Source organism: Salibaculum halophilum (assembly GCF_002094885.1).
In the GTDB taxonomy this organism is placed as follows: domain Bacteria; phylum Pseudomonadota; class Alphaproteobacteria; order Rhodobacterales; family Rhodobacteraceae; genus Salibaculum; species Salibaculum halophilum.
On sequence record NZ_MSIT01000013.1, the window covers coordinates 1 to 56680 of the forward strand.

The 56680-nt window shown below is 68.6% G+C and carries 50 protein-coding genes (1 of these 50 cut by a window edge); 17 read left to right on the forward strand and 33 right to left on the reverse strand.

Annotation, left to right across the window (positions count from 1 at the left end; all coding sequences use genetic code 11):
* Together ruvA and ruvC are read right to left on the reverse strand one after the other, a co-directional pair.
* Positions 1-532: Holliday junction branch migration protein RuvA (gene ruvA, locus BU124_RS09870; RefSeq protein ID WP_143529949.1), on the reverse strand; the 532-nt coding region annotated here is incomplete at its 3' end.
* Entirely contained in the window at positions 529-1035 is a 507-nt protein-coding gene (ruvC, locus tag BU124_RS09875) for a crossover junction endodeoxyribonuclease RuvC (protein ID WP_084863265.1), read from the reverse strand. The genes ruvC and ruvA, both read right to left, overlap by 4 nt.
* A gap of 327 nt (positions 1036-1362) precedes the next feature.
* Between ruvC and BU124_RS09880 the strand changes: the two genes are divergently transcribed.
* A complete protein-coding gene (locus tag BU124_RS09880; protein ID WP_084863267.1) occupies positions 1363-1557 on the forward strand; it encodes a DUF1127 domain-containing protein in 195 nt (64 codons plus the stop codon).
* A 110-nt stretch (positions 1558-1667) separates the two neighbouring features.
* Here the strand turns inward: BU124_RS09880 and BU124_RS09885 are convergent, their stop codons facing one another.
* The 3 genes from BU124_RS09885 to BU124_RS09895 form a co-directional block, all read right to left on the reverse strand.
* Complete coding sequence (locus BU124_RS09885; protein ID WP_245831663.1) at positions 1668-2015, reverse strand: hypothetical protein; 348 nt, start codon at positions 2013-2015, stop codon at positions 1668-1670.
* Between the two features lie 101 nt (positions 2016-2116).
* Positions 2117-2992, reverse strand: coding sequence for a 50S ribosomal protein L11 methyltransferase (locus tag BU124_RS09890; protein ID WP_084863269.1), 876 nt, complete (start codon positions 2990-2992; stop codon positions 2117-2119).
* A gap of 3 nt (positions 2993-2995) precedes the next feature.
* Positions 2996-4225: an MFS transporter gene (locus BU124_RS09895; protein WP_084863271.1), complete on the reverse strand. Its 1230-nt coding sequence runs from the start codon at positions 4223-4225 to the stop codon at positions 2996-2998.
* 136 nt (positions 4226-4361) lie between these two features.
* Between BU124_RS09895 and BU124_RS09900 the strand changes: the two genes are divergently transcribed.
* On the forward strand, positions 4362-5429 hold the full coding sequence (locus tag BU124_RS09900) for a YeeE/YedE family protein (protein ID WP_084863273.1): 1068 nt from the start codon (positions 4362-4364) through the stop codon (positions 5427-5429).
* A 66-nt stretch (positions 5430-5495) separates the two neighbouring features.
* Here BU124_RS09900 and BU124_RS09905 read toward each other — a convergent pair whose 3' ends face one another.
* Complete coding sequence (locus tag BU124_RS09905) at positions 5496-7697, reverse strand: primosomal protein N' (RefSeq protein WP_084863275.1); 2202 nt, start codon at positions 7695-7697, stop codon at positions 5496-5498.
* 92 nt (positions 7698-7789) lie between these two features.
* Between BU124_RS09905 and fsa the strand changes: the two genes are divergently transcribed.
* From fsa to BU124_RS09925, 4 genes are all read left to right on the forward strand, one after another.
* Positions 7790-8443 carry a fructose-6-phosphate aldolase gene (gene fsa / locus BU124_RS09910; RefSeq protein ID WP_084863277.1) on the forward strand — a complete coding sequence of 218 codons (654 nt, stop codon included), beginning with the start codon at positions 7790-7792 and terminating at the stop codon, positions 8441-8443.
* Between the two features lie 107 nt (positions 8444-8550).
* The gene (locus tag BU124_RS09915; protein WP_084863279.1) at positions 8551-9258 is read left to right on the forward strand and encodes a DUF484 family protein; all 708 of its coding nucleotides are present in this window, start codon (positions 8551-8553) and stop codon (positions 9256-9258) included.
* Between the two features lie 3 nt (positions 9259-9261).
* On the forward strand, positions 9262-10182 hold the full coding sequence (locus BU124_RS09920) for a tyrosine recombinase XerC (protein WP_084863281.1): 921 nt from the start codon (positions 9262-9264) through the stop codon (positions 10180-10182).
* 169 nt (positions 10183-10351) lie between these two features.
* Positions 10352-11059, forward strand: coding sequence for a CDP-alcohol phosphatidyltransferase family protein (locus BU124_RS09925; RefSeq protein ID WP_084863283.1), 708 nt, complete (start codon positions 10352-10354; stop codon positions 11057-11059).
* On the opposite strand, the gene ileS is transcribed toward BU124_RS09925, so the two are convergent.
* Positions 11056-14025 (reverse strand): isoleucine--tRNA ligase, encoded by a 2970-nt coding sequence (gene ileS, locus BU124_RS09930; protein WP_084863286.1) that lies wholly within the window; start codon positions 14023-14025, stop codon positions 11056-11058. The two genes, BU124_RS09925 and ileS, sit on opposite strands and share 4 nt — an antisense overlap.
* A 232-nt stretch (positions 14026-14257) precedes the next feature.
* Here ileS and BU124_RS09935 point away from each other — a divergent pair, with 232 nt between their 5' ends.
* Positions 14258-14677: a group III truncated hemoglobin gene (locus BU124_RS09935; protein WP_245831664.1), complete on the forward strand. Its 420-nt coding sequence runs from the start codon at positions 14258-14260 to the stop codon at positions 14675-14677.
* On the opposite strand, the gene BU124_RS09940 is transcribed toward BU124_RS09935, so the two are convergent.
* Positions 14674-15657, reverse strand: a complete 984-nt coding sequence (locus BU124_RS09940; RefSeq protein ID WP_084863288.1) for a YcjF family protein — start codon at positions 15655-15657, stop codon at positions 14674-14676. The genes BU124_RS09935 and BU124_RS09940 overlap by 4 nt on opposite strands.
* Positions 15654-17069 carry a YcjX family GTP-binding protein gene (locus tag BU124_RS09945; protein WP_084863289.1) on the reverse strand — a complete coding sequence of 472 codons (1416 nt, stop codon included), beginning with the start codon at positions 17067-17069 and terminating at the stop codon, positions 15654-15656. Before BU124_RS09945 ends, BU124_RS09940 begins: the two co-directional genes overlap by 4 nt.
* A gap of 97 nt (positions 17070-17166) precedes the next feature.
* On the opposite strand from BU124_RS09945, the gene truA reads away from it, so the two are divergent.
* The 3 genes from truA (at position 17167) to BU124_RS09960 (ending at position 23595) form a co-directional block, all read left to right on the forward strand.
* The gene (truA, locus tag BU124_RS09950) at positions 17167-17940 is read left to right on the forward strand and encodes a tRNA pseudouridine(38-40) synthase TruA (RefSeq protein ID WP_084863292.1); all 774 of its coding nucleotides are present in this window, start codon (positions 17167-17169) and stop codon (positions 17938-17940) included.
* Positions 17941-18037: 97 nt separating this feature from the next.
* Positions 18038-19825, forward strand: coding sequence for an autotransporter assembly complex protein TamA (locus BU124_RS09955; RefSeq protein WP_084863293.1), 1788 nt, complete (start codon positions 18038-18040; stop codon positions 19823-19825).
* Complete coding sequence (locus tag BU124_RS09960; RefSeq protein ID WP_084863295.1) at positions 19825-23595, forward strand: translocation/assembly module TamB domain-containing protein; 3771 nt, start codon at positions 19825-19827, stop codon at positions 23593-23595. The genes BU124_RS09955 and BU124_RS09960 overlap by 1 nt, the downstream gene beginning before the upstream one ends.
* Before the next feature lie 12 nt (positions 23596-23607).
* Here BU124_RS09960 and BU124_RS09965 read toward each other — a convergent pair whose 3' ends face one another.
* The 10 genes from BU124_RS09965 to BU124_RS10010 all read right to left on the reverse strand — a co-directional run bounded on the left by BU124_RS09965 (position 23608) and on the right by BU124_RS10010 (position 35922).
* Positions 23608-24615: an oligopeptide/dipeptide ABC transporter ATP-binding protein gene (locus BU124_RS09965; RefSeq protein ID WP_084863297.1), complete on the reverse strand. Its 1008-nt coding sequence runs from the start codon at positions 24613-24615 to the stop codon at positions 23608-23610.
* Entirely contained in the window at positions 24608-25594 is a 987-nt protein-coding gene (locus BU124_RS09970) for an oligopeptide/dipeptide ABC transporter ATP-binding protein (protein WP_084863299.1), read from the reverse strand. Before BU124_RS09970 ends, BU124_RS09965 begins: the two co-directional genes overlap by 8 nt.
* 4 nt (positions 25595-25598) lie before the next feature.
* Entirely contained in the window at positions 25599-26525 is a 927-nt protein-coding gene (locus BU124_RS09975) for an ABC transporter permease subunit (protein ID WP_084863301.1), read from the reverse strand.
* 13 nt (positions 26526-26538) lie between these two features.
* Positions 26539-27462 carry an oligopeptide ABC transporter permease OppB gene (oppB, locus tag BU124_RS09980; RefSeq protein ID WP_084863303.1) on the reverse strand — a complete coding sequence of 308 codons (924 nt, stop codon included), beginning with the start codon at positions 27460-27462 and terminating at the stop codon, positions 26539-26541.
* Positions 27463-27534: 72 nt separating this feature from the next.
* On the reverse strand, positions 27535-29175 hold the full coding sequence (locus BU124_RS09985; RefSeq protein ID WP_084863304.1) for a peptide ABC transporter substrate-binding protein: 1641 nt from the start codon (positions 29173-29175) through the stop codon (positions 27535-27537).
* A gap of 205 nt (positions 29176-29380) precedes the next feature.
* Positions 29381-30469, reverse strand: a complete 1089-nt coding sequence (locus tag BU124_RS09990) for an ABC transporter ATP-binding protein (protein WP_084863306.1) — start codon at positions 30467-30469, stop codon at positions 29381-29383.
* 23 nt (positions 30470-30492) lie between these two features.
* A complete protein-coding gene (gene bglA / locus BU124_RS09995) occupies positions 30493-32154 on the reverse strand; it encodes a beta-galactosidase BglA (protein WP_084863309.1) in 1662 nt (553 codons plus the stop codon).
* Positions 32155-32170: 16 nt separating this feature from the next.
* The gene (locus tag BU124_RS10000) at positions 32171-33322 is read right to left on the reverse strand and encodes a carbohydrate ABC transporter permease (protein WP_084863311.1); all 1152 of its coding nucleotides are present in this window, start codon (positions 33320-33322) and stop codon (positions 32171-32173) included.
* The gene (locus BU124_RS10005; RefSeq protein ID WP_084863313.1) at positions 33322-34554 is read right to left on the reverse strand and encodes a carbohydrate ABC transporter permease; all 1233 of its coding nucleotides are present in this window, start codon (positions 34552-34554) and stop codon (positions 33322-33324) included. Before BU124_RS10005 ends, BU124_RS10000 begins: the two co-directional genes overlap by 1 nt.
* 99 nt (positions 34555-34653) lie before the next feature.
* A complete protein-coding gene (locus tag BU124_RS10010) occupies positions 34654-35922 on the reverse strand; it encodes an ABC transporter substrate-binding protein (protein WP_084863315.1) in 1269 nt (422 codons plus the stop codon).
* A gap of 268 nt (positions 35923-36190) precedes the next feature.
* On the opposite strand from BU124_RS10010, the gene BU124_RS10015 reads away from it, so the two are divergent.
* Both BU124_RS10015 and BU124_RS10020 read left to right on the forward strand, forming a co-directional pair.
* Positions 36191-37219: a LacI family DNA-binding transcriptional regulator gene (locus BU124_RS10015; protein ID WP_084863318.1), complete on the forward strand. Its 1029-nt coding sequence runs from the start codon at positions 36191-36193 to the stop codon at positions 37217-37219.
* Positions 37220-37227: 8 nt separating this feature from the next.
* Positions 37228-38553 (forward strand): GH1 family beta-glucosidase, encoded by a 1326-nt coding sequence (locus tag BU124_RS10020; protein ID WP_084863320.1) that lies wholly within the window; start codon positions 37228-37230, stop codon positions 38551-38553.
* Between the two features lie 12 nt (positions 38554-38565).
* Here the strand turns inward: BU124_RS10020 and BU124_RS10025 are convergent, their stop codons facing one another.
* The 8 genes from BU124_RS10025 to ectA form a co-directional block, all read right to left on the reverse strand.
* Positions 38566-39411, reverse strand: coding sequence for a fumarylacetoacetate hydrolase family protein (locus BU124_RS10025; protein WP_084863323.1), 846 nt, complete (start codon positions 39409-39411; stop codon positions 38566-38568).
* A gap of 64 nt (positions 39412-39475) precedes the next feature.
* Complete coding sequence (arsJ, locus tag BU124_RS10030) at positions 39476-40732, reverse strand: organoarsenical effux MFS transporter ArsJ (protein ID WP_084863326.1); 1257 nt, start codon at positions 40730-40732, stop codon at positions 39476-39478.
* Complete coding sequence (locus BU124_RS10035) at positions 40729-41727, reverse strand: ArsJ-associated glyceraldehyde-3-phosphate dehydrogenase (RefSeq protein WP_084863328.1); 999 nt, start codon at positions 41725-41727, stop codon at positions 40729-40731. Before BU124_RS10035 ends, arsJ begins: the two co-directional genes overlap by 4 nt.
* The gene (locus tag BU124_RS10040) at positions 41724-42572 is read right to left on the reverse strand and encodes an arsenate reductase/protein-tyrosine-phosphatase family protein (protein WP_084863330.1); all 849 of its coding nucleotides are present in this window, start codon (positions 42570-42572) and stop codon (positions 41724-41726) included. Before BU124_RS10040 ends, BU124_RS10035 begins: the two co-directional genes overlap by 4 nt.
* Positions 42573-42691: 119 nt before the next feature.
* Positions 42692-44116, reverse strand: a complete 1425-nt coding sequence (locus BU124_RS10045) for an aspartate kinase (RefSeq protein WP_084863332.1) — start codon at positions 44114-44116, stop codon at positions 42692-42694.
* Positions 44117-44139: 23 nt separating this feature from the next.
* Positions 44140-44535: an ectoine synthase gene (locus BU124_RS10050; RefSeq protein ID WP_084863335.1), complete on the reverse strand. Its 396-nt coding sequence runs from the start codon at positions 44533-44535 to the stop codon at positions 44140-44142.
* 4 nt (positions 44536-44539) lie between these two features.
* Positions 44540-45826 (reverse strand): diaminobutyrate--2-oxoglutarate transaminase, encoded by a 1287-nt coding sequence (ectB, locus tag BU124_RS10055; RefSeq protein WP_084863337.1) that lies wholly within the window; start codon positions 45824-45826, stop codon positions 44540-44542.
* A 50-nt stretch (positions 45827-45876) separates the two neighbouring features.
* Positions 45877-46422 carry a diaminobutyrate acetyltransferase gene (ectA, locus tag BU124_RS10060; protein WP_084863339.1) on the reverse strand — a complete coding sequence of 182 codons (546 nt, stop codon included), beginning with the start codon at positions 46420-46422 and terminating at the stop codon, positions 45877-45879.
* 226 nt (positions 46423-46648) lie between these two features.
* Here ectA and BU124_RS10065 point away from each other — a divergent pair, with 226 nt between their 5' ends.
* Positions 46649-47146, forward strand: coding sequence for a MarR family winged helix-turn-helix transcriptional regulator (locus tag BU124_RS10065; RefSeq protein ID WP_084863342.1), 498 nt, complete (start codon positions 46649-46651; stop codon positions 47144-47146).
* Here BU124_RS10065 and BU124_RS10070 read toward each other — a convergent pair.
* The 3 genes from BU124_RS10070 to hemC form a co-directional block, all read right to left on the reverse strand.
* Entirely contained in the window at positions 47143-48198 is a 1056-nt protein-coding gene (locus BU124_RS10070; RefSeq protein ID WP_084863344.1) for an extracellular solute-binding protein, read from the reverse strand. The genes BU124_RS10065 and BU124_RS10070 overlap by 4 nt on opposite strands.
* Positions 48185-49927, reverse strand: a complete 1743-nt coding sequence (locus BU124_RS10075) for a chloride channel protein (protein ID WP_084863346.1) — start codon at positions 49925-49927, stop codon at positions 48185-48187. The genes BU124_RS10070 and BU124_RS10075 overlap by 14 nt, the downstream gene beginning before the upstream one ends.
* Positions 49928-50002: 75 nt before the next feature.
* Positions 50003-50968 (reverse strand): hydroxymethylbilane synthase, encoded by a 966-nt coding sequence (hemC, locus tag BU124_RS10080; RefSeq protein ID WP_084863349.1) that lies wholly within the window; start codon positions 50966-50968, stop codon positions 50003-50005.
* Positions 50969-51058: 90 nt separating this feature from the next.
* Here hemC and hemE point away from each other — a divergent pair, with 90 nt between their 5' ends.
* The 3 genes from hemE to BU124_RS10095 are packed head-to-tail and all read left to right on the forward strand — an operon-like array spanning position 51059 to position 53701.
* A complete protein-coding gene (gene hemE, locus BU124_RS10085) occupies positions 51059-52090 on the forward strand; it encodes a uroporphyrinogen decarboxylase (RefSeq protein ID WP_084863351.1) in 1032 nt (343 codons plus the stop codon).
* Positions 52091-52097: 7 nt separating this feature from the next.
* Entirely contained in the window at positions 52098-53039 is a 942-nt protein-coding gene (locus tag BU124_RS10090; RefSeq protein WP_084863354.1) for an amidoligase family protein, read from the forward strand.
* A complete protein-coding gene (locus BU124_RS10095) occupies positions 53039-53701 on the forward strand; it encodes a gamma-glutamyl-gamma-aminobutyrate hydrolase family protein (protein ID WP_084863356.1) in 663 nt (220 codons plus the stop codon). Before BU124_RS10090 ends, BU124_RS10095 begins: the two co-directional genes overlap by 1 nt.
* A 48-nt stretch (positions 53702-53749) precedes the next feature.
* On the opposite strand, the gene hemF is transcribed toward BU124_RS10095, so the two are convergent.
* The gene (hemF, locus tag BU124_RS10100) at positions 53750-54646 is read right to left on the reverse strand and encodes an oxygen-dependent coproporphyrinogen oxidase (protein ID WP_084863359.1); all 897 of its coding nucleotides are present in this window, start codon (positions 54644-54646) and stop codon (positions 53750-53752) included.
* Between the two features lie 110 nt (positions 54647-54756).
* Here hemF and BU124_RS10105 point away from each other — a divergent pair, with 110 nt between their 5' ends.
* Positions 54757-55143 carry a hypothetical protein gene (locus BU124_RS10105; RefSeq protein WP_084863362.1) on the forward strand — a complete coding sequence of 129 codons (387 nt, stop codon included), beginning with the start codon at positions 54757-54759 and terminating at the stop codon, positions 55141-55143.
* Positions 55144-55163: 20 nt separating this feature from the next.
* Here the strand turns inward: BU124_RS10105 and BU124_RS10110 are convergent, their stop codons facing one another.
* Together BU124_RS10110 and BU124_RS10115 are read right to left on the reverse strand one after the other, a co-directional pair.
* Complete coding sequence (locus BU124_RS10110) at positions 55164-55967, reverse strand: SDR family NAD(P)-dependent oxidoreductase (RefSeq protein ID WP_084863364.1); 804 nt, start codon at positions 55965-55967, stop codon at positions 55164-55166.
* Between the two features lie 52 nt (positions 55968-56019).
* Positions 56020-56680, reverse strand: the 3' portion of a protein-coding gene (locus tag BU124_RS10115) for a class I SAM-dependent methyltransferase (protein ID WP_084863366.1). Its footprint extends 299 nt past the window's final position; the window shows 661 of its 960 coding nt (coding positions 300-960); the start codon falls outside the window, past its right edge — the gene reads right to left on this strand; the stop codon is at positions 56020-56022.

The window sequence follows — 56680 nt, forward strand, 5'->3', positions numbered from 1 at the left end:
ATTGCGCGGCGCCATCGGGCGCGGGGGCCGCCGGGGCGGCCGGCGCGGCCGCCTCGACGACCAGGGCGTCGTCCCCAGCCCCGGTTGCGCCCGCGCCCGCGATCGGGGCCGCCGCCCCCATGGCCATGACCGTGGGCGCCTTGTCCTTCAGTTCCAGGATCGCCTTCTGCGCGGTCTTGGGCCCGACCCCCTTGGCCGCGGCGACCGCCGACCAGTCGCCCAGCGCCATGGCCCGGCTGACCCCGTCGGCCCCCAACGTGCCCAGGATCGCCAGCGAAGCCTTGGCCCCGATGCCCTGCACGCTCATCAGCAGGCGGTGCCATTCCTTTTCCACCAGCGAGGGAAAGCCGAACAGCTGCAACAGGTCGTCGCGCACCAGCAGGTCGGTATAAAGCGAAACCGCCTCGCCCGGGCCGGGCAGCGCGGCCATGGTCCGGTCCGAGACGAAGACGACATAGCCCACCCCGCGCACGTCGATGAGGACGTGATCCTCGGCGCGGTAGTCGAGCCGCCCGGACAGCCGCCCGATCATGCCGTGGCCCCCCGGATCGCCCGCGCCAATTGCCCCGCCGATTGCAGGTGATGCGCATGGCAGATCGCGATGGCCAGCGCATCGGCGGCATCCGGCCCGGCCAGTTCGACCCCAGGCAGCTGCAGCCGCACCATGTGCGCGATCTGGTCCTTGTCGGCATGGCCCACGCCCACCACCGCCTTCTTGACGGCATTGGGCGCGTATTCGCCCACGGCCAGCCCGGCGCGGGCCACCACCAGCATGGCCACCCCGCGCGCCTGGCCCAGCTTGAGCGTGCCGGCCCCGTCCTTGTTGACGAAGGTCTGTTCCACCGCCGCGGCCTCGGGGGCATGCGCCGTGACAACTGCCTGCAACTGGTCATGAAGCGATAGCAGCCGCGCCGCCATCTCCGCGCCGGCTGATTCGCAGACGCCGTTTGCGAGGTGCGACACCCGCGTGCCCGCCACCTCGATCAGGCCCCAGCCTGTCTTGCGCAGCCCCGGATCAATGCCCAATACCCGCATGTCGCCCCGTCGTTATTGCCCTTTTGCAACAGCCCTAGCACAAAGAGCGAACACCGGCCAAGGTGCAATGCACGGCCCGAAAACGACGCGGCCTGTCCGCCCGCGACATCGCGCGATCACGATGGTCCGTTTTCGCCCTTTCCAAGCCTGAAAACGACATGGCCGGAACCCCGAATTTAATGAATTTAATCATCGGCTTGGCCAAAAATCCGGCCATGCTGAAAACGCATGAAAGCCATGCAAAAAACGCGCTGGCGCGGGGCGGCGGCGCTGCCTAATTGCGCACCAGGACACACCCGGCGCCCGCCCATTTCACAGGAGAGACCCATGGCCGCCATCGACATGACCCGCCCGCTCACCGGCTTCGGCTTCTCGTTCGCACGTGTCTTCGGCACTCTGGCCAGCTGGAACGACGCGCGCGCCACCCGCCGCGCCCTGTCCAGCCTCAGCCGCCGCGAACTTGACGATATCGGCCTGTGCCCCGGTGACATCGACCGCATCGCCCGGGGGAAACGCCGCTGAGCGCAGCGCAGGTGAGGCGGCCAAAGGGGCCGCGACACGATACGGCCGCGTCGGAACACACCGGCGCGGCCGTTTGATTTATCCGGTCGGAGCGGTTTTCGCCGGCGCGCTCAACGCCGCAGGTACGGCCGAAGCTCACTGCCGATCCAGACAGTCACGCCGTCGGGCTGCATCAGCCAGGCCCCGGCCCGTTCGACCGGCGTGCCGTCGCGCAGGTCATCGACGCGTTCCGCATAGCCCGCGGCACCGATATGGACCCAGAGCACGGACTTGAAGGCGAACCCGAGCAGCACCACGATCAGGATGCCGCGCAGCGGAACCCGCGGTCGCGCGACCCGCGGCCGGGCGCGGATCAGCCCGTCCTTGCCAACGCGGTGAACAACACCATTGCGGCGCATGCGGTCGTGGTCCCGCACGACGCGGCCCACACGCTTTTCGAACCCGGAATCAATCGACATGACAACCTCACTGTGACCCCCACCACAGTGTGTCGAAGGTGTCACCGAATTGTGGCAAAAATCGGGCAATCGCGGCGCGTTCACCGAGTTTGGGAGCGCGGTCACCCGGATTTGGTCAAAACCAGCGTTGTCCAGTCAACAATCTCGTCACTGGCGACAGGATTGAACCCGCAGCGTGCATAGGCCGCGCCAACCTCCTCGGCCTGGTGGGTCAGCAGCCCCGAGAGAATCACATGCCCGCCGGGGGCAGTATGGTCCGCGACAGCGGGCGCCAGATCGATCAGCGGCCCCTTCAGGATATTGGCGAAGACCAGGTCAAAGGGCGCGCGCCGGGCCAGCGGGTCGGCCTCGAATCCCGCGGCGGTGACACAGGTGACCGCCCCGGCCATGGCGTTGGCCGCGAGGTTGGCCTCGGCCACCTCGATAGCGACCGGGTCTATGTCGCTGGCGATGATCTGCGCGTCGGGAAGACACCTGGCCGCGGCCATGGCCAGCACCGCGGTGCCGCAGCCGATATCGGCGACATTGCGCGGCGCGATGCCCGCGCCAAGCAGCCGATCGAAGGCGCGCAGGCAGCCCAGCGTGGTGCCGTGGTGGCCGGTGCCAAAGGCCATGGCCGCCTCGATCAGCAGGCCCACGCGCCCCTCGGGCAGCTTGTCGGCGTCATGACTGCCGTGCACGAAAAAGCGCCCGGCCTCGACCGGGGCCAGCTCGCGTTTCACATGGGCGACCCAGTCGACCTCGGGCAGTTGCGACACGGCAAAGGGCCGGGCCCCGTGCGCCGCGGCCAGCAGCGCCAGCGCGACCTCATCGGGCGCCGCGTCGAAATAGCCGCCGACCTCCCACAGGCCCGAGCCGTCCTCCATCTCGAACACGCCCACCCCGGTCGGCGCGGGATCAAGCCCCTCCATCGCGGCGCCAAGCGCCTCGGCGGGGGCCTTGCCATCGAGGGTCGTCAGGGCGGTGAAGGTCGTCATGGGCTACTCCGCAGGGGCGGGCAGTGCCCGCGTCAGGATGGTTTCGTTTCCCGGGCCGGGATCGCGCGGGATCATCAGCGCAAGGGCCAGCGATATCCCCGCCATGCCCGCCGCCAGCCCGAAGACCGCCGCCGGCGAGGCCAACCAGAGATACCCCAGAAGCGCGGGCAGGAAAACCGCCGCGATATGGTTGATGGTGAAGGCCACCGCGGCTGTCGGGGCGATGTCGCCGGGATCGGCGATCTTCTGGAAATAGGTCTTCAGGGCCAGCGCCAGCGCGAAGAACATGTGGTCGATGACATAAAGCACCGAGGCCAGCACCACCCCCCAGCCAAACCAGTAGACCCCGCCATAGGCGAGAAAGACGCCGATCAGCCCGAGGTATTCGAAGGCCAGCGCCGCGCGTTCGCCCCAAAGGCCGACAAGCCGCCCCATCAATGGCGCGAAGATCATGTTCGCCACGAGGTTGATAAGGAACAGCGCGGTGACCTGGTGCACCTCGAAGCCGAACCGTTCCACCATCATGAACCCGGCAAAGACCACGAAGATCTGCCGCCGCGCGCCCGACATGAACTGCAGCGCGTAATAGAGCCAGTAGCGCCGGCGCAGCACCATCTGCCTGAGTTGGGGATGCGGGCTGTCGAATTGCGGGTAGGCGAGATAGCAGAACAGCGCCACCACCGCCGTGATACCGCCCGAGACCATGTAGACGAAATCATAGCTCAGACCGAAGCTTTCCCAGGTCAGCACGATCAGCACGTAGGCCGCCAGCGTCGCCGCCGACCCGGCCGCGACGATCCAGCCCAGCATCTGCGGCGCGCGCCGCTTGTCGATCCACTGCAGTTGAAGCGACTGGTTGACCGTCTCGAAGTAGTGGAACCCGATCGAGGACAGCATGGTTATGGTCAGAATGCCGCCCATCGAGGGAAACTGCGCGGTCAGCGCCGTAGAGACGCCGAGCATGGCCAGCGCGACGAGCCCCAGCACCTGTTCGCGAAACAGCATCAGCAGGGCGATCACCCCGATGGCCAAGAACCCCGGGATCTCGCGCACCGTGTGCAGCCAGCCGATGTCGGACCCGTCGAAGCCCGCGACCTCGACGACGAAATTGTTCAGCAGCGCCGACCAGGTGGCGAAGGCCACCGGCATGGCCGCGGCCATCAGGAACAAGAGCGTCACGGGCCTGCGCCAGGGCGGCAGGGACCGAGCCTCGTCAAGGGAAAGGATGCGCATCGCGGGCGAAATACGCCTTTTCCGCGTCCTTGGCGAGAGGCAATGGAGCGACGCGGCCACCCGCGTCTGATCCAGGTCAAGGCACTCGTATTCACGATGCGGCATGTTGGCGGAAACACCCCAGGATGACAGCCCCATGAACCTGACCCTCTTTCTTGCCGAAACCCTGGGCGAGGCGCGGACCGCAGCGCTTTTCGGCCTCCTGACCGGCGTGATCTTCGGCGTGGCCGCCCAGCGGTCGCGCTTCTGCCTGCGCGCGGCGACCAGCGAGTTCGCCCGCGGCATCTGGGGCGACAAGGTCGCGGTCTGGCTGCTGACATTCTCCACCGCGCTGGTCTGGGTGCAGGGCGCGCGGCTGCTGGGCCATGTCGACGTCACCGAGGCGCGGATCATGGCCGTTCCGGGCAGTTGGTCGGGGGCGATCCTCGGCGGCCTGGTGTTCGGGGCCGGCATGATCCTGGCGCGGGGCTGTTCGGGGCGCCTGCTGGTGCTGGCGGCCACCGGCAACCTGCGCTCGGTCGTCTCGGGGCTGGTCTTCGCCGTGGTGGCGCAGATGTCGCTGCAGGGCTGGCTGACCCCGCTGCGCGACCGGCTGGCCGGGCTCTGGATCACGCCGGGCGGACGCAACCTGGACCTGATGACCACCGCGCGCCTGCCCGACTGGGGCGGGCTGGCGCTGGGTATCGCGCTGGCCGGGCTGGCGCTGGCGCTGGCGCGGCGCAACCGGATCGGCGCCGCGCGGCTGATCTTTGCCTCGGGCGTGGGCTTTGCCGTGGCGATGGGCTGGTTCCTGACGACGGGTCTCAGCCGGATCGCCTTCGACCCCGTCACCATCGAGAGCGCGACCTTCACCGGCCCCTCGGCCAACACGCTGATGTTCTTTCTCGAACCCGCGCCGGTGCTGACCTTCTCGATCGGCCTGGTGCCGGGGGTCTTTCTCGGCTCTTTTCTGGCCGCGATCCTGACCCGCGAATTCCGCTTCCAGGGCTTCGAGGGCGCGGCCAACATGCGCCGCGCCCTTACCGGGGCGGCGATGATGGGCTTCGGCGGGATGCTGGCGGGCGGCTGCGCCATCGGGGCCGGGGTGACCGGCGGATCGGTCTTCGCCGGCACAGCCTGGGTGGCGCTGACGGCCATGTGGGTGGGCGGCATGCTGACGGACTATCTGGTGGACCAGCGCGGCCCGCAGGCGCAGCCGGCCTGAGCGGCGCGCCGCTGCGTCGACGCAGCGGGGGCGATCCGTCGAAGGATCGCCCGCCCGGCCCGACCGTCAGTAGAAAGACTGCGGATCGACGTCCACGGCCATGCGCAGGTCCCCCTTGAGCGTGACCTGCCCGGTCCATTCCGCCAGGGCCTGTTGCAGCGGCGCGGCCTTGTCGGCCTTGACCAGCAGGCGCACCCGGTGCCGGCCGCGGATGCGCGCGATGGGGGCCGGCGCCGGGCCGAAGACCTGCGCCCCGATCCGGCGCAGGGGCGCGTCGTTGCGCGCCATCTCCGTGCCCAGGTCGAAGACCGCCTGCGCCTCGGGCGCCGAGAGGATGATCCCGGCCATGCGCCCGTAGGGCGGCACGCCCGCGGCCTGGCGTTCGGCGGCCTCGGCGGCCCAGAAAGCCTCCTCGTCACCGCCCAGGATCGCGCGGATGACCGGATGCTCGGGCTGAAAGGTCTGAAGCAGCGCCGCGCCGGGCGTCGACGCCCGGCCCGCCCGGCCCGCCACCTGGCGCAGCAACTGGAACGTCCGTTCGGCCGCGCGCAGGTCCGACCCCTGCAGGCCGAGGTCGGCGTCGATCACGCCGACCAGCGTCAGCTCGGGAAAGTTGTGGCCCTTGGCGACCAGCTGCGTGCCGATGATGATATCCGCGTCACCCGCGGCGATCCCCTCGATCGCCTCCTTCAGCGCCCGGGCCGAACCGAACAGATCGGACGACAGCACCGCGATGCGCGCCGCGGGCCAGAGCGCGCGGGCCTCTTCCTCCAGCCGCTCGACGCCCGGGCCGACCGGCGCGAGCCGGTCCTCGGCCCCACAGCTGGGGCAGGCGGTCGGCATCGGCCGCGTCTCGCCGCACTGATGACACATCAGCCGTTTCAGGAAGCGATGTTCAACCATCGAGGCGTCGCAGTCGTCGCAGCCGATCTGGTGGCCGCAGGCCCGACAGATCGTCACCGGGGCATAGCCGCGCCGATTGAGAAAAAGCAGCGCCTGTTCCCCGCGCGCGATCCGCGTGTCCACCGCCCGCTTGAGGCTGGGCGAGATCCATTTGCCGCCCGGCAGCTCCTCGAGCCGCATGTCGATGGCCGACATCTCGGGCATAACGGCCGCGCCGAAGCGGTCGGCGAGGTCCAGCCGCGCGTATTTGCCGGCCTGCGCGTTGGCCCAGCTTTCCAGGCTGGGCGTGGCCGAGGCCAGGACCACCTGCCCGCCGCTCAGCGAGGCGCGCAGCACGGCCATGTCGCGCGCGTTGTAAAGGACCCCGTCCTCCTGCTTGTAGGAGGTGTCGTGTTCCTCATCCACCACGATCAGCCCGAGATCGCGAAAGGGCAGGAACAGGGCCGACCGCGCGCCCACGACCACCTGGCACCCCCCCTGCCCGACCATCTTCCAGCAGCGCCGCCGCTCGGTCAGGGTCACGCCGGAATGCCACTCGGCCGGCTTCATGCCGAAGCGCGCCTCGATCCGGGTCAGGAACTGCTCGGTCAGGGCGATCTCGGGCAACAGGACAAGCGCCTGCCGCCCCGCGCGCAGGGTTGCGGCCACCGCCTCGAGATACACCTCGGTCTTGCCCGACCCGGTCACGCCCTTGAGCAGCGTCGTGCCGTAGCGCCCGGCCCTGATCCCCGCGCGCAGCGCCTCCGCCGCCTGCGCCTGCGCCGCGGTCAGGGTCTTGCCGCCGTGATCCGGGTCCAGCCGGGGGTAGGGCGTATCGCGCGGCGCGTCCTCATCGCGGACGGCACCCTGTTTGACCAGCCCCTTGATGACCGAGGCCGACACCCCCGCCGTCTCGGCCAGTTCCGCCTGCGTGAAAGACAGCCCGCCATGGTCGCGCAGAACCCCGAGCACCCTTTCGCGCGCCGCGGTCATCCTGTCGGGCGCCGACTGGCCCAACCGGTAGACCCTGCGCATCGCCGGCGCATCGCCCAGGCCTGGGGCACGGGTGGCCAGCCGCAGCATGGCGGGCATGGGTGTCAGGGTATACGCCGCCGCCCGGTCCAGAAAGTCGCGCATGGCCGGGGTCATGGGCGCAAGGTCGAGCACCCGGATCACCGACCGGACCTTGGCCCGGTCATGGTCGCCGCGACCGGCCCCCCAGACAACGCCCAGCACCTTGCGCGGGCCCAGCGGCACCTCGACAAAGGCGCCCGGCCAGCACCCCCCCTCGGGCGCGGCGTAATCCAGCACCCGGTCCAGTGGCTGGGTGGTCAGCACGCCGACCAGCGCGCCCTCGTCGAAGAAGTCACCGGCGGCCGGGGTCATGTTAGCGCAACCATGAAGGGGTTTCCGAAGTGCCTGATCTGGGGTAAACCCTGCCATGATCCCTGCCAACCCCACGCACCCGGAGTCCTGACATGAAGTTCTTTGTCGATACCGCCGACGTCGATGCCATACGAGACCTGCACGCCTTGGGTATGGTGGACGGCGTCACCACGAACCCCTCGCTGATCATGAAGTCGGGCCGCGACATCCACGAGGTCACCAAGGAAATCTGCGACATGGTCGAAGGGCCGGTCAGCGCCGAGGTCGTCGCCACCGAGGCCGAGGCCATGGTCGCCGAGGGCCGCAAGCTGGCCGCGATTGCCGACAACATCGCCGTCAAGGTGCCGCTGACCTGGGACGGGCTGCGCGCCTGCAAGACGCTCACCGACGAGGGCCGGATGGTCAATGTCACGCTGTGCTTCTCGGCCAACCAGGCGCTGCTGGCGGCCAAGGCGGGCGCGACCTTCATCTCGCCCTTCATCGGGCGGCTGGACGACCTCAACCTCGACGGGCTGGAATTGATCGAGGACATCCGCACCATATACGACACCTACGGCTTCGACACCCAGATCCTCGCCGCCTCGATCCGGTCGGCCAACCACATGAGCGACTGCGCCAAGATGGGCGCCGACGTGGCCACGGCGCCGCCGGCGGTGATCCACAAGATGGCCGAGCACGTGCTGACCGACAAGGGCCTCGCAGCCTTCCTCGAGGACGCGGCCAAGGCCGGCATCAAGATCGTCTGACCGCGCGCGCCCCGCGGCTGGCAACACCCGGCCCGGGGCGGTATTTTGTTCTGGCCCGGCGCAAGCGGCTTCTGATATCCATTGAGCCAAACAAAAGGAATGGCCTCATGAGCAGCAGCCCCGGCCGGGACACCGGCGTCCGCGATCGCATCCTGTCCGACCCCGAGGCCGTGCTCGAGGATCAGGACGTGATGCGCGCGCTGATCGCCGCCAACGAAAAATCCATGGGATCGAACATCGTCGACCTGCGCGGCATCGCGATGGAACGGCTCGAGGCGCGGCTCGACCGCCTCGAAGACACCCATCGCAACGTGATCGCTGCGGCCTATGACAATCTCGCCGGCACCAACCAGATCCACCGCGCGATTCTGCGAATGATGGATGCCACCCGCTTCGAGGGGTTTCTTGCCGACCTTAAGGGCGATGTTGCCGATATCCTGCGCGTCGACACGCTGCGCCTGGTGCTGGAATCCGCCCATCCAGCCGACGACCCGGCGCTCAGACGCCTGCAGGACGTGCTGCGGGTGACTGAGCCGGGCTTCGTGGCCGACTACATCACGCAGGGCCGCAACCACCCGCCGCGCCAGGTGACCCTGCGCCAGCTGCGCACCGAGAACGAGATGCTCTTCGGCGAAAAGGCGGATTTCATCCGCTCCGAGGCCTGCCTGCGGCTCGACCTCGGGGCCGGGCGCCTGCCGGGGCTGCTGGTGCTGGGGGCCGAGGATCCGCACCAGTTCACGCCGCAACAGGGCACCGACCTGCTGGCCTTCTTCACCGGCGTTCTCGAACGCGTCATGCGGCGCTGGCTGGGCTAGGCCATGATCTCGCCGGCCCTGTCCGACGCGCTGGACCGCTGGCTTGACCACCGCCGCGCCCTCGGCGGCGCCGCCGAGAACACGATCGCCGCCTACCGCCGCGACGTGCTGTCGTTCCTGGCCTTCATGAGCAGGCACCACGGGGCGGCCCAGGGCCTGGCCCCGATCGCGCGGATCACCGTCTCGGACATGCGCGCCTGGATGGCCCATGAACGCGGCCGGGGCATCGCGGCGCGCTCGCTGGCGCGGGCGCTCTCGGCGGTGAAGGGCTTCTACCGCTGGCTGGCCGACCGCGAGGGTCTCGATCCCAGCGCCGTGCTCGCCACCCGCGCACCGAAACCCCGCACGCGGCTGCCACGGCCCCTGGCACCCGATGCTGCCAGAGCGATGCTCGACCAGGTGGATCTTCAGGCGCGCGAGCCCTGGATCGCCGCCCGCGACACGGCCGTCGTGACCCTGCTTTACGGCTGCGGGCTGCGCATCTCCGAAGCCTTGTCGCTGACCGGGCGCGACGCGCCGCTGGGCCAGAGCCTGCGCATCCGCGGCAAGGGCGGCAAGGACCGGCTGGTCCCCGTCCTGGCGGCCGCGCGCGACGCGGTCGCGGCCTATACCGAAACCTGCCCCCACCGGCTGGCCCCCGACGCTCCACTGTTTCGCGGGAAACGCGGTGGCGCGTTGTCGCCGCGCGCCATCCAGAAGGTCACCGAACAGGCGCGCCTGCAGCTTGGCCTGCCCGCAACGGCCACGCCCCATGCCCTGCGCCACAGCTTCGCCACGCATCTGCTGTCCGCTGGCGGCGACCTGCGCGCCATTCAGGACCTGCTGGGCCATGCCTCGCTCTCGACCACCCAGACCTACACCGCGGTGGACACCGCCCGCCTGATGGAGGTCTACGACCGTGCCCATCCGCGGTCGGGCAAGTAAACGCGTCTTCGGGTTTCAAGTACCGTGGGGGAGTCGGTCGCAGACCGACGGGGGCAAAGCCCCCCGACCCGAGGCGGCGCCCCGCCGCCGAGATATCCTGCGTGGCGCAGCCACACCGCTTGGCGGCCCCCCGCTTGCGCCGCCGCGGCAAATCCGACATGACAGCCGCATGACAGATCACGGCAAGGCCCTCACCGTTCACCTGCTCACCGGCACCGGGGCCGTCTTTGCCATGCTCGCAATGCTCGAGGCGATCCAGCAGGACTGGGCGCTCATGTTCGTCTGGCTGGTCGTGGCCTTTGCCGTGGACGGCGTCGACGGCCCCCTGGCGCGGCGCTACGACGTCAAGCGCCACGCGCCGCGCTTCGACGGGGTCCTGCTCGACCTCATCATCGACTACCTGACCTACGTCTTCATCCCGGCCTATGCGCTCTATGCCAGCGGGCTGATGGACGGCTGGTCAGGCTGGGCCGCGGTGATCGCCATCACCTACGGCTCGGCGCTGTATTTCGCCGACACCAGCATGAAGACCACCGACAACTCCTTCCAGGGCTTTCCCGGCTGTTGGAACATGGCCGTTCTGGTGCTCTTTGCCACGGAACCGCACTGGGCGATCTGCCTGACACTGGTCGTGGCGCTGACCGTGGCCATGTTCCTGCCGGTCAAGTTCATCCACCCGGTGCGGACACGGCGCTGGCGCGCGGTCTCGCTCCCGGTGGCGGTGATCTGGACCGCGCTGGCCGGCTACGCCGCCTGGACCGGCTTTACCCCCGGCCCGGGCGTGACCGCCGGGCTGGTCGCGACCTCGCTCTACCTAGCTTTGGCCGGGCCGGTGCAGCAGGCGCTGCACGGCCTCGACGACCGCGGCCGCGCCTAACCGAGCGCCGCGTCGCAGCGCCCGCAGACCCCGGGGTGGGCATGGCGGCCCACGTCCGGCAGGAACTTCCAGCAGCGCTGGCACTTGTCGCCTTCGGCGCGCTCGAAGACCACGCCGACGCCATCGACCTCCGGCAAGCGAAGCGCCTCTGCCGGCGCGGGGTCGGTCGTCACGCGGATGGCCGAGGTGATGCAGATATCCTCGAAATTCACGGTATCGAGGATCGCCTTCGCCGCGGCATCGACATGCACCACCGGTGCGGCCTCCAGCGAGGCGCCGATCACCTTGTCCCGGCGCTGGACCTCCAGCGCGGCGGTCACTGCCCGGCGCACCTGCCGCACCGTCGCCCATTTTCCGGCCAGCTCTTCATCGCGCCAGTCGGCCGGCGTCTCGGGGAAATCCACCAGGTGGACGGAACTGTCCGCGCCGGGGAACCGTTCCAGCCAGACCTCCTCCATGGTGAAGACAAGCACCGGCGCCAGCCATGTCGTCAGGCGGTGGAACAGGATGTCCAGCACCGTCAGCGCGGCGCGACGGCGGTCGCTGTCGCCGTCGCAGTAAAGCGCGTCCTTTCGGATGTCGAAATAGAAGGCCGACAGATCCCCGGTCGCGAAGTTGAACAGTGCCTGAACGACCTCCTGGAAATCGAACCTGGCATAGCCCTCGCGCACCACGCCGTCGAGCTCGGCCACCCGGTGCAGCACCCAGCGTTCCAGTTCCGGCATCTCGGCGGGCTCAACCCGGTCGGCCTCCTCGAAATGCGCCAGCGCCCCCAGCAGGAACCGCAGGGTGTTGCGCAACCGGCGATAGCTGTCGGCCACGCCTTTCAGTATTTCCGGCCCGATCCGCTGGTCGGCCTTGTAATCGGTCTGCGCCACCCAGAGCCGCAGGATATCGGCCCCGTACTGCTTGACCACGTCATCGGGCGCCACGACGTTGCCCAACGACTTGGACATCTTGTTGCCCTTCTCGTCCAGCGTGAAGCCGTGGGTGACGACGTTGCGATAGGGCGCGCGCCCCTTGGTCCCGCAGGCCTGCAGCAGCGAGGAATGGAACCAGCCGCGGTGCTGGTCGGTGCCTTCCATGTAGACATCGGCGATGCCGTCCGGCGTGCCATCGGCCCGGTCGCGCAGCACGAAGGCGTGGGTCGAGCCGGAATCGAACCAGACGTCGAGAATGTCGAAGACCTGCTCCCAGTCCTCGGGGTCGTAGTCGTTGCCCAGGAAACGCGCCTTGGCGCCGGGCCGGTACCAGGCATCCGCGCCCTCGGCCGCGAAGGCCTCGGCGATGCGGGCGTTGACGGTTTCGTCGCGCAGCAGGAAGTCCGGGTCGGTGGGCAGCGCGCTCCTCTTGGTGAAACAGGTCAGCGGCACGCCCCAGGCGCGTTGCCGCGACAGCACCCAGTCGGGGCGGGCTTCCATCATCGACCGCAGCCGGTTCTGCCCCGAGGCCGGGGTGAAGCTGACCAGCTCATTGATCGAACCCAGCGCGCGTTCGCGGATGGTCGTGCCGTGGGCGTCCTGCCCGTCGCCCACGGGGCGGTCGATGGCGGCGAACCACTGCGGCGTGTTGCGGTAGATCACCGGCGCCTTGGAGCGCCAGGAATGCGGATAGCTGTGCTTGATCTTGCCGCGCGCCAGCAGGCCGCCGACCTCGGCCAGCTTGGCGATGATGGCGGCGTTGGCGTCACCTTCCCAGTCGCCCTTCTTGGGCTTGTCGCGCAGGATCTTCTTGCCGCCGAAGAACGGCAAATCGGCGCGGAAGCTTCCGTCGTCCATGACGTTGTAGGTGATGACCTGGTCGAGCATGCCAAGTTCGCGGTAAAGCTCGTATTCCTCCATCCCGTGGCTGGGCGCGCAATGGACAAATCCGGTGCCCTCTTCATCGGTGACGAAATCGGCGGCGCGGAAATCGCGCAGGTCGTCCCATTCGCCGTTCGCCCCTTCGGCCCCGGCCAGCGGGTGCTTGAGGGTCAGGCCCGACAGCTCCTCGGAGGTGACGTCGCGCACGCGCCGCCACATGCCGTCGTCGAGCCGCGCGCGGGCCATGACGTCCGCCGCCAGATTGTCGGCCAGCAGATAGCGATCGCCGACCTTGGCCCAGCATTCGGCGGGCGTCTCCGTGACCTCGTAGAGGCCATAGGAAATGTCCGCGCCAAAGACCACGGCCTTGTTCGACGGGATGGTCCAGGGCGTGGTGGTCCAGATGACGACATGGGCACCAATCAGACTTTTCTTATGCTCTCTGTCCGCATCTGCATCCGGCAACGTGTCTCCAACCCCAGTATTGGAAGTATCGTTAATCTCGAACTTCACCCAGACGGTAAAGCTCTCCTTGTCGTGGTACTCCACCTCGGCCTCGGCCAGGGCGGTCTTTTCCACCGGCGACCACATCACCGGCTTGGAGCCCTGGTAGAGCGTGCCGGTCATCAGGAATTTCATGAATTCCTCGGCGATCACGCGTTCGGCGTGGAAATCCATCGTCAGGTAGGGATCGGCCCAGTTGCCGGTTATGCCCAGCCGCTTGAACTCGTCGCGCTGGGTGTCGATCCAGCCCTCGGCGAAGCGACGGCATTCCTGGCGGAAGTCGATGACGTCCACCTGGTCCTTGTCCTGGCCCTTTTCGCGGTAGCTTTCCTCGATCTTCCACTCGATGGGCAGGCCGTGGCAGTCCCAGCCGGGCACGTAGCGCGCATCGTGGCCCAGCATCTGGTGGCTGCGCACCATGATGTCCTTGATCGTCTTGTTCAGGCCGTGGCCGATGTGCAGGTGCCCGTTGGCATAGGGCGGGCCGTCATGCAGCACGAAGGGCGGCCGGCCCTCTTTCTCGCGCAGGCGGTCGTAGATGCCGATGCGTTCCCAATGCGCCAGCCAGTCGGGTTCGCGCTTGGGCAGGCCCGCGCGCATGGGAAAATCGGTTTTCGGCAGTCTCAGCGTGTCTTTGTAGTCGGGCGTGTCGGCGCACATCGTGTCGCGTCCTTCGCAATTCGGGGGTCAGTCACGGCGAATAGGGTCGGTGCGGATCCCTCGGGCACCTTTGCCCGGCGTCCCTGAGCGATGTCAGGGCGCCGGGGTCGTAATTCGTGTGATGGGCCGCGCGTGTCTCATGTCGGGTGGCTTATAGGCCCCGGCGCGGCAGGGGTAAAGTGGGGCATCGCCGCCGCGCCCCTGCTCGTCGCCCCTTGGCGCGGACGGGGCGATGGCCTATCTAGCCGCCATGCCGTTGCCGCCGAAATTCGATGTCTCGGAAGACGAGATCGCGCGCGTCGTCGCCCACTTCTACGAACAGGTCCGCGCCCATCCCAAGCTGGGGCCGGTCTTTGCCGTCCACGTTGATGACTGGCCGGCCCACGAGGAAAAGATCGTCCGGTTCTGGTGCAACGCGATCCGGCACGAACGGGTCTACGACGGCAACCCGGTGCAGGTGCATGTCGCCGCCGGCAACGTCCGCCCCGGCATGTTCGAAACCTGGCTCGCGGTGTTCGACCGGGTACTGGAACAGGAGCTGTCCGCGGCGCAGGCCCGGTCGTGGTCGGCGCTGGCGCACCGCATCGGGGCCAGCATGCGCGCCGCGGTGGTGGATCGCCAGAAGCCCGGCGAGGTGCCAGTCCTGCGTTAGGCGCGCGCAAACAGCCCCGACAGCGCTCGCTTGACCATGCCGCTGACCGAGGGTCGTGCGACGCTGGAAAAGGGCAGCGGCCGGCAGACCTCCATCGCCGCCACGCCGACGCGCGCGGTCAGCGCGCCGTTCACCACTCCCTCGCCGAACCGGCGCGAGACCTTCGACAGCACCCCGCCGCCGGCGACCGATCCGATCAGGTCGTCGCCCACGGCCACCGCCCCGGTGGCAACGAGGTGCGCCAGCACCGACCGGGTCAGCCGCCAGCTGCCCAGCGCGCCCGAACGGCCACCGTAGATCTCCGCGATGCGGCGGATCATGCCGATGTTGGCCGACAGCGCGGTGAAGATATCCGCAAAGGCCAGGGGGACCACCGCCGTGACTGTCGCCACACGGCGCGCGGCGGCCTCGACCTCTTGCCGTGCGCGCTTGTCCAGCGGGTCCAGCATCGTGGTCTCGGCCAGGCCCAGCAGCGCGTCGGCGTCGAGAACCTCGTCGCGCCGCTCGGTGAACGCGGCGCGCCCCCAGGCGGTATCCTCGCGGTCCTTGTATATGGCCAGAAGCCCCTCGCTGACCGCGCGCGCGCCGCTCAGGGCGCCGTCGGCCAGCGCCTCGGCGGCATGCGATTGCAGCCGGTCCACCCGGCGCAGCCGCATCAACGCGGCCAGCTCGCGCAAGGCGATCAGCAGCAGAACGAGGCAGAAAATCCCTGTCAGACCCAGCGCGAGCAGGCCCAGCAGCGGCGAGCGGTCCAGCAACGCGGTGACAAAATCATGCGCCGCGACGGCGGCGGCAAAGCCCACGAGCGCCGCAAGGCTGCCCCAGAACCACCGCATCAGCCGCGAGCCGCGCCGCGCGGCCAGATGCGCCGCCGCCTGCAGCGCGGCCCGGTCAGGCGCGTCCTCGGGCACCGGCGGCGCGGCCTCGGGCGCGATCACGTCGCTGTCGTCCAGATCGATCAGGACCGGGCCGCGGCTCATAGCCTGTCCCCCAGCAGGAATTGCGCGGCCCGGTCCAGGCGGATATGCGGCGGCCCCTCGCCCGGTTTCAGGGTCAGGGGCAGCGGCGCGAAGCGCATCACCTCGTAGTCCGCCCCCAGCCAGGCCGTGGCGCCCTGGCGCGCGGGGGCCAGTAGGTGCGCGGGGTCTTCCGGCAGGGCGCCGGGGTGAAAGGCCGCGCGCCGATCCGTGCCTGCAATCCGGCCCCGCACCACCGCCAGCTCGGCCCCATCATGGATCACGCGATCCTCGTCGGTGGCCCGCAGGGCGGCGATGGACATGGCGCGCGCCTCGGCCCCGGCAAAGGCGGCCCGGTCGCGGGCGTCGCGCAGGAGGCCCTCGGTGATCGCGGTCAGCCGCGGGTGCTGGTCATGGTGCAGGTGATCGGCCTTGGTCGCCGCGAAAAGGATGCGGTCGATGCGCCGCCCCCTGAGCAGGCGGCCGAGCACATCGTTGCGCCCCGGCCGGAACGCCGTCAGGATATCGCCCATCGCCCGGCGCAGGTCCTCGACCGCGCGCGGACCGGCATGGATCGCGCCCAGCACGTCGACCAGTACGACCTGCCGGTCGATCTTCGCGAAATGGTCGCGAAAGAACGGCCCAACCACGTTGCGCTTGTAGCTGTCAAAGCGGCGCTCGAACTCGCGCCAAAGGCTGCGGCGGCCGGGCCTGTCGACCGGTGGCAGCGGCGCGAAGGTCAGCACGGGCGAGCCGTCCAGATCGCCCGGCAGCATGAAGCGCCCCGGCGTGCAATCGGAATAGCCCGCCGCACGGGCGGCGTTCAGATGCGCGGTATAGCTCCGGGCCAGGTCCTGCGCCGCCGGTTCGTCGAGCCCTGCCGAAGGATCGGCGGCGCGCAACCGCGCCAGGTAGTCGGCCCCATTGGGCCGGTCCGCGATCCGGGCCAGGACCTCGGCCGACCAGGTGGCGAAGTCCTTGTCCAGCAGCGACAGGTCCAGCAGCCATTCCCCGGGGTAGTCCACGATGTCGACATGCACCGTCCGCGGCCCCTGGACCGACCCGATCAGCCCGCCCGGCTGCACTCGCAGCGACAGGCGCAGCTGGGAAATGCGGCGCGTGCTTTCCGGCCAGGTCGGATCGCGCGCGGTCAGGTCGGCCAGATGCGCCTCGTAGTCGAAGCGCGGCACGGTATCGTCGGGCTGGGGCTGCAGGTAGGCGGCCCGGATCGCCCCGCGCGCGGCCGGCTGGAACTGCGGCATCCGGCCCCGGTCCAGCAGGTTGGCCACCAGCGCGGTGATGAAGACGGTCTTGCCGGCCCGGCTCAGGCCGGTGACGCCAAGCCGGATCACCGGATCGCTGAACGGCGCGGACAGGGTGCCGGTCACCCCGTCCACGCCCCGCGAAATCCCGTCTGCGAGGGTCGAAAGAACCACCGCCGCCCCTTTCCTGGCCGTTCGGCACGAGGATAGGCGGGCGGCGGCGCGATGTGTAGGGATTGATTTCGCCCCGGCCCGCGCCTAAGGCCGCGCCATGCCCCGCTATGCGCTCAAGGTCGAATACAACGGTCAGCCCTTCCACGGCTGGCAGCGCCAGACCGACCTGGCCACGGTGCAGGGCGCCATCGAGAGCGCGCTGGCCCGGCTGGAGCCGCGCCGCCCCGCCATCGTCGGGGCCGGGCGCACCGATTCGGGAGTTCACGCCCTGGGCCAGGTGGCGCACTGCGACCTCGACAGGGACTGGGACCCGTTCCGCCTGTCCGAGGCGCTCAACTACCACCTGCGGCCCGCGCCCTTGGCCATCCTGGCCTGCGCACGGGTGGCCGCGGACTGGCACGCGCGCTTCTCGGCGACCGAGCGGCGCTATCTCTTTCGGCTGGTGTCGCGCCGTGCGCCGCTGACCTTTGAAAAGGGCCGGGCCTGGCGGGTGCCGCAACGGCTGGAGCCGGAGGCGATGCGCGCCGGCGCGGCGCATTTGGTGGGCAAGCACGATTTCACGACCTTCCGATCCACGATCTGCCAGGCCGACAGCCCGGTCAAGACGCTGGACGCGCTGGAGATCGAAGACCATCAGCGCCGCGATGGCGGCACGGAATTCCTGTTCCATCTGCGCGCGCGGTCTTTCCTACACAACCAGGTGCGCAGTTTCGTGGGAACGCTGGAACGGGTCGGCACCGGGGCCTGGGACCCGGACCGAGTGAAGACGGCGCTCGCCGCGCGCGACCGCGCCGCCTGCGGCCCGGTCTGCCCGCCCGACGGGCTCTATCTTGCCGGGGTCGGCTACCCCGAGGACCCGTTCGTGGGCTGACCGCGGCATGTCCCTGCCGCCCGGCGCGGTTTCACGTTTCCACCGTCGCCTGTGCGCGTTACACCTTGGCCATGGTGCTGCGTTTCAAGGAGGACGCGTGCGACGTCTGACAGGTTTGATCGCCCTGACGATCTGGCTCTGGCCGCTCTGGGCGGCCGCGCAGGACGTGCGCCTGACCCTGAAGGGCGGAGACGAGGCGCTGGAGTCGCAGCTTCGCAACGCCTCGCTCGTGGTCGCGCTGGAGCGGGACGGCGCCGAAGCGCCGCAGGATTACGTCGCCGCCGCGCGGGCCGATTACGAACGGCTTCTGACCGGGCTATACCGGGCCGGCCACTATGGCGGCACCATCTCGATCCGGGTGGACGGGCAAGAGGCGGTGACGCTGGACCCGCTGCTGCCGCGCGACTCGGTCGGGAAGGTCGCACTGCGCATCGACCCCGGGCCGCGCTTCAACTTCGGCCGAACGGGCGTGGCACCGGTGACGCCGGCCACCACCCTGCCCGATGCCTTCGCCACCGGCGAGCCGGCGCGCAGCGCCGTCATCCGCGAGGCCACCCGCGCCGCCGTTGAGGGCTGGCGCGCCGAGGGGCACGCACTGGCGGAACCCGCCGAACAGGACATCACCGCCGACCATCGCGCGCAAACCCTCGACGTCGCGGTGCGGATCGCGCCCGGCCCGGTGCTGAGCTACGGCGAGATCGCCGTGACCGGGGCCGAGCGCAGCCGGCCCGACCGTGTCCGCGCCATCGCCGGCCTGCGCCCCGGGCGACAATTCGACCCGGCCGAGATCGCCCGGGCCGAGGCCAACCTGCGCCGCACCGGGGCCTTTGCCTCGGCCACGGTGATCGAGGGCGAGGAGGCAGGCGCCGATGACACCCTGCCGATGGCCCTGCGCATCGTCGAACAGCCCCTGCGGCGGCTGGGCTTCGGGGCCGAATACTCCAGCGTCTCGGGGCTGACATTGTCGAGCTTCTGGCTGCATCGTAACCTGATGGGCGGGGCCGAACGACTGCGCGTCGATGGCGAGATCACGGGCCTTGCGGGGACGACCGGCGGCATCGACTACGGCCTGTCGGCCAGTTACCTGCGCCCGGCGACCTTCCGGTCGGACACCGACTTCTACGCCGATCTCGGGATCGAGCAGCGCGACGACCCGAAGTTCTTCGAGCGCCAGCTCACGGCCGAGGCGGGATTCATCCGGCGCATCCGGGACGAGGCCGTGGTCGAGGCCGGGCTTGGCTACCGCGCGGGCGAGGTCGAGGATTCGCAGGGAACGCGCCGTTACCAGGTCCTGACCCTGCCCATCGCGGGCACGCGCGATCGCCGCGACGACGAATTCGACGCCACCTCGGGCTATTTCGCCAACCTCGAGATCATGCCCTTCGCCGGCCTGTCGGGCAGCGGCAACGGGGTGCGCGTCTACGGCGACGGGCGCGTGTATCGCAGCGTCGGGGCCGAGGACCGCGTCACTTTCGCCCTGCGCGGGCAGGCCGGCGCGGTCTGGGGCGCGCAGGCCGCCGACGTGCCGGCCAGCTTCCTGTTCTTCTCGGGCGGCGGCGGCACGGTGCGCGGCCAGTCTTACCAGTCGCTCGCCGTGGACCTGGGCGGCGGCAACGAAATCGGCGGCCGCGCCTTCGTCGGGGCCCAGGCCGAGGCCCGCGTCGGGATCACCGACAAAATCGGTGTCGTCGGCTTTTATGACACCGGCTTCATCGGCGCCGACGCCTTCGATTTCGGCAGCGGTGACTGGCAATCCGGCGCCGGGCTGGGCCTGCGCTACGACACCGGCATTGGGCCGATACGGCTGGACCTCGCCACCCCGGCCAGCGGCGCCGAGGCCGGCGAGGGCCTGCAAGTCTACATTGGGATCGGGCAGGCGTTCTGATGCGGTATCTTCTCGTGATCCTCAGTCTTGTCCTCGCCGCCCCGGCCTCGGCCCAACAGGCCGAGGACGACCGCGGCTTCCTGACCGGCCTGATCGAGGACGCGACCTCGGGCCTGGGCCGCGAGGTCCGGCTGGAGGGCTTCGAGGGCGCGCTGGCCTCGCGCGCGACGGTCGAGGCGATCACCATCGCCGACGACACCGGTGTCTGGCTGCGGCTGGAGGACGCCAGCCTGCAATGGACCCGCTCGGCCCTTCTGAAGGGCGAGATCCGGATCAAGGAACTGGCCGCCGCGCGCATCATCCTCAGCCGGGTCCCCGAACCGGCGGGCGGCCCCGACGTACCCAGCGCGCAGGCCAGGCCCTTCACCCTGCCCGACCTGCCGGTCTCGGTCGAGATCGGCGAGATCCGCGCGGACCGGATCGAGATCGCGGAGCCTTTTCTTGGCGAACCCGTCACCGCGCGGCTGGCCGGGGCGCTGTCGCTGGTCGACGGGCTGGCCGATGCGGACCTGACGCTGGAACGGCTGGACGACAAGACCGGGCGTTTTGCCCTGGACACCCGCTATGACGAAGCCTCGGGGCAACTGGCACTGTCGCTGCTGGCCGAAGAGGGGCAGAACGGGATCGCGGCGCGGATTCTGGGCCTGCCGGGCCGTCCGGCCCTGCGCCTTGAGGTTACCGGCGACGCGCCCATCGCCGCCTTCGACGCCGAGCTGTCCCTCGCCACCGACGGGACCGACCGGGTGACCGGCCGGGTCCAGCTGGGCCGCGAGGGCGGCGAACCGGACGTGCCGGGGGAAACCTGGTTCAATCTGGCCCTGACAGGCGACCTGCGGCCACTGCTGCAGGAGGACTATCACGCTTTCTTCGGCGACACGTCCAGCCTGCTGGCCTCGGGCGTGCGCGAGGGTGACGGGGCGCTGGACCTGACGTCGCTGTCCATCGAGACCGAGCAGCTGTCCCTGGGCGGATCGGCCCGGATCGGGGCGCAGGGCTGGCCAGAAGCCTTTGATCTGACCGGCCACATGGCGGCGGCGGATGGCCAACCGGTGCGCCTGCCGCTGTCCGGCCCCCGCACCGAGGTGGCCGCGGCCGATATCACGCTGCGCTACGACGCGGACGAGGGGGACGGCTGGTCGGGCCGCTTCACCGCACAAGGCCTGACGCGCCCCGACCTTTCGGCCGACCGGCTGACCCTGCGCGGGTCGGGCACGATCACCGAGGGCGCGGGCGCGGACCGCGGGCGCTTTTCGGCCGATCTGGACTATGCCGCGACCGGGCTTGCGCTGGACGACCCCGCCCGGGCCGAGGCACTGGGGTCCGACATCCGGGGAACCCTGCGTTTCGCCCGGCTGGAAGGCGAACCCTTCGTGGTGCAGGCGCTGACCGTTCGCGGCGCCGGCCTTTCGGCGCGGGCCAGTGCCTTTGTCAGCGGCGCCGACGCCCGTTTCCGCACCCGCGCCGAGGCGCGGATCGACGCGCGGGACTTCGGCCGGTTTTCGGGGCTTGTCGGCCGCCCCCTGGCCGGGGACGGGCAGATCGCCCTGGCGGGAACGTTCCAGCCCTTCGATGGCATCTTCGAGGTCGACCTGAGCGCCCAGACCCGCGACCTGGGGCTGGGCCTTGCCCGGCTCGACCCGCTGCTCACCGGCCCGACGCGCCTGTCGCTGACCGCTGCCCGCGACGAGACCGGCACCCGGCTCGACAACCTGACCCTGCGCGGCGATCACCTGTCGGCCGAGGCCAGCGCCGAGATCACGGACAAGGCGGCCAGCGGGACCGTTGCCGCGCGAATCCCCGAGACGCGCCGGGTCGACCCGGCCCTTGCCGGCCCCGGCACCTTCGAGGCGGACCTGCGCACCGACGCGGGTGGCGTCGTCACCGCCGACGCGACCCTGACCGCCCCTGACACGCGGCTGACCACCGAAGTTACGGCGACACCCGAAGGCGGCGACGGCTATGCCCTGGCGGGCCGGGCCATGCTGGACGCGCGCGACCTGGCGCGGTTCTCGGGTCTGACGGGCCAGCGACTGGGCGGGGCGCTGAGCATCGAGGCGCGCGGCGACTATGCCACCGAAACCGGCGCGGCAGAGGCCGGTCTGACAGTCACCACGCAAGACCTGCGCGCCGGACCCGCGGGGCTCGATCCGCTGCTGCGCGGGGCGGGCGAGCTGCGCGCGGATTTCGACCAGGGCCCAAGCGGGCGCATCGCCCTCACCGGGCTGCGCGCGCGCTTTCCCAATATCAGCGCCGACGGAAATGTGGACATCGGCGACGACGGCTTCGCCCGCGCCGAGCTGGACATGCGGCTGGCCGATGTGGGCCTGCTGGCGCCTGATTTTTCCGGCCCGGCCACCGCCCGGATAGAGGCCGCGCAGGACCCGCGCGGCTGGCAGGTCTCGGGCCGTGGCAGCGGCCCGGCGGGCACCACCGGGCAGGCCGATGGCCGGGTCGGAAACGACGGTCAACTGGCGCTGGACCTGACCGGCCAAGCCCCGCTGGGGCTGGCCAATGCCTTCATCGCGCCGCGCCAGATCAGCGGGCTGGCGCGCTATGATCTCTCCGTGAACGGGCCGGCGCGCCCGGCCTCGCTTTCGGGCGAGATCACGCTGTCGGACGGGCGGCTGACGGCCCCGAACATGGGCCAGGCGGTTGAGGCGCTCTCGGGTCGGATCGGCCTGGGTGGCGGCGTCGCGCGGCTGGACATCGGGGGCGACCTGGCCGCCGGGGGGCAGGTCGCAGCCGATGGCAGCATCGGACTTTCCGTGCCCAATACCGCCGACCTGCGCCTCGACTTGCAGCGCGCCCGTCTGCGCGACCCCGCCCTCTACGAGACCCGAGCGACCGGAACGATCCGCATAGACGGGCCGCTGACCAGAGGGCCGGGCATCACCGGGCGGATCGACCTTGCCCGGACCGAGATCCGGGTGCCCTCGAGCCCCGTCTCGACGCTGGGCGACCTGCCGCGTGTCACGCACCGGTCCCCGGACGCGGCGGTGCGGCAGACCCTCGACCGCGCCGGTGTCGCCCCCGATACCGGCGGGCGTGGCGACACAGCGCGGCGCGGGCGCCCCTCGCCGCTTGACCTGCGGATCGACGCCCCGGCGCGGATCTTCGTGCGCGGTCGCGGGCTGGACGCGGAACTGGGCGGGTCGCTGCGGCTGACCGGCACCACCGCCGCGGTGCGTCCCATCGGGCGTTTCGACCTGCTGCGCGGGCGTCTGGACATCCTCGGCCAGCGGTTCGACCTGACCGAGGGCTATGCCGAGTTGCAGGGCGATTTCATCCCCTACCTGCGCCTTGTCGCCCGCACCGAGGCGCGCTCGGGCACCGATGTCTCGATCATCGTCGAGGGTCCGGCGGACAACCCCGACGTCCGTTTCGAGAGCAGCCCCGAGTTGCCGCAGGACGAGGTGCTGGCGCAATTGCTCTTCGGCCGCGACCTGTCCTCGATAAGCCCGCTTCAGGCCGTTCAGCTGGCCTCGGCGGTGGCCACCCTGTCGGGGCGCGGCGGGGGCGGCGCGCTTGAGGGGCTGCGCGAGGGGCTGGCGCTCGACGATTTCGACGTCACCACCGACGAGGACGGCAATGCCGCCGTGCGGGCTGGCAAGTATATCTCGGAAAACGTCTATACCGACATCACCGTCGGCGCCGATGGCACCTCCGAGATCAACCTGAACCTCGACGTCACCGACGAGGTGACCGCGCGCGGCCGCTTCGGATCGGAGGGCGAGTCCAGCCTCGGGGTGTTCTACGAGCGGGACTACTAGGCGCTCACCGGATCAGGCCTCGGCCAGCACCTCCTCGACCTCCTGAAAGGGGCAGGCCACCAGCCGGTCGGGGTCGGCGGCCTCCATCGCCGGGCGGGCCTGCGCGCAGCTGGGCTGCGCCTTTGGGCAACGGGTGCGGAACACGCAGCCCGAGGGCGGGCTGAGCGGGCTAGGCAGATCTCCCTCCAGCACCGGGCGGTACCGGGCGGCCTCGCGCACCGGGTCGGGGATCGGGACCGAGGCGATCAGCGCCTGCGTGTAGGGATGGCGCGGCGTCGCTGTTACGGCGCGGGCCGGGCCGACCTCCATCGGGCAGCCCAGATACATGACCATGATCCGGTCCGAGATGTGTTTCACCACGCTCAGATCATGGGCGATGAAGATCATCGACAGGCCCATCTCCGCCTGCAGCTCCCGGAGCAGGTTGACCACCTGCGCCTGCACCGAAACATCCAGCGCCGAGACGGGCTCGTCACAGACCAGCAGCTTCGGCTTGAGGATCAGCGCCCGGGCAATGCCGATGCGCTGGCACTGGCCGCCGGAAAACTCGTGCGGGTAACGGTTGATCAGGTTAGGCAGCAGCCCGACCTTGTCCATGATTTCGGCGACCCGGGATTTGACCTCCTGGCGCGGGGTCCGGGGTTCATGGGTGATCAGCGGTTCGGCGATGATGTCACCCACCGTCATGCGCGGGTTCAGGGCCGCCAGCGGGTCCTGGAACACCATCTGCACGTCGCGGCGGTGGCGCCGGGTTTCCTGTGGCGTCATCTGCGCGAGGTCGCGGCCTTCGTAGAGGATCTGGCCGCCGGACTGGGGGATCGTGCCGATCACGGCGCGGGCCAGCGTGGACTTGCCCGAGCCGCTCTCGCCCACAAGGCCCAGAGTCTCGCCCGGCATCAGGTCCACCGACAGCTTGCTGACCGCGTGCAGTTTCAACGAGGGCGTCCAGGGCCAGGCCCCCTGCGGACGCACGTCGAACGTGACCGAAACATCGCGGATTGACAGGATCGGGTCAGCCATCGCGCATCTCCTCGTGCATCTCGGCGGGGGTGGCGTGGCAGGCGCGGTGGCGGCTGTCCGTCATCGGCGCGAGCCCCGGCTTGACGGTCGGGCAATGATCGCGCGCGATCTCGCAGCGCGGCGAGAAGGGACAGCCCGCGGGCAGGTTGGACATGTCCGGCGGCTCGCCCGAGATCGTGCGCAGGACCTCGGCCTCGCGGTCCAGCCGCGGCACGGCGCGAAGCAGACCGGCCGTGTAGGGGTGCGACGGGTCGGCGAAGATCGGGGCGGTGGGCCCCTCCTCCATGGTCTGCCCGCCATAGAGCACCAGCGTCCGGTCGCAGAAATCCGCGACGATGCCGAGGTCATGGGTGATGAGGATCACGGCGGTGTCGAAGTCTTCGCGTATCTCGCCCAGCAGGGTCATGATCTGCGCCTGCACGGTCACGTCCAGCGCCGTGGTTGGCTCATCCGCGATCAGCAGGCGCGGCCGGCACAGCAGCGCCATGGCGATCATGATCCGCTGGCGCATGCCGCCGGAAAACTCGTGCGGATACATGCTGACCCGGGCCCTCGCATCGGGGATGCGCACGGCGTCCAGCATCTGCACGGCCCGGGTGATGGCGTCGGTCTTCGACAGGCCCTTGTGCAGTTGCAGCACCTCGGCCATCTGGTCGCTGACCCGGATGTAGGGGTTCAGCGAGGTCATCGGGTCCTGGAAGATCATGCCGATCTGGTTGGACCGCACCGTGTTGAGTTGCCGCGGCGAGAGCGACAGCAGGTCTGTCCCGTCAAAGGCGACGCGGCCCGTGGCCGCGCCGTTGCGCGCCAGCAGGCCCATGATCGCAAAGGCGGTCTGGGACTTGCCCGAGCCGCTTTCGCCGACGATGGCGAGGCTTTCCTTCTCGGCCAGGGTGAAATCGAGGCCGTTGACGGCATTCACCGGGCCGTCGTTGGTGCGGAAGGTGACGGTCAGGTCGGAAACATCCAGAAGCGCCATGGGTTCAGCGGTCCTTGGGGTCGAGCGCGTCGCGCAGGCCGTCGCCCACGAAGAAGAAGGCGAACAGCGTGATCAGGAAAAAGAACAGCGGGTAGAACAGCATCCAGAGCGTGCCGTTGTTCATCTGCTTGGTGCCCAGGCTCATCAGCGCCCCGAGCGAGGTGTTGGGTTCCTGCACCCCCAGTCCGAGGTAGGAAATGAAGCTCTCGAAGATGATCATCTGCGGCACCAGCAGCGTGGCATAGACGATGACGATGCCCAGCAGGTTGGGCACGACGTGGCGCAGGATGATCGTGAGGGGTGTCACGCCGGTGGCCACGGCGGCCTCGACGAATTCCTTGTTCTTGAGGGTCAGGGTCTGGCCGCGCGCGATGCGCGCCATGTCCAGCCAGGAGATCAGCCCGATGCCAATGAACAGCATCAGGATCGAGCGGCCGAAGATCACCAGCATCAGGATCAGCACGAACATGAAGGGGATCGACATCAGAACGTCGACAGTGCGCATCATGATGTTGTCGACCCGGCCGCCGATATAGCCGGCGGTGGCCCCGTAGAGCGTGCCCACGACAACAGCCACCAGCGCGCCGACGATCCCCACCAGCAGCGAGATCCGCGTGCCCTGCACCGTGCGCGCGTAAAGGTCGCGCCCGTCGATATCGACGCCGAAGTAGTGCCCCGTCGCGATCGAGGGGCTGCCCTGATAAGCATTGGCGCCCATCAGCGAGAAATCCACGAAATCGCGTTCATACTGCGCGATCAGCCCGCCGAAGGCCGCAAAGAGGCACACCCCGATCAGCACCGCCAGTCCGGCCAGCGCCGCCTTGTTGCGAAAGAACCGCGCCCGGGCATCAGCCCAGAGCGAACGGCCACGGACCTCGGCCAGGTCGCCGACCTCCTGCAGCATCTTGGCGTCGGGTTGTGCGAGTTTCATGGCCCTGCCCCCTTCAGTAGCGGATCTTGGGGTCGATCCAGGCGTAGAGGATATCGACGATCAGGTTGAAAGAGATGGTCAGCACCCCCACCAGCAGCGTGATCCCCATGATCACAGCGTAATCGCGGTTGAAGGCCGAGTTGACGAAGAACTGCCCGATGCCACCGGTCGAGAAAATGATGTCGACCACCACCGAGCCGGTGATCATCCCCACCATGGCCGGCCCGAGGTAAGACAGCACCGGCAAAAGCGCGGGTTTCAGCGCATGGCGCAGGATCACCCGCCGCATGGGCAGGCCCTTGGCCCGCGCGGTGCGGATGAAATTGGAATTGAGCACCTCCAGCATGGACGAGCGCGTGATCCGCGCGATCGAGGCCATGTAGGAGGTCGACAGCGCGATCACCGGCATGATGACGTATTCCCACTGCCCGCCGTTCCAGCCACCGCCCGGCAGCCAGCCCAGCCAGAGCGTGAAGATCAGCACCAGGATCGGCGCCATCACGAAATTCGGCAGCGCCTGCGCGCCGATGGTGATGCCGACGGCCATGTAGTCGAGCACCGAGTTCTGCCGCACCGCCGCGGCGACACCCAGCGAGACGCCCACCACCATGGCAACCACCGCCGACCACATCCCGTAGGTCAGCGTCACCGGGAAGCCCTGGGCGATCACGTCGTTCACGGTCCGGTCAGTGTACTGGAACGACGGGCCGAAATCGAACCGCGTAACCACGTCCCAGACGTAGGTGACCATCTGCCGCCACATCGGCTGATCCAGGCCGTACTTGGCCTCGAGGTTGGCCATGACCTCGGGCGGGACGGGCCGCTCGGAATTGAACGGGCCGCCGGGGGCCGCGTACATCAGCACGAAGCTGATGACGACGAGGATCAGGATCGTGGGAATGGCGACGGCCAGGCGGCGAACGATATAGGCAAGCATGGCAGATGTCCCGAAAAGGGGTGGCCCGCCCCCCGGACGGGGCGCGGGCCGGTTTCATATCAACTTGCGGGATTATTCGTCAGCGACGAAGTACAGGTCCTTGGAGTACCAGTTCTGCTGCACGTTCCCCAGCGGCCAGCTGGGCACCAGGGCCGGGTCCATCATGTAGTTCACCACGTAGTGGTAGATCGGCATGATGGGCTGATCCTCGGCGATGGCCTGTTCCACCTGCATGTAGTTCTCGGTGGGGTCCTCAGCGGTCTTGGCCTCGGCCAGCAGCTGGTCGACCTGCGGATTGACGTATTTGGAGTCGTTGTAGCCCGACTCAGAATCCATCAGGTCGAGGAAGGTCGAGGCCTCGTTGTAGTCGCCGCACCAGCCGCCGCGGGCGATCTCGAAATCGCCGTTCGAGCGCGCCTCCAGGTAGGTGTTCCATTCCTGGTTGGCCAGCTCCGCCTCGACGCCGAGGGTCTGCTTCCACATCTGCGAGATCGCCACCGCGATGGAGCGGTGCGCGTCGGAGCTGTTGTAGAGGATCTCGACCGAGAGCGTATCGTCCTCGCCGTAGCCGGCCTCGGCCATGAGCTCCTGCGCCCGCGCGTTGCGCTCTTGCTGGGCCATCGAGGCCATTTCGATATCCGGCACCTCGAACCCGGCGGTCGCCCCGGGGGTGAAGTTATAGGCCGGGATCTGGCCGCCGGCGGTGACGTTCTCGGTGATGATCTCGCGGTCGACGGCCAGAGACAGGGCCTTGCGCACGCGATCGTCCTTGAGCCAATCGGGCGCGTCCTCGCGCAGGTTGAACATGTAGTAATAGGAACACAGCCGCGGTGCCACGACCGTGGCCTCGGGGTATTCCTCGTTCAGGCGCGGGAACTGGCCGGCCGGGATCTCGGTGCGGTCGAGCTCATCGGCGAGAAAGCGGGTCAGCGCCTGATTCTCGTCGTTGATGACCAGCGCGGTGACCGTCTCGATGATGGTGTTCTCGGCATCCCAGTACATGTCGTTCTTCTCGCGCACCGAGCGTTCCTGCGGCACGTGTTCGGTCAGAACGTAGGCCCCGTTCGAGACGATGTTCTCGGGGTGGGTCCACTGATCGCCGTGTTCTTCAACCGTGGGCTGATGCACCGGGAAGGTCGTGGAATGTGTCACCATCTGCGGGAAATAGGGCAGCGGCTCGGACAGAGTGACCTCAAGCGTGGTGTCGTCGATGGCAGTGACGCCCAGGGTTTCCGGCTCGGCCTCGCCGGCGATCACGGCGTCGATGTTCTCGACCGACATCAGGCCGAGATACCAGCTGTAGGGCGAGGCCAGCTCGGGGCTGGCGGCGCGGCGCCAGGCATAGACGAAATCACCGGCCGTCACCGTATCGCCGTTGGACCACTTGGCGTCGTCGCGCAGGGTGAAGGTATAGGTCAGCCCGTCGTCGGACACCTCGTGCGAGACGGCCACGCCGGGCGCAAGATTGCCCTGCTTGTCCTGGTTGTAGAGCCCCTCGAAGAGATCGCGCACGATCTCGGAGCCCGAGACATCCTCGACCAGGCCGGGGTCGGTCGAACTGTGCTCGTCAAGGACGCGATAGGTGAACTCCTGGGTTTCGGCCAGGGCCTCGCCGTTGGGGCCGGTCATGGCATGATTGTCGGCAAAGGCCACGCCGGACATGGCCAGCATCGCGGCCGCCGTGGTGGCCAGAAGCTTGCTGTGGAATGTCATGATATCTCTCCCTTTGTGCGGCGCGGCGGAGTGGGCCCGGCGCGCGCCGTGTTGGTGGACCCCCGTGTTACCCCGGGGGCATGGCGGCGAGTTTTTCGCGGAGTCGCCACTGAACGCAAGGGTTGAGTGCCCGGGCAAACGCCCGCCAACGGCCTGACCTGACGTCATGATCGGCGCGCACAATCGCGCCACGTACGCGGCTGCGTCAGCGATAGTGCAGCGATTGCCCGTTGTGGAAGACCTGCACCCGCGACGGTTCGGCCGTCAGACCCACGGTTTTGCCGCGCACGTCGGCATGGATGCCGGGCAGCTTGGCGATGATGGGTTCCGCACGCCCGTCGGGATCGAAGTAGAGCAGCGTCACCTCGCCCAGCGCCTCGGTGATGTCCACCTTGCCCTTGTAGATGAAATCGCCCTCGGTCTCGGTGAAATCCTCGGGGCGCACGCCGACGTTGACCTTCAGGCCCTTGTCGGAGTCCTGCGTGGGCACGTCGGCCACCGCCGTCCCGCCGCCGTCCAGCTTGACCGTGGTCTGTGCGCCCGTGCCTGTGACCTCGCCCGGCATCAGGTTCATGGCGGGCGAGCCGATGAACTGCGCCACGAATTCGTTCTCGGGGCGCTCGTAAAGCTCCAGCGGGCTGCCGACCTGGGCGATGCCCTTGTTGGCCAGAACCACGATGCGGCTCGCCAGGGTCATCGCCTCGACCTGGTCGTGGGTGACGTAGATCATGGTGGAATCCGGCATGGATTCCTTGAGCTGGGCGATCTCGATCCGGGTGGCGACGCGCAGCGCGGCGTCGAGGTTCGACAGCGGCTCATCAAAGAGATAGACCTTCGGGTCGCGCACGATCGACCGGCCGATGGCCACGCGCTGGCGCTGACCGCCCGACAGCGCCTTGGGCAGGCGGTCGAGGTAGGGTTCCAGTTGCAGGATCTTGGCGGCCTTGTCGACGGCGGCGTCGATCTCGTCCGGCGTCTTCTTGGCCAGCTTCAGCGCAAAGGCCATGTTGTCGCGCACGGTCATGTGCGGGTAGAGCGCGTAGGACTGGAACACCATGGCGATGCCGCGCTGCGCCGGCGGCACGTCGTTGACGACAAGACCGTCGATTTCCAGCGTGCCGCCGGTGATCCGTTCGAGCCCCGCGATCATTCGCAGGAGCGTGGACTTGCCGCACCCCGAGGGACCAACGAAGACGATCAACTCGCCCTTCTCGATCTCGAGGTTGATGTTCTTGAGCACCTCGACGGTGCCGCCATAGCTCTTTTCGACGTTTTCCAGCTTCAGGTCCGCCATCGTGTCCCTCCCTTGTGGTCCTTCTAGCCGGTCGCGCGGACAGCGAAGCAGGGCTGCCACGGACCGAGGTGCAGTTTGTTGTCCGCCGAAACATGCGCCCCGCCCAGTTCCGCGCCGACCGGTGTCCAGGTCCCCGCGGGCAGGGCCAGGTCCGAGGGCGTGTCGGACAGGTTGAAGGCGCAGAACACCTCCTCCTCGGCGTGCATGCGGGTGAAATACACCACGTCCCCCTCGGCCTTGACGCCGTCGTGGTCGCCCTTGACCAGGGCCGGGTGGGCATGCCGAAAGGCGATGGCGCGGCGGTAGTGGTGGATCAGCGCGCCTGGGTCCTCCTCCTGGACGGCGACGGCGCGATGCACGTGGTCGTGGCTGACCGGCAGCCATGTCTTGGGCGCGTTGGAAAATCCGCCGTGCAGGTTGGATTCCTCCCAGACCATGGGCGTGCGGCACCCGTCGCGGCCCTTGAACTCGGGCCAGAACTCGACGCCGTAGGGGTCCTGCAGGTCCTCGAAGGCGACATCGGCCTCGGGCAGGCCCAGCTCCTCGCCCTGGTAGAGGCAGACCGACCCGCGCAGGCACATGACGAGCGAGGCAAAGGCCCGCTGCGCCGCCGGGGTCAGACCCCAGCGGGTGGCGTGGCGCATCACGTCGTGGTTGGAAAAGGCCCAGCAGGCCCAGCCGTCGGCGGCCACCTCGTCGACCCTTTCCATGACGCTGGCGATACGCGCAGGCGTCGGCTGGTCCTTGGCCAGGAACTCGAAGGCATAACACATCTGCATCAGGTCATCGCCGGCAGTGTATTCGCCCATGATTTCCAGACCGCGCTGGGCATCGCCCACCTCACCCACGGCCGCGGCGTTGAAGGGGCCCATGACCGCGCGCAGCTTGCGCAGGAAGTCCAGGTTCTCGGGCTGGTTCTTGGAATACAGGTGTTCCTGGTGATTGTAGGGGTTCACGCTGGGCGCGATGTTGGCGTTGCGCTTGTCCGCAGGCAGGGGCGGGTTGTCGCGCAACTGGGCATCGTGGACGTAGAAGTTGATCGTGTCCAGGCGGAACCCGTCCACCCCGCGGTGCAGCCAGAACCGCGCCACGTCGAGCAGGGCCTCTTGCACCTGCGGTTCGTGGAAATTCAGGTCCGGCTGCGAGGCCAGGAAGTTGTGCAGGTAATACTGTTCGCGACGCGCGTCCCACTGCCAGGCCGAGCCGCCGAAGATCGACAGCCAGTTGTTGGGCGGCGTGCCGTCGGGCTTGGGATCGGCCCAGACATACCAGTCGGCCTTGTCGTTGTCGCGGCTGGCGCGGCTTTCCGCGAACCAGGGGTGCCGATCGCTGGTGTGGCTGAGCACGAGGTCGATCATGACCTTCAGCCCCAGCCCGTGGGCCGTTTCCACCACCGCGTCGAAATCGGCCAGCGTGCCGAACATCGGATCGACGTCGCAATAGTCGCTGACGTCGTAGCCGAAGTCCTTCATCGGCGAGGTGAAGAACGGCGATATCCAGATCGCATCCACCCCCAGCGAGGCGATGTAGGGCAGCCGCTGCACGATCCCGGCCAGGTCGCCGATACCGTCGCCGTTGCTGTCCTGGAAGCTGCGCGGGTAGATCTGATAGATCACCGCGCCACGCCACCAGTCCTGTTCCTTGTCCAGCACCTTGCCGGGCACCAGCGCCTCCAACTTCGTCATGTCGATCTTGTCTTTCCTATTTCACGGAGCCGGCCAGCATGCCGCGCACCAGGTATTTCTGCATCGCGAAGAACACCACCAGCGGCACCGCGATCGATACGAAGGCCGCCGTCGCGAGGATTTCCCAGTTGCCGCCGCGGGTGCCCAGAAGCTCGACGATCTGGTTGGTCATGACCGTGGTGTCGCCACTGGCGTCGATCAGGAACACCTTGGCCACCAGCAGGTCGTTCCAGGTCCACAGGAACTGGAAGATCGCGAAGGACGCCAGCGCCGGGAAGGACAGCGGCAGGATGATCTTGGTGAAGATCTGGAAATCGGTGGCGCCGTCCACGCGGGCGTTCTCGATGATGTCGCGCGGCAGGCCGACCATGTAGTTGCGCAACAGGTATATCGCCAATGGCAACCCGAAAGCGGTATGCGCCAGCCAGACCCCGAGATAGCCCTTGCCGATGCCGATGCCCAGGTGCAGCCGCAATAGCGGGATCAGCGCCAGTTGCAGCGGCACGACCAGCAGGCCCACCACCATGGCGATCAGCAGCGCGCGCCCCGGGAAATCCATCCAGGCCAGCGCATAGGCCGCGAAGGCCGCCACGACGATGGGAATGATCGTGGCCGGTATCGTGACCGTCAGCGTGTTGAAAAAGGCCTTGGCCATGCTGTCGGTGCTGTCGCCCGACAGCAGGACCTGCTCGTAATTGGCAAGGGTGAATTCCGGGGGTGCCTTGGCGGTGACGAAGACACGCTCGCCGCGGCCCGAGATCTGCTCGTCGGTGCCGCGCCAGACGTAGGAGCCGTCCTCCTGCACCGTCAGCGTACCGTCATCGCCCATGTCGGCGGTGTCGCCCGCCTCATAGGCCGAAATGTTGAGCGAGGACGTCCCCCAGGTACTGATGACCTTCTCGGACCCCTCCTCGAAGAGATTGCCGCTGACCACGAACATGTCGCCATCGGCGACGCGCATCTCCTCGGGGTTGGCGGTGCGCAGGACCTCGCTTTGCTCGGAGGCGGTCATGGAGGCCCACCAGCCCGAGGTGTTGATCTGGTCCACCGTGCGGAAGGACGAGATGAACAGGCCCAGCGTGGGAAAGACCCAGAGCAGCACCAGCGCCAGCGTGGCCAGGTGGACCGCCCAGGTCAGGCTCGACTTGGTTCCGGCGATATTGTCCATCAGCGCATCTCCTTGCGGGCGTTGTAGACGTTCCAGACAAGGATCGGGCTGACCAGCAGCATGATGACGATGGCACTGGCCGAGCCCACGCCCCAGTCATTCGCCCGGAACAGCTTGTCGAACATGTAATTGGCCAGGACCTGGGTTTCCCACTGGCCGTTGGTCATGGCGAAGACGATGTCGAAGATCTTGAGCACGACCAGCGTGATCGTCGTCCAGACCACGACGATCGTGCCCATGATCTGCGGCACCTTGACCTGGAAGAACACCTCGAAGGGATTGGCGCCGTCCACGATGGCGGCCTCGACGGTTTCCTCGGGGATGCCGCGCAGGGCGGCCGACAGGATCACCATGGCAAAGCCGGTCTGGATCCAGATCAGCACGATCATCAGGAAGAAGTTGTTGTAAAACGGGATCGTCAGCCATTGTTGTGGCTCGCCGTAGGACAGCTGCGTGGTGAAGATCTCGACCACCTGCCACAGCGAGGTGACCACCAGATAGCCCGCGCCGGCCAGCCCGGCGACACGCAGGACCGATCCGAAGGTGCTGTAGGACGCCCCCCGCCCGAGGAAGGGCTTGAGCAGGATGTAGCCGACATAGGCCACCATGGCGGCAAAGCTCAGCAGCACGATGGCCGGCAGCACCTTCAGCACGAGGAAACTGCCCGCGCCGCCCTCGAACTGCAGCCACAGGGCATTGAGTACGCCGATCTGGGCCTGGTCGGTCGGGCGGGCCACGTAGATCAGGCGGAAGATCACCGAGGCCCCGACGAAAGAGATCGCCATGGGCATGAAGATCAGCGACTTGGCGATCGCGCCCCACTTGATGCGGTCGGTCAGCTGCGCGGCCAGCAGCCCGAAGGCAGTCGAGGCCGCGGGCACGACGAAAAGCCACAGCATGTTGTTGCGCATGGCCTCCCAGAACTTTTCCTCGCCGAACATGTTCTGGTAGTTGGTCAGCCCGACGAAGGCGCCGCCGGCATCGCGGTCGGTCAGCGACAGGCGCAGCGTCTCCACCACCGGGTAGAGCAGGTAGAGGCTGAGAAACAGCATCGCGGGCAACAGGAACAGCCAGGGGCGCACCTGGTTGGCGCGGTTGATGTTGCGGCCCGCGTTCGGCCCCTTGCCCGGAAAGATGACCTTGTCGAGCAACTGGTTCGAAAAATAGAAGTATCCCAGGCATCCACCGACCCCGATCAGGATCGTGATAAGTCCCTGTAGTGCTGGTGACATGAGCCCCTCCCTGACGCGGCCATCGCGGCGTTCCGGTCTTGCTGGGGACGGCCCGGCGCGGGGCCGGGCCGTCCGGTCCTTCGGTGCCGGCGGACCGGCTTACTTGAGCGAGTCCCAGCTGTCCTGGATGTCCGAGGCGACGGCCTCGGCCTCGGCGCCGCCGGCGTAGTCGACCATGCCGGTCCAGAAGGACCCGGCCCCGACACCGCCCGGCATCAGGTCGGAGGCGTCGAACCGGAAGGTCGTCGCATCCAGCAGGATGTCGTTCATCTTGGCCAGCGTGTCATCGGCGAACTTGGAGGTATCGACGCCGGTGTGCGGTGTCAGGAAACCGCCCAGCCCCATCCAGATCTCGTGCGCCTCGGGCTCTTGCAGGAACGCCATCAGCTCGTGGGCGGCCTCGTTCTCATTAGTGATGGCCCACATCGTGCCAGCGCCCAGCACCGGCTTGCCCAGGTCCTTCTCCTCGTAGGCGGGGAAATAGAAGAAGTCGGCGTCGAGCCCGACCTCGGTGCCCTCGGGGAAGAAGGCGGGGATGAAGGACGCCTGGCGGTGCATCATGCACTGCGGCGGCGCATCGAACAGGCCCTTGGGGCTGTCGCGGAAATCGGTCGAAGCCACGGCGTCGGACCCGCCGGCGACGTAATCGTCGTTGCGCGCGAACCAGCCGAATTCCTCAATCGCGTTCACCACCGGCTCGGCGTCGAAGGGCATCTCGTTGGACACCCACTCGTCATAGACAGCCGGGGGCTGGGTGCGCAGCATCATGTCCTCGACCCAGTCGGTGGCCGGCCAGCCGGTGGCCCCGCCGGAGCCCAGGCCGATGCACCACGGGGTCAGCCCGTCGGCGGCCATCTGCTCGGTCAGCGCCTTGAGTTCTTCCATGGACTCGGGGACGTCGTAGCCGGCGTCCTCGAAGTTTTCCGGCACGTACCAGACAAGCGACTTCACATCGACCTTGTAGAACATGCCGTAAAGGTTTTCCTCGCCGCTGGCGTTCTCGAAGGTGCCGAGATCGACCCAGGACTGGCCGGCGGCGTAGTTCTCGCGCAGCCAGTCGGCGGTGCCGTCGCGCAGCGGGGTCAGGAACCCGCTCGCGGCCATGTCCGAGGCCAGGCCCGGCTGCGGGAACACGGCGACGTTCGGGGCCGAGCCGGCCTCGGCATCGACCATGATCTGCTGTTCGAAGCTGTCCGAGCCGACGTAGCTGACGTCATAGCCCGACTGCTCCTCGAAGGCGGCGAGCACGGTTTCGACCATTTCCTGGTCCGGTCCCAGCCAGGGGCCGAAGACGGTCAGGTCCTGGGCCGAGGCCGTCCCGGCGGTCAGGGCCACGGCCGCTGCACCGGTAAGCAGTGTCTTTTTCATGAGTATCCTCCCAATTGCGCGATCTACGCGCATGACTGCAGTCTGCGTTGGGCGCTGGGCCGGTCCTCCGACTCGGCCCAAAGCGCTTTGAGTGAATAACAGGTGACGCATTCCGCCCAGCCTGTCAACGCTGCAATTGCAGCAACTTTCACGCTGCAGCTGCACGGTATGTGACGGAATTTGCATTGATTTTTTTCGCGGGGCAAGAAAGGATGCAGGCCAGTCCGCGTTCCAAAGCGGTTTCAAATCCCGGCCCGAAGCACCGCCCATGAATCTCAAGGAACTCTCCGCCAAGCTGAACCTCTCGCCGACGACGGTGAGCCGGGCACTCAACGGCTACCCGGAGGTCAAGGAGGAAACCCGCCGGCGCGTGCTGGCCGCGGCGAGCCGTTATGACTATTCGCCCAACGCCCGTGCGCAGGGGCTGGCCACCGGACGGTCGCAGGCGATCGGCCACGTCATCCCGCTGTCGACGAAACATGAAATGGTGAACCCCATCTTCGGCGACTTCATCGCCGGGGCGGGCGAGACCTACTCCAGCCACGGCTACGAGATGCTGATCTCGGTGGTCGAGGACGACCGCGCCGAGGACGCCTATCGCTCGCTCAAGCGGCGCGGCGTGGTCGACGGGATCATCCTGCACGGCCCCCGGATGGAGGATTCGCGCATCCCGCTGCTGCAGGAGCTGGGCCTCCCCTTCGTGGTGCACGGGCGCGCCTCGGGCCTGCCGCAGGACTATTCCTGGCTCGACGTGAACAACCGCCGGGCCTTTCAGCGCGCGACCGATTTCCTGCTCGATCTCGGGCACCGCCGCATCGCACTGATCAACGGGCTGGAGACGATGGATTTCGCCGCGCGCCGCCGCGCCGGCTTCGAGACGGCGCTGACCGCCCGCGGGCTCAAGGCCGACCCGGCGCTGGAGGTCAGCGGCGAAATGACAGAGGCCATGGGACACAGCAGCGCGCTGGCGTTGCTCGACCGGCCCATGCCGCCGACCGCCTTTCTCGTCTCCTCGATGGTCAGTGCCATGGGCGTGCGCCGCGCGCTCGAGGATCGCGGCCTGCGCATGGGCGTGGATGTGTCCGTCATCACCCATGACGACGCCCTGTCATATTTCACCGGCGGGGACGATGTGCCGCTGTTCACCTCGACCCGGTCGTCGGTGCGCGAGGCGGGTCGACAAGTCGCGCAAATGCTGATCGACAGGATAGACAGCCCCGACGCCCCGCCCCGACAGGTACTGATGGAGGCGGAACTGACCGTGGGCCGCTCGACCGGCCCGGCCCCGACAGAATGAGGACAGAGATGGATTTCAAACGCTCCGACTTTCCCGAGGATTTCCTGTTCGGCGCCGCGACGGCCGCCTACCAGATCGAGGGGTCGGCCCATGGGGCCGCCGGGTCCTGCCATTGGGACAGCTTCGCGCGGGTGCCCGGCAACGTGATCGGGGCCGAGGACGGCCGCCGCGCCTGCGACCATTACCTGTACTGGGCGGCCGACCTCGACCTGCTGCGCGCGGCCGGAATGGACGCCTATCGCTTCTCGACCTCCTGGGCGCGGGTCCTGCCCGAGGGGCGCGGGCCGGTGAACACCGAGGCGCTGGATTTCTATGATCGGTTGGTCGACGGGATGCTGGAACGCGGGCTCAGGCCCTTTCACACAATATATCACTGGGAAATGCCCTCGGCGCTGGCCGACCTGGGCGGCTGGACAAACCCCGATGTCCACAACTGGTTTGCCGATTTCACGCAGGTCATCACCCGCCGCATCGGCGACCGCGTCCACGCCACGGCCACGATCAACGAGCCGTGGTGCGTGGCCTACCTGTCGCATTTCCTGGGCCACCACGCGCCGGGGCTGCGCGATATCCGTGCCACCGCGCGGGCGATGCACCACGTCCTCAAGGCGCACGGCGCGGCGATGGAGGTTCTGCGTGCCGAGGGGCAGGAAAACTGCGGCATCGTTCTGAATTTCGAGGCCGATGAACCGGCCGAGGACGGCCCCGATCATGCCGCCGCCGCCGCCCGGCAGGACGCGATCATGAACCGCTGGTTCCTGGAAGGGATCACCCGGGGCAGCTACCCCGAGGAAGCGCTGGAAGGGCTCGAACCCCATCTGCCCGCCGGCTGGCAGGACGACATGGCCGCGATATCGCGGCCCATCGACTGGCTGGGCGTGAATTACTACACGCGCGGGCTGATGCTGGCCGCCCCGGACACGGCCTGGCCCGCGATGGAGCCGGTGCCCGGCCCCCTGCCCCGGACGCAGATGGGCTGGGAGGTCTACCCCAAGGGGCTGGAGGACACGCTCACCCGGCTGTCACGCGATTACATCGGCGCCCTGCCCGTCTATGTCACCGAGAACGGCATGGCCTGGGACGACCGGGTAACGGGCGGCGCGGTCCATGACCCCGCGCGCATCAGCTTCATCTCCGAGCATGTCCGCGCCACGCGCAACGCCATCGACACCGGCACAAACGTGCGGGGGTTCTTCTACTGGTCGCTGCTGGACAACTACGAATGGGCCTTCGGCTATGAAAAACGGTTCGGCATTGTCCATGTGGATTACGAAACCATGACGCGCACACCCAAGACCTCCTATCACGAGTTTGCCAAGGCGCTCGGGCAGTAGGGCTGGCCCGGGCTATGGCGCCGCCCGGGCCTCCTGGCGCTGAGTGCCAAGGCCTTCGACCGTCAGCTCCATGACGTCGCCGGGGCGCAGGAACCGCTGCGGCCGCATGCCCATGCCCACGCCCGAGGGCGTGCCGGTGGCGATGACGTCGCCGGGTTGCAGCACCATGAATTCGCTCAGGTGGCTGACGATCTCGGCGACGGAAAAGATCATGTCGGCGGTCGTCGACTCCTGCACGACCTCGCCGTTCAGGCGCAGGCTCAGGCCCAGCGCCTGGGGGTCGGGCACCGCGTCGGCGGTGACAAGCCAGGGGCCGACAGGGCCGAAGCCCGGCGCCGACTTGCCCTTGATCCACTGGCCGCCGCGGTCCAGCTGATAGCTGCGCTCCGAGAGGTCATTGACCACGCAATAGCCCGCGACATGCGCCAGCGCCTCGGCGGTGTTCACGCGGTAGGCCTCGCGCCCGATGACCACGCCAAGCTCGACCTCCCAGTCGGTTTTCTCGCTGCCCGCGGGGATCGTGACCGGGTCGTCCGGCCCGGCCAGCGCCGAGGCGGCCTTGGAAAACACGATCGGCTCGGCCGGGGCGTCCTGGCCGGCCTCGGCGGCATGCTTGGCGTAGTTCAGCCCGATGCAGAAAAAGTTCGGCACATGCGCGAGGCAGGCCCCGATGCGGCCGGGGGCCTCGACCAGCGGCAGGTCGGCGGGATCGATGGCGGCCAGTTCCGACAGCGCATCGGTCGACACGGTCGGCCCGGCGAAATCGGCCACCACGCCGCCCAGGTCGCGCACCCGGCCGTCACCGTCCAGCAGGCCGGGGCGTTCGGCCCCCGGATCTCCGAAACGCAGGAATTTCATGTTTGTCTCTCCGCTTGTCTGGTGCGCCCGTGGTAGACCGCGCCGCGCGAGAACACAAACCCTGCTAGCCGCCGCGCAGCCGCCCGGCCGCGGCCGCGCTCAGCGCGACCATCCCCGAGGCGGTGCCCAGCATCAGCGGCAGGCCACCCAGTTGGTAGGTCAGCCCGGACATCACTGTGCCCAGCAGCCGCCCGCCCGCGTTGGCCATGTAGTAGAAGCCGACGTCCATGGTCACGCGTTCGGCCCGCGTGAAGGCGAGGATCAGGTAGGAATGCAGCGCGGAATTGATCGCGAAAAGCGCGCCGAAGACCAGTAGCCCGGCGACAAGTGTAACCGTCAGCCAGGTCTGCGGCTGGCCGGCGCCCAGGGCCGCCCCGGTCAGCACCAGCGGCACCGCCATCAGCGCCAGCGCCCAGCCGCGCGCGGCACCGACAAGTTCGCCCTCGGGGCGGCGCTCGGCCTGCAGAAGGCGCGGGGCCGAGGCCTGCATCGCGCCGTAAAGGATGATCCAGACGGCCATGAAGGTGCCGACAATGAAGAAAGCGCGGCGTATCCCCGCCTCGCTGCCGTCCGACAGCACCGCGTAGAAATAGACCGGCAGGCCGACCACGAACCAGACATCCCGCGCGCCGAACAGGAACACCCGCGCCGCCGACAGCCGGTTGACGTTGGCCGACTTGGAAAAGACCTCGGCAAACTTCGCCCCCTTGCGGCCCGTGGGCAGGCCCGAGGGCATGAACAGTGCCACCGCCAGCAGGATCACCGCCAGCACGGCTGCCATGCCAAGAACCGCGCCGGTGAACCCGACACCGCCCAGCAGCGCCGCCCCCAGCAGGAAGCCCAGCCCCTTGACCGCGTTCTTCGAGCCGGTCAGCACCGCCACCCAGCGGAACAGTCCGCCCCGCGCGGCGGGTGCCAGGACCTTGACCGCCGACTTCGAGGACATCTTGGCCAGGTCCTTGGCCACGCCCGAGGCCCCCTGCACCAGCATGACATAGACCACCGACAGGCCCACGGCCCAGCCGGGATCGAGCTGCGCCAGCGCGACCAGCGCCACCACCTGCAGCCCCAGCCCGGCATAAAGCGTGCTGGTCAGCCCGAAGCGCGCCGCGATCCAGCCCGCGCAGAGGTTCGTGACCATCCCCGCGATTTCGTAAAGCACGAAGAGATAGGCCAGTTGCACCGGGGTGAAGCCCAGCGTGTGAAAGTGCAGCAGCACCAGCATCCGCAGGGCGCCGTCGGTCAGCATGAAGGCCCAGTAGGCGGCCGTGACGGCGATATAGGCGGTCAGCCCCTCGGGCCGGTGGGCGGCCCGGGTCACAGCGATGCCCCCACCATGCGCGCCACGTCCACCAGCCGGTGGGCATAGCCCGTCTCGTTGTCGTACCAAGCGTAGACCTTCACCTGCGTGCCGCCCACCACCATGGTCGAGGGCGCGTCGACAATGCTCGACCGGGTGTCGTTGGTGTAATCGGTCGAAACAAGGGGCCGCGTCTCGTAGCCGAGAATGCCGGCCAGTTCGCCCGCGGCGGCGGTCTCGAACAGGGCGTTGACCTCTTCGGCGCGCGTCTCGCGCGCGACCTCGAAAACGCAATCGGTCAGCGAGGCATTGAGCAATGGCACCCGCACCGCGTGGCCGTTCAGCCGGCCCGCCAATTCGGGATAGATCAGCGTGATCGCCGTGGCGCTGCCGGTCGTCGTGGGGATCAGGGAATTGAGCGCCGAGCGCGCCCGGCGCAGGTCCTTTGCGGGGCGGTCCACGATGGTCTGCGTGTTGGTCACGTCGTGGATCGTCGTCATGGAGCCGTGGCGGATGCCCAAGGATTCGTGGATCACCTTGACCACCGGCGCGAGGCAGTTGGTCGTGCAAGAGGCCGCGGTGACAATCCGGTGCTGGTCGGGGTCGTAACTGGCGTCATTGACCCCCATCACGATATTCGCCGTCGGCCCGTCCTTGACCGGGGCCGAAACCACGACTTTGGCCACGCCCGCGTCGAAATACGGGGCCAGCGCCGCCTCGGACTTGAAGACGCCGGTACAGTCGATCACCACGTCCACGCCGTCCAGTGGCAGGTCGGACAGATCACGGGTGCCTACGAAGGGCAGCCGCGTACCGTCGATGGTCACACTGTCGGCATCATGGGAAATGTCCGCATCCCAACGCCCGTGCACCGTATCGAATTCCAGAAGGTGGGCGTGCATCGCCGCGTCGCCCACCGCGTCGTTGATCCAGGCGATCTCCAGGCCCTGATCCAGCATCGGCTTCAGCGCCAGCTTGCCGATCCGGCCCAGCCCGTTGAGCGCGTAGACGGTCATGCCTCCCCCTGCGTCTGGCCGATCTCGTCGACGGCCGCTTGCAGCGACATCCGGTCCAGGTCCGGCAGGGGCAGCGCGGTGAAGGCGGCGATGCGGCGATAGAGCGCGCCGTAGGTGTGCTGGAAGGCGAGGCTCTTCTCGGCGTCCGTGCCTTCGACCTTGACCGGGTCGGTCAGGCCCCAATGGGCGCTGACGGGCTGGCCGCCCCAGGCCGGGCAGTCCTCGTTGGCCGCCTGGTTGCAGACCGTGAAGACGAAGTCGAAGCGCGGCGCGTCGTCGGCCTGAAACTCGCTCATGTGCTTGGCCCGCAACACGCTGGTGTCGTGGCCTTTCTGCTCCAGCACCTCGACCGCGAAGGGGTTGAGTTCGGATTTCGGCGTGGTGCCCGCCGAATAGGCCTCGAACCGGTCGCCCGCCGTGTGCCGCAGGATGGATTCGGCAAAGATCGAGCGGGCGGAATTGCCGGTGCAGAGGAACAGCACGCGGTATTTTCGGTCCGTGTCCTGGTCAGTCGCGTGGGCCATGGCGGGCCTCCTGTTTTGGTCGGATATGCAAAGATCGACCCGGCCCCGGCAGCAATCGAGGAACAGGTCGTCGAACAGGGCTTGCGCCGCGTCCATTTCGACGGCGTAGCGCAGCGAGGGTCCCTCACGCTGCGCGCTGATCAGCCCGGCCCGGGCCAGCGCGGCCAGGTAGGCCGAGGCGGTGCTGGGCTTGGCGGCGATGGCCTGCGCGATTTCCTGCGCCGGCACCCGGTCGGGATAGCGGCGCATGAGCAACCCGTAGATGGCCAGCCGCTGCGGATGGCCGAGCGTCGCGAGTCGGGCGGGGCTTTGTGTTTCCATATTTCACGAATATTCGAAATATAGCGCGGGGCAAGTGACGGTTTTGTAACACCGCAAAAGACCCGCCGGGCTTTCGCGCGGCGGGTCTCGGGTGTGTTGGATCGGGCGATAAGGCTCTGTCAGGCGGCCTTGGCCAGTGGCACCTCGGTGCCCTCGATCAGGTCGGCGTGCAGCGCCTTGATGACGGCATCGCGGCTGTCACGGTCGACGATGTATTGCACATCCACGTTGCGCGGGCCCTGCGTGGCGCCGATCGCCTCGTGCCCGGCCTTGGCGATGGCCTGAAGGCCGCGAGTCAACACGGACAGGCCGCGCAGGTCGCGCCCGATGGCCGAGACGACCGAGACGGTGCGCGTGGTGATCTCGGCCCCGGGATAGGCCGCCGCGATGTCCCTTTCCACGCGTCGCATCGTCTTCAGCGAGGTATCGAGGTAATGCGTGATGGTATTGGCGTTCGACACCTTGGAGACGATGCGCACGTCGTGGCGGCGCAGCACGTCCAGGATCGTGGCGTCGTAGCCCTTCACGCCGACCATGTCCTGCTCGAAGACCTCAAGCGTGACGATATCGAGGCCCGTGACGATCTCGACCGCCGCCCGCTCGGCGCGCTGGTCGTCGATCAGGGTGCCCGGGTCGCCCGGCTCGAAGGCGTTGGTCACGCGCAGGGGTATCTCGGCCTGGCGCAGGACCTTGGCCGCCTTGGGGTGGATCGCCTCCATCCCCATGTTCGACAGCTGGTCGGCGACGTCGTAATTGGTCCGGCCCAGCTTGCGCACGGCCTCCGCACCTACCAGCTTGGGGTCGCAGGAGGACAAGTGGAATTCCTTGTGAATGATCGCCTCGCGCGCGCCGGTCAGGGCGGCCAGCCGCGAGAACGTCACCTCGGAATAGCCGCGGTCGAACTCGCGCATCAGCCCCTCGGCGCATTGCGCATAGCCGGTGACGATGGGCAGTTCCGTGTCCGGGTCTACCCCCGCCATGGCCGAGGTGATGCGTTCCTCGAGGGTCACGTTGCCCTCGTCGCGCCAACCCGAAAGATCGACGCAGCGCGCATTCACGCCGGCCCGCTGCAACAGCAGCGTGGTGACAAAGGCGGCGTGCGATTCGCCCAGGCCCGACAGAAGCTCGCGAATCTGCAGCATGTGTTCGGCCAGGCGGAAGTGACCGTAGGAACACAGACGCTGCAGGTCGATCAGGCAGTTGCGCGCCCCGTCAATGCGGTCGCGCACGAAGTCGTCGGCCTGGTCGATGTCAGCGGGGTTGTCCAGCACGGCCTTGTGCGCCGCGATCATGGCGTCAGCGACGCGGGTCAGCCCGTCGTGCCAGCCATGCCCGGTGTCGGACTGCGCGAACTGGGCATAGACTCCTTGGTCGCCGGTCTTCTTGTGTTCGAGCAGCAGGTCGGTGATCCCGCCGAAGGCCGAGACGACGAAGACCCGGCCATAGAGCGATGTGCCGCTGCGATCCCCGATGAAGAGCGTGTCGCGCAACTCGTTGACGCGAGACATCGAGGTCCCGCCGATCTTTTCCACGGTATGGGCCATGCTCGGCCTCCTTGTCCTTTGCCTCAGCTTTCGTCGGGTGCCGCGTAGGAGCCGTCCTCGCGGTGCACCTCGCGGCCCGTCACCGGCGGGTTGAAGCAGCAGGCCATGACCAGTTCTTCGTGGGCGACAAGGCGATGCTTGTCGTGCTGGTCCAGCGCATACATCACGCCCGGCTTGATAGGGTAGGTCGTGCCCGTGGCCAGGTCGGTGATCTCGCCGGTGCCCTGCATGCAATAGACGCTCTCGAGGTGGTTCTTGTAGTGGAACGTGTGGTCCGACCCCGCCTCGAGGAAGGTGACATGGAACGAAAAGCCCATGTTGTCGTCGGCCAGCAGCATCCGCACCGAGGACCACTGCGCGTCGTAGACCACGCGGTCGGGCTGGTTTGCGGTGATGTCGTGAAAGTCGCGAACGATCATGGGGTCACTCCGCCGCGATCCGGCTGTCGGCGACAACCTCGCGGGTGGATTGCATCAGGATGTCGAAGCCCTTGCGGAAGGTCTCCATCGAGGTGGTCAGCGGCGCGAGGATCTTGACGACCTCGTCGTCGCTGCCCGAGGTCTCGACCACGAGGCCCTTTTCGTAAGCGCGCGCGCAGATCTTCTCGGCCAGCTCGCCGCTACCCACGTCCACGCCCTGCATCAGGCCGCGGCCCTTGAGGTAGGCGCCGGGGATCATCTCGGCGATCTCGTTCAGGGCCGTGGTGATCATGACGGTCTTGTGCGCAAGGTCCTGCTGGAAGCTGTCGTCCGACCAGAACTTGTAGATCGCGGTCTTGGCCGTCACGAAGGCATGGGTGTTGCCGCGGAAAGTGCCGTTATGCTCGGCCGGGCCGAAGACGTCGTATTCGGGGCGCACCAGCACCAGCGCCAGCGGCAGCCCGAAGCCCGAGATCGACTTCGCCATCGGCACCAGGTCGGGCATCACGCCCATCTCCTCGAATGAGAAGAAGGTGCCGGTGCGGCCGCAGCCGGCCTGGATGTCGTCGACGATCAGCAGCGCGCCGTGTTTCTTGGCCACCTCGGCGACCCCGCGCACGAACTCCGGCGAGGCGGCGTTCAGCCCGCCCTCGCCCTGCACGGTTTCCAGCATGATCGCGGCGGGCGCGTCGATGCCGCCCGAGCCGTCCGACAGCATGCTGTCCAGCAGGGCGACGGAGTCGACGCCCTTCGCGAAATCATCGAAGGGCAGGCGCGTCACGCCCGAGGTATCCATGCCCGCGCCGCCGCGGTGATAGCCGTTGCCGGTGGCGGCCAGCGCGCCCATGGTCACGCCGTGAAACCCGTTGGTGAAGGCGATGACATTGGTGCGGCCGGTGGCCTTGCGCGCGATCTTCATCGCCGCCTCGACGGCGTTGGCGCCGGTCGGGCCGGTGAACATCACCTTGTGGTCCATGCCGCGCGGTTCGAGGATGTGGGTTTCAAGCGCGTGCAGGAAATCACCCTTGGCATCGGTGTGCAGGTCCAGCCCATGGGTGATGCCGTCATTGGTCATGTGCTCGATCAGCGCGGCCTTCATGTCCGGATCGTTGTGCCCGTAGTTCAGCGACGAACAGCCGGCGAGAAAGTCGATGTAGGTCGTGCCGGTCTCGTCGGTCATGGTCGAACCCTGCGCCTTGGTGAAGACGGCGGGCATGCCGCGGCAGTAAGAGCGTGCCTCGCTCTCGCGGCGCTCGAAGATCGACTCGGTCTTGGTCATGTCCTTGGCCATGATGTGTCCTTTCAGGATAATCTCGGGGGATGGGGCCGGGCGCGCGGAAGTCAGGCCGCGCGGCGCAGCGGCACCGGGGCGGGCAGCTCGATCGTCACCATGTATTCGGTGTCGTGGCGGCCCTCGAAGTGCGCCTCTTTCTCAAAGTGGGGTTCGTCCGACAGCGCGCCGCCGATGTGGCGCGCGAAACTGCGGAACAGCCCCCAAGAGGCGTCGTTGTCCTTGGTGATCGTCGTCTTCAGGTGGGTGGCGTCGGCGCAATTGCTGCGCTCAATCAGGTGGGTCAGCATCTTGCGCCCCAGCCCGAGCCCGCGAGCGGCGTCGCTCACCGCGACTTGCCAGACGAACAGCGCATCCTCTGCGGGGATCATGTGGCCGGAAATCCAGCCGACGATGTCGCCGTCCAGTTCGGCCACAACGCATGTGTCGCGGAAGTGGTCGGCCTGCACGAGGTTACAATACATCGAGTTCTCGTCGAGCGGCTTGCACGCCTTGATCAGCTCCCAGATCGCCGCGCCGTCGGTCGTCTCCGGCTTGCGCAGAACGAGCGCGGGCGGGCGCGGTTTGGCAGTGTCTTCGACTGTGTCCCGGGGCATGGGAAGTGACCTCTCTGATTGTTCGGGAAGCTAATTAGTATATCCGGTCGAGTAGTTCAACCTTCAAAGCACGTCTTTGCCGTCAAGCGCGCACATAGCGCGGTTTCAGCATACCGTATCGTTCAGTTTTTGGCCTTGAAAGAAAGAGTGATGCTTCGACTTGCGAACAGTCTGAAAAATTCCTTAGGCAATTGAAGGACCGGTCAGACCGTGCCATACTTGCAACATGTCAACAGCCTTTCCCGACCGTACCGACGAGAGTCTGATCGCCCTGCGCCGAATCCTGCGCGCCACGGAATGGTTTGCGCGCGATCTCGCCCATGCGGCGGGCCTCAGCCCCGCGCAGCTGCGGGTGCTGCAGATCGTGGCCGAGCGTGACAGCGCCACGCCCAAGCTGCTGGCGCGGCAGATGGGCGTCAGCCAGGCCACGGTCACCGCGCTGGTGGACAAGCTGGTCGCGCGCGGGCTGGTCACGCGGGTGCCGTCCGAGCAGGACCGCCGGCAGACCAACATCGTGGCCACCGACCTGGGCCGCGAGCGTCTGGACGACGCGCCCGACGCCCTGCAACAGCGCTATGTCACGGCCTTCAAGCAGCTGAAGGACTGGGAACAGGCGCAGCTGGTCTCGTCACTGGAACGGGTGGCCGACATGCTCGACGCGCAGGACATCGACGCCGCGCCGGTGCTGACGACGGGCGACATCCGCTCGGGGCGCCGGGGTTAATCGCCGCGCGCCAGCCAGGCCTCGAACCGGCGCGCGCGCAGGGCTTCGGTGTTGGCATACCAGGCGTCGTCGCGGATCAGCGCCCGCCCGCCGTGCTGCGGAGCATTGGGCAAATGGGCGCGCATCGGGATGCCGGTGTCCGGGTTCAGCCCGATCCGCGCGAAGGCCGAGGCCCGCGTCGGGCCATACGGGATGCGTTCGGCCAAACGCGCCATGGCCGCGGGCCGCGCGGCATGGGCCACGAAGGCGCGGGCAGCGGCGGGGGTGTCCGTCGTTGCGGCAATCGCCCAGACTTCGGTGCCTATGATGCGCCCGTCCCAGACGATATCAAGCGGCGTGCCCGACTGCGCCTCGTCGAAAAAGCGCCCGTTGAACCCCGCGGCCATGACCGCGCGCTCCTCGGCCAGCATCCGCGCCGGCTCGGACGGGTCCGACCACCACAGGATGTCGTCGCGGATCGCGTCCAGCCGGCGAAAGGCAAGCCGCAGCCCGCGGTCGGTGCTCAGCAACCCGTAGACCTGTTCGGGCGGCACCCCCTCGGCCAGCAGCGCCCATTCGAGGATGCCGTCCGGGCTGCGCTGCACCGCGCGGGGGCCGGGAAACCGCTCGGTGTCGAAGAAGTCCTCGATCCGGGTGGGCTTGATGCCGGGAAAGGCGCGGTCGTCATAGGCCATCACCCGGGCATAGGCGTTCTGCGGCACGGCGCAGCGGTCGGGCCGCCGGGGCGTGAAATCGGCCAGGGCGTCGCGACTGAACATCTCGCGCGGGCGCAGGCGCAGTAGCAGGCCCTTGTCGCAGGCCACCCGCGCCTGGTCGGCCAGCATGTCGATCACGTCCCAGCCTTCGGCCGCGCCGCGCGCGTCGAGCGCCGACCAGGTACCATCGTAGCGCGCGACCGTAACATCATGCCCGGTCTCCTCGGCAAAGGGCGCGATCACCGCGCGGCGCTGCGCGGCCTCGTAGGCGCCGCCCCAGGACACGACGGTCAGCTCCTGCGCGGCCAGGGGCGCGGCCCCGAGGGCCAGCGCGAGGGCAAGCTCAGACAGACGCATTTTCCTCCTCCCTCAGGCGTGCGGATTCATCCAGCCAGGCGGCCACGACATCGGCCTCGGACACGGCACCGAGATAGGTGCCGTCCTGCGCCACGACCGGCACCGCATCGCCCACGAAGCCGCGCAGGCGCGCCATGGCCTCGGCCAGGTCCGTGCTGTCGGCAAAGACCAGGCCGACCGGTTGCGCGCGCTCGGCCACGGTCGCGGCTCCGGCCGCGGGGTCCGGCGTGTAGACGCCCAGCAAGCGGTCGTCGGCATCCAGCACGAAGGCCTCGCGCCAGCCCTGCGCGGCCAGGCGGCGGTCCACCTCGGCGGGGGCTTCCCCCGCGCGGGCGGTCACCGTCTCGGGGGTCAGGTGCTCGACGATGCGCAGCGCGGCCATGTGCGGATGGTCCCGCCCCTGCGAGAAATCTATGCCGCGCCGGGCCAGCTGTTCATCGAAGAGCGACCGCCCGAAGACCCGGTGCGAGACCAGGTTGGAAAAGACCACGGCGACCATGGCCGCGATGGTCACGTCGTAGTTCCGCGTCAGCTCGAAGACGATCAGGATGCAGGTCAGCGGCGCGCCGATCACGGCGCTGGCAAAGCCCATCATCCCGGCGATGGCATAGATGGCCGCGCCCGAACTCGGCACGCCCAGCGCTCCCGACAGCAGGGTCCAGAACAGGACGCCCACCAGGCTGCCGATCAGCAGCGAGGGGCTGAAGGCCCCGCCCGAGAACCCGGCCGCGATGCAGAGCGCGGTCAGCGCAACCTTGGCGCCGATCAGCACCACCAGTTCGCTCAGACCGAAGGCCCCGTCGATGGTAGCAAAGCGCAGCGTCGCGGTGCCGATGCCCAACACGTCGGGCAGCACCAGCGCGGTCAGCCCCACGGCCAGCCCGGCCAGCGCGGGTCGCAGGGCCGGCACCGCGATCATCCGCGCTAGCCGGGGTCCCAGCGCCAGCAGCAACCGCATGAACCCCACGGCTGCCCCCGCCACCAGCACACCCAGCAGGGCGACCAGCGCGAATTCGTAGCCATGCGCGACGCCGGGAAAGTCGATACGGAACAGCGCCGGGCGCTCGAAGACCACGTTGGCGATGACATAGCCGGTGACCGAGGCCACGGTGACCGGCGCGAAGGCCCGCGTGGCGTAGTGGCGCAGCACGACCTCGTGCGCGAAAAGCACCCCGGCAATGGGGGCGTTGAACGCGGTCGAGATCGCCGCGGCCACGCCGCAGCTGACCGCGATGCTGGCCAGGCCGGGGATGCCGAGCCGCAGCCGATGCGCCACGCCACCGAACAGCGCGCCGAGGTAGACCATCGGCCCGTATTGCCCGACAGAGGCCCCGGCCCCGAGCGACAGCGCCGCCGTCGCGGTCGAGACCAGCCCGCTGCGCAGGTCCGGCAGGGGGCGATGGAACTGCACCGCCTGGATCACGTCGGGCGGCCCCAGGGGGCGCCCTGCCGGCGACAGGTGCCGGTGCGCCAGCCCCACCAGCAGGCCACCCAGCGTCGGCACCAGCAGCGTCGCCGCGGCCACCAGCCGGGGCAGGCTTTCCCATTGCACCCGCGCCTTGGGCGCGACCAGCAGCAGATCGTTGAGCAAGGCGACTAGATCGACCAGCGCGATCGCGGCCAGCGAGGCCGCGCCCCCGACCACCAGGGCCACGCCGATCAACACCAGCATCCGCAGCTGGGGCGACGGGGCGGGTGGGTCGGTTTCGTCTCGCGTGTGCGTGGGCATGGCCGGGTGTCCTCGGCACCGTGTCGCCGCGAGCCTAGCCGCGGCACGCCGGCCCGTCGAGACCGGCGCGGCGGCCTACCCGGCGCTTACCGCGTCGAAGAAGCCGGGCGTGGCCCGGCCCAGCAACTCGCGCGCCAGGGCCGCGCCCATGGCCGGCCCGTCGGCGACGGCCCCCGACAGTTCGCCGGAATGCACCTCGGACCCGTCGGGGCGCAGGATTTCGCCGCGCAGGCGCAGCCCCTCGGGCGTGAACTCGGCCAGACCGCCGATGGGCGTCTCGCAGGAGCCGTCCAGCGCCGCCAGGAAGGCGCGTTCGCAGGCCAGCCGCACCCCAGTGTCCGCGTCGTGGATCGCGGCCAGCATCCCGGCGACCCGGTCATCATCGGCGCGCCGCTCGATCCCGATGGCGCCCTGCGCGACCGCCGGCAGCATGTCCTCGGGGGCGATGGCGGCGCGGGCGACCTCGGCGCGGCCCAGCCGCCGCAGCCCCGCCATGGCCAGGAAGGTGGCCGCCGCCACACCGTCCTCGAGCTTTTTCAGCCGGGTCTGCACGTTGCCGCGGAACTCCACCACCGTCAGGTCGGGCCGGCGCGCGCGCAGCTGCGCCTGCCGCCGCAGGCTGGAGGTGCCCACCACCGCGCCCGCGGGCAGATCGCCCAGCCCGCCGTGATCGAGCGAGACGAAGGCATCGCGCTCGTCCTCGCGCGGCAGGTGGCAATCCAGCGCCAGGCCGGCGGGCTGCTCCACCGGCATGTCCTTCATGGAATGCACGGCGATGTCGATCCCGCCCGCCAGCATGGCCTCCTCGATCTCCTTGGTGAAAAGGCCTTTGCCGCCGATCTCCTTGAGCGGCTTGTCCGCGTCGATCATCGCGCGATTGTCGCCCGTCGTCTTGATGACCACCACCTCGAAAGCCGCCTCGGGCAGGCCATGGGCGGCGGCGAGCCGGTCGCGGGTTTCATGGGCCTGGGCCAGCGCCAGCGGCGAGCCGCGCGTGCCGATCTTCAGGGGGCGGTCGGAAGAGGGGAGGTCCTGCGTCATGCCCTGCTTCTAGACGCCGCATGCGCGCGTGACAACGGCTTGACTTCCCCCCGCGCAACTGGAACCTCGATCCCGTTGATAGGAGGTTCCATGACCGACAAGACGATCCTGCGCGCCCTCGCGGGCGAGACTCTGCCCACCCCGCCGATCTGGATGATGCGCCAGGCCGGCCGCTACCTGCCGGAATACCGCGCGACGCGGGCGCAGGCGGGGGACTTCCTGTCGCTGTGCTTCACCCCCGACCTGGCCGCCGAGGTGACACTGCAACCGATCCGCCGCTACGGCTTCGACGGGGCGATCCTCTTTGCCGATATCCTGCTGGTGCCGCAGGCGCTTGGCGCCGATTTGTGGTTCGTCACCGGCGAGGGGCCGCGCCTTTCGACGATCACCGACCAGGCCGGGTTCGACGCGCTCAAACCCGCCGAGACGGTGCACGACCACCTCTCCCCGATCTACGAGACCGTTCGCATCCTGTCGGGCGAATTGCCCGCCGAGACGACGCTGATCGGCTTCGCGGGCGCCCCCTGGACCGTCGCCACCTACATGATCGCCGGGCGCGGCACCCCCGACCAGGGCCCGGCCCATGCGCTCAAGTCCGAGAACCGCCCTCTGTTCGAGGCCCTGCTGGACCGTATCACCGAAGCCACGATCGAATACCTGTCGGCCCAGGTCGAGGCCGGGGCCGAGGTGGTCAAGGTCTTCGACAGCTGGGCCGGATCATTGACTGGCGAGGATTTCCAGAAATACGCCATCGCCCCCGCCCGCCGCATTACCGCCGCGCTCAAGGCACGCCATCCGGGCCTGCCGGTCATCGCCTTCCCGCGCGGCGCGGGCGAGAAATTCGTCGGCCTTCACGCGGAAATCGGCGCCGATTGCATCGCGCTGGACGACGGCGTGTCACCGGAATGGGCCGCCGAGACCGTGCAAACCGACGGCTGCGTGCAGGGCAACCTCAAGTCGTCGCACATGGTTACGGGCGGCGAAGACCTTGTCTGCGAGACCCGCCGCGTGGTCGAGGCGCTCTCGCACGGCCCGCATATCTTCAACCTCGGCCACGGCATCACGCCCGACGCGGACCCCGAGAACGTGCAGCTGATGATCGACACGATCCGGGGCACCTGAGGGGCAGATGGCCGCCGCCGCGTTCCAGCCCCTCCCGCTCGGCACCGACCGCCGCGCCGGGATCGAGATCGAGTTCGGCGGCCTGACCGAGACCGAGGCGGCGCGGATCGCAAAGCGCACCCTCGGCGGGGAGATTACCGCGTGTGGCGATCACGAGTTGCGCCTTACGGGCTGCACCCTGGGCGATCTGAAGATCTACCTCGACACCGCCCTGCGCGACCGCCTCGACGGGCCGCTGGCCGAGATCGGGCTGGACCTGTCGCGCGCGCTCGTCCCGGTCGAGATCGTCACCCCGCCGCTGACCTTCGAGATGTTGCCGCAGGTCGACCACCTTTGCGCGGCGCTGCGCGAAGCCGGCGCCGCCGGAACGCGCGACGGCCTCCTGCTGGGCTTCGGGCTGCACCTGAACCCGGAAATCCCGGGCGGGACTGTCGATGATCTTCTGCCGACGCTCACCGCCTATGCCCTGCTGGAGGACCGGCTGCGCTACGGCGGCGAGATGGACGTCGCGCGCCGCGTCCTGCCCTTTTCCGACCCGTTCCCGCGCGGCTTCGTCGATGCCCTGGCCGGCGCGCGCGGATGGACGCTGGAAAATCTCTTCGACGCCTGCCTGTCGCACAATGCCACCCGCAACCGCGGCCTGGACATGCTGCCGGTGCTCGCCCACCTTGACCCCGAACGTGTGGACCGGGCGCTGGATGGCATCGGCGCGGTCTCGGGGCGCCCGGCCTGGCACTACCGCCTGCCCGACTGCCGCATCGACGAGGCCGGCTGGTCCGTCGCCGCCGAATGGAACCGCTGGGTCCTGGTGGAACAGGTGGCCGCCGATGCTGCCCTGCTCGACCGTCTCAGGACCGCCTGGCAGGATCACCGCGCCGCGCTGACGACCCTGCGCCCGGACTGGCGCGCCCAGGTCGACAATATCCTCGGCCGGGCCGGGCTGGCCTGATGCGCCGCCCGCGGATCGCGGTGACGACCTCGGCCCGGTCGGGCTGGCGCATCTTCCCGCTGGTGGCGCTGAACGTCAGGCTGTGCGGGGGCCGGGCGGTGCGCTGGGGCGCGGGCCGCCCCGCCGACCTGGCCCGGGTCGACGGGCTGATCATCGGCGGCGGCGACGACATCTCGCCCGAGCTCTACGGCGGTGCCCTGCACCTTTCCGCCCGGATCGACCCGGCGCGCGACGCGCTGGAACTGCGGCTCGCCGAAGAGGCGCTGGCGCGCGACATGCCCGTCCTCGGCATCTGCCGCGGGGCGCAGATGATCAACGTTGCCGCGGGCGGCACTCTGGATCAGGACGCCTACGCCAGCCACGGCGCCAGCCCCCGGCACCGCACCATCCTGCCGCGCAAACGGGTGCGCCCCCGGCCCGGCACCGCGCTGGCCCGCATCGCCGGACCGTCAGAGATGACGGTGAACGCCTTGCACAGCCAGGCGGTCGACCGGGTCGGCGCGGGGCTGCAGGTCGCAGCCCGCGACGACGGCGGCATGGTGCAAGCCGTCGAGGCGACCGCGGCGCGCTTTGCCCTTGGCGTGCAATGGCACCCAGAACACCTGTTCTATGCCCGGCGCCAGCGGGCGCTGTTTCGCGCGCTGATCGGGGCGGCGCACTGACCGGGACGGCGGGCGGGGCGATGGCGCAAGCCGAGCGGCGCCCCGCCGTCACACCCACTTCGCCAGGGGCGGCAGGCTCATCAGTACGGCGTTGGCGTCATGGCCCGTCTCCAGCCCGAACTTGGTGCCGCGGTCGTAGACAAGGTTGTATTCCGCATAAAGCCCGCGATGGACCAGCTGTGTCTCCCTGTCCGCCTCGGTCCAGGGCAGGTCGCGCCGGGCCTCGACACAGGGCAGGAAAGCCGGCAGGAAGGCCCGGCCAATGTCCTGCGTCAGGGCGAAATCGGCCTCCCAGTCGCCGGTGCAGTAATCATCCATGAAGATACCGCCGACTCCGCGCGCCCGGTGCCGGTGCGGGATGTAGAAATACTCATCCGCCCAGGCCTTGAGCCGCGGATGGTGCTCGGTCCCGTGCGGGTCGAGGTACGCCTTCTGCGTGGCATGGAAATGCGTCGTGTCCGCGTCGTACGCGATGCAGGGGTTCAGGTCCGACCCGCCCCCGAACCACCAGGCATGCGGCGTCCAGAACATCCGCGTGTTCATGTGCACCGCCGGGGTGTGCGGGTTCTGCATGTGCGCCACCAGCGAGATGCCGGCCGCCCAGAAGCGCGGGTCCTCGGCCATGCCCGGCAACCCCTTGCGCGCCATCATCGCGGCCTGGGCCTTCTCGCCCAGGGTGCCGTGGACGGTCGAAACGTTCACGCCGACCTTTTCGAACACCCGACCGCCGCGCATCACCGACATCAGCCCGCCGCCGGCGTCCTCGCCCGCCGCGCCGGTGCGGCGGGTCTCGGACACCTCGAAGCGGCCCGGCGGCGCCTCGGCGAAGGGCCCCGTCTCCTGCGCCGCCTCCAGCGCCTCGAAGGCGGCGACGATCTCGTCGCGCAGGTCACGGAACCAGGCCGCGGCGCGGGCCTTCTGCTCGGTCATCTCATCGGCGGCCATGGCGCTCCCTCTTGTTATTGCCTAGCATCGGCCCTTAGCATCCTTTGGACAGCACGGCCAAGGTCCACCGGTCCGGCCCTGCGCATACGTCAACATCCAGGCATCGCCCCATGAAACACATGCTTTTTCTGCTGCCGCTCGTCCTCCTGGCCGCCTGCGCGACCCCGCGCGAGGCCTGCATCAGCGACGCCCGGGCCAAGTTGCGCCTGCTCGAGTCGCAGATCGACACCGCACAGGGCAACATCGACCGCGGCTACGCCCTGGCCGAGGTGCAGGACCTGCGCACCGTGACCCGGACCTGCACCGGCACCAACGAGGACGGCAGCACCTTCACCTTCCCCTGCGAGGAAACGCGCACCTTCACGCGCGAAGAGCCCGTCGCCATCAACGTCGCCGAAGAGCGCGCCAAGCTGGCCGACCTGCGCGAGCGCCGCAACGCCGAGGCCACGCGGGCCGAGGAGCGCATCCGCCAGTGCATCGCCATCCACCCGGAATGAGCTAACGGGCAATCTGACGGTCAGTGCGCCGGTGCATCCACCGGGTCGATCAGGGTGCGCCCGCCGTCCACGGTGATGATCTCGCCGGTGACGAAACCGGCCGCATCCGAGGCTAGGTATTGCACGGCGTCGGACACCTCGCCGGGGCCGGCGATCCGGCCCAGCGGCGTGTGGCCGATGATCTCGTCGCGGAACCCCTCGTTTTCCTTGAGCGCGCCCTTGAGGCTGGCGCTCATGACAGAACCGAAAGCCACCGCGTTGACGCGGATGCGGTGCGGGGCCAGCGCCACGGCCATCGATCGCGTCATCTGGTCCAGCGCGGCCGAGGATATGGAATAGCCCAGCAGCTCGGGATTGGCCCGGCGCGAGGCGATGGAACTGAGGTTGATGATCGACCCGGCCGGGCCGCTTTCCTGCCCTTTGGCCTGCTTGATCATCCGTTGCGAGATGGCCTGGGTCAGCCGCAGAGAGGTCATCAGGTTCTGCTGGATCAGCTCCTCGACATTGTCCGCCGCCGGGTCGAGCGGGTCCGACGTCATCATCTGGCGCGAAGCATTGACCAGGATATCGACCCGGTCGTAGGCGTCGATGGTCATGGACAGAAGGTTGGCGATGGAAAGTTTCTGCCGCAGGTCGCAGGCGAAACTGCGATAGCGCGCCCCGTCGATGTCCGTCTTGCCCAGTTCCTGTTCCAGCCGGGTCTCGTCCATGTCGGCAAAGACGACATTGGCCCCCTGGTCGACGAAATGCCGGCCCACGGCCAGTCCGACGCCATTGGCCGCGCCGGTGACGATGGCCGTCTTGCCCTCGATCGAAAAGCTCATGTCGGTCTCTCGCTTCCTGACGCCGATTCCCGGGGGGCCAAGCTAGGGCAATTCACCGCCGCGGGCGAGTGGCGCTGATCAGCTTGAACGCCTGGTCGCCGCCAACGTCCTGCACCTGCGCGAACAATTCCCGCAGACGCGCCTCGTAGGGCAGGTGCCGGTTGGCGACAAGGTAGAGGTGGCCCGCGGGTTTCAGCAGGCGCGCGGCGGTTGCCAGGAAGGCCTGCCCGATTTCCGGCACGCCTTTGCGCCCGCTGTGAAAGGGCGGATTCATGACCACGGCGTCATAGCGGGCCTCGGTGCTGAACCTTGTCGCATCGGCCCAGAGCGCGTGCGCGCGCGGATCGGCAATGTTCTCGGTCAGGCAGTCCAGCGCCAGCGCTTCGGCCTCGATCATGTCGAGGTGGGTCACACCCGGGTGATCCAGCACCGCCGCCGAAAGATAGCCCCAGCCCGCGCCGAGGTCGGCCACCCGGCCCGAAAGCGGCGGCAAAGCCCCGGCCAGCAGGCGGGAGCCGGGATCGACCTTGCCCTCGGAAAAGACGCCGGGCTGCGTGCGGAACCCCTCCACCCGCTGGTCGGGCGCGGCCCAGTCCGGCGTGCCCTCGGGCGAGAACCAGAACAGCCGCCCGTGCGCCTTGCTCAGGCTGCCCGCGACGGGCGCCCAGCCGCGGCAGGCCTTGTAGAGGCTGTCGACGCCGTCCGTGCGGGCG

Bases quoted from the DNA above. Each gene is read 5' to 3' on its own strand.
- ruvC (WP_084863265.1), bottom strand. From the start codon at position 1,035: ATGCGGGTATTGGGCATTGATCCGGGGCTGCGCAAGACAGGCTGGGGC.
- BU124_RS09880 (WP_084863267.1), top strand. From the start codon at position 1,363: ATGGCCGCCATCGACATGACCCGCCCGCTCACCGGCTTCGGCTTCTCG.
- BU124_RS09885 (WP_245831663.1), bottom strand. From the start codon at position 2,015: ATGTCGATTGATTCCGGGTTCGAAAAGCGTGTGGGCCGCGTCGTGCGG.
- BU124_RS09890 (WP_084863269.1), bottom strand. From the start codon at position 2,992: ATGACGACCTTCACCGCCCTGACGACCCTCGATGGCAAGGCCCCCGCC.
- BU124_RS09895 (WP_084863271.1), bottom strand. From the start codon at position 4,225: ATGCGCATCCTTTCCCTTGACGAGGCTCGGTCCCTGCCGCCCTGGCGC.
- BU124_RS09900 (WP_084863273.1), top strand. From the start codon at position 4,362: ATGAACCTGACCCTCTTTCTTGCCGAAACCCTGGGCGAGGCGCGGACC.
- BU124_RS09905 (WP_084863275.1), bottom strand. From the start codon at position 7,697: ATGACCCCGGCCGCCGGTGACTTCTTCGACGAGGGCGCGCTGGTCGGC.
- fsa (WP_084863277.1), top strand. From the start codon at position 7,790: ATGAAGTTCTTTGTCGATACCGCCGACGTCGATGCCATACGAGACCTG.
- BU124_RS09915 (WP_084863279.1), top strand. From the start codon at position 8,551: ATGAGCAGCAGCCCCGGCCGGGACACCGGCGTCCGCGATCGCATCCTG.
- BU124_RS09920 (WP_084863281.1), top strand. From the start codon at position 9,262: ATGATCTCGCCGGCCCTGTCCGACGCGCTGGACCGCTGGCTTGACCAC.
- BU124_RS09925 (WP_084863283.1), top strand. From the start codon at position 10,352: ATGACAGATCACGGCAAGGCCCTCACCGTTCACCTGCTCACCGGCACC.
- ileS (WP_084863286.1), bottom strand. From the start codon at position 14,025: ATGTGCGCCGACACGCCCGACTACAAAGACACGCTGAGACTGCCGAAA.
- BU124_RS09935 (WP_245831664.1), top strand. From the start codon at position 14,258: ATGGCCTATCTAGCCGCCATGCCGTTGCCGCCGAAATTCGATGTCTCG.
- BU124_RS09940 (WP_084863288.1), bottom strand. From the start codon at position 15,657: ATGAGCCGCGGCCCGGTCCTGATCGATCTGGACGACAGCGACGTGATC.
- truA (WP_084863292.1), top strand. From the start codon at position 17,167: ATGCCCCGCTATGCGCTCAAGGTCGAATACAACGGTCAGCCCTTCCAC.
- BU124_RS09960 (WP_084863295.1), top strand. From the start codon at position 19,825: ATGCGGTATCTTCTCGTGATCCTCAGTCTTGTCCTCGCCGCCCCGGCC.
- BU124_RS09965 (WP_084863297.1), bottom strand. From the start codon at position 24,615: ATGGCTGACCCGATCCTGTCAATCCGCGATGTTTCGGTCACGTTCGAC.
- BU124_RS09970 (WP_084863299.1), bottom strand. From the start codon at position 25,594: ATGGCGCTTCTGGATGTTTCCGACCTGACCGTCACCTTCCGCACCAAC.
- BU124_RS09975 (WP_084863301.1), bottom strand. From the start codon at position 26,525: ATGAAACTCGCACAACCCGACGCCAAGATGCTGCAGGAGGTCGGCGAC.
- oppB (WP_084863303.1), bottom strand. From the start codon at position 27,462: ATGCTTGCCTATATCGTTCGCCGCCTGGCCGTCGCCATTCCCACGATC.
- BU124_RS09985 (WP_084863304.1), bottom strand. From the start codon at position 29,175: ATGACATTCCACAGCAAGCTTCTGGCCACCACGGCGGCCGCGATGCTG.
- BU124_RS09990 (WP_084863306.1), bottom strand. From the start codon at position 30,469: ATGGCGGACCTGAAGCTGGAAAACGTCGAAAAGAGCTATGGCGGCACC.
- bglA (WP_084863309.1), bottom strand. From the start codon at position 32,154: ATGACGAAGTTGGAGGCGCTGGTGCCCGGCAAGGTGCTGGACAAGGAA.
- BU124_RS10000 (WP_084863311.1), bottom strand. From the start codon at position 33,322: ATGGACAATATCGCCGGAACCAAGTCGAGCCTGACCTGGGCGGTCCAC.
- BU124_RS10005 (WP_084863313.1), bottom strand. From the start codon at position 34,554: ATGTCACCAGCACTACAGGGACTTATCACGATCCTGATCGGGGTCGGT.
- BU124_RS10010 (WP_084863315.1), bottom strand. From the start codon at position 35,922: ATGAAAAAGACACTGCTTACCGGTGCAGCGGCCGTGGCCCTGACCGCC.
- BU124_RS10015 (WP_084863318.1), top strand. From the start codon at position 36,191: ATGAATCTCAAGGAACTCTCCGCCAAGCTGAACCTCTCGCCGACGACG.
- BU124_RS10020 (WP_084863320.1), top strand. From the start codon at position 37,228: ATGGATTTCAAACGCTCCGACTTTCCCGAGGATTTCCTGTTCGGCGCC.
- BU124_RS10025 (WP_084863323.1), bottom strand. From the start codon at position 39,411: ATGAAATTCCTGCGTTTCGGAGATCCGGGGGCCGAACGCCCCGGCCTG.
- BU124_RS10035 (WP_084863328.1), bottom strand. From the start codon at position 41,727: ATGACCGTCTACGCGCTCAACGGGCTGGGCCGGATCGGCAAGCTGGCG.
- BU124_RS10040 (WP_084863330.1), bottom strand. From the start codon at position 42,572: ATGGAAACACAAAGCCCCGCCCGACTCGCGACGCTCGGCCATCCGCAG.
- BU124_RS10045 (WP_084863332.1), bottom strand. From the start codon at position 44,116: ATGGCCCATACCGTGGAAAAGATCGGCGGGACCTCGATGTCTCGCGTC.
- BU124_RS10050 (WP_084863335.1), bottom strand. From the start codon at position 44,535: ATGATCGTTCGCGACTTTCACGACATCACCGCAAACCAGCCCGACCGC.
- ectB (WP_084863337.1), bottom strand. From the start codon at position 45,826: ATGGCCAAGGACATGACCAAGACCGAGTCGATCTTCGAGCGCCGCGAG.
- ectA (WP_084863339.1), bottom strand. From the start codon at position 46,422: ATGCCCCGGGACACAGTCGAAGACACTGCCAAACCGCGCCCGCCCGCG.
- BU124_RS10065 (WP_084863342.1), top strand. From the start codon at position 46,649: ATGTCAACAGCCTTTCCCGACCGTACCGACGAGAGTCTGATCGCCCTG.
- BU124_RS10070 (WP_084863344.1), bottom strand. From the start codon at position 48,198: ATGCGTCTGTCTGAGCTTGCCCTCGCGCTGGCCCTCGGGGCCGCGCCC.
- BU124_RS10075 (WP_084863346.1), bottom strand. From the start codon at position 49,927: ATGCCCACGCACACGCGAGACGAAACCGACCCACCCGCCCCGTCGCCC.
- hemC (WP_084863349.1), bottom strand. From the start codon at position 50,968: ATGACGCAGGACCTCCCCTCTTCCGACCGCCCCCTGAAGATCGGCACG.
- hemE (WP_084863351.1), top strand. From the start codon at position 51,059: ATGACCGACAAGACGATCCTGCGCGCCCTCGCGGGCGAGACTCTGCCC.
- BU124_RS10090 (WP_084863354.1), top strand. From the start codon at position 52,098: ATGGCCGCCGCCGCGTTCCAGCCCCTCCCGCTCGGCACCGACCGCCGC.
- BU124_RS10095 (WP_084863356.1), top strand. From the start codon at position 53,039: ATGCGCCGCCCGCGGATCGCGGTGACGACCTCGGCCCGGTCGGGCTGG.
- hemF (WP_084863359.1), bottom strand. From the start codon at position 54,646: ATGGCCGCCGATGAGATGACCGAGCAGAAGGCCCGCGCCGCGGCCTGG.
- BU124_RS10105 (WP_084863362.1), top strand. From the start codon at position 54,757: ATGAAACACATGCTTTTTCTGCTGCCGCTCGTCCTCCTGGCCGCCTGC.
- BU124_RS10110 (WP_084863364.1), bottom strand. From the start codon at position 55,967: ATGAGCTTTTCGATCGAGGGCAAGACGGCCATCGTCACCGGCGCGGCC.